Annotated in this window: 36 protein-coding genes and 1 tRNA gene (1 of these 37 running past the window's edge); 24 read left to right on the forward strand and 13 right to left on the reverse strand. The window is 74.5% G+C overall.

Translation table 11 applies throughout. From position 1 onward, the window contains the following. Positions 1-313: 313 nt before the first annotated feature. Entirely contained in the window at positions 314-2,380 is a 2,067-nt protein-coding gene (locus ACIQU4_RS31065; protein WP_403737688.1) for a hypothetical protein, read from the forward strand. Further along, positions 2,377-3,915 (forward strand): hypothetical protein, encoded by a 1,539-nt coding sequence (locus tag ACIQU4_RS31070; protein ID WP_403737690.1) that lies wholly within the window; start codon positions 2,377-2,379, stop codon positions 3,913-3,915. Before ACIQU4_RS31065 ends, ACIQU4_RS31070 begins: the two co-directional genes overlap by 4 nt. A 58-nt stretch (positions 3,916-3,973) precedes the next feature. Here ACIQU4_RS31070 and ACIQU4_RS31075 read toward each other — a convergent pair whose 3' ends face one another. After that, entirely contained in the window at positions 3,974-4,699 is a 726-nt protein-coding gene (locus ACIQU4_RS31075) for a 3'-5' exonuclease (protein ID WP_403738093.1), read from the reverse strand. A 91-nt stretch (positions 4,700-4,790) separates the two neighbouring features. Beyond that, positions 4,791-6,113, reverse strand: a complete 1,323-nt coding sequence (locus tag ACIQU4_RS31080; RefSeq protein ID WP_385585077.1) for an SAV2148 family HEPN domain-containing protein — start codon at positions 6,111-6,113, stop codon at positions 4,791-4,793. 318 nt (positions 6,114-6,431) lie between these two features. Between ACIQU4_RS31080 and glgX the strand changes: the two genes are divergently transcribed. Further along, on the forward strand, positions 6,432-8,546 hold the full coding sequence (gene glgX, locus ACIQU4_RS31085) for a glycogen debranching protein GlgX (RefSeq protein WP_403737693.1): 2,115 nt from the start codon (positions 6,432-6,434) through the stop codon (positions 8,544-8,546). Here glgX and ACIQU4_RS31090 read toward each other — a convergent pair. Beyond that, complete coding sequence (locus tag ACIQU4_RS31090; RefSeq protein WP_403737696.1) at positions 8,531-9,865, reverse strand: MFS transporter; 1,335 nt, start codon at positions 9,863-9,865, stop codon at positions 8,531-8,533. The genes glgX and ACIQU4_RS31090 overlap by 16 nt on opposite strands. Positions 9,866-9,947: 82 nt before the next feature. On the opposite strand from ACIQU4_RS31090, the gene treY reads away from it, so the two are divergent. Both treY and ACIQU4_RS31100 read left to right on the forward strand, forming a co-directional pair. After that, on the forward strand, positions 9,948-12,248 hold the full coding sequence (gene treY, locus ACIQU4_RS31095) for a malto-oligosyltrehalose synthase (protein WP_403737699.1): 2,301 nt from the start codon (positions 9,948-9,950) through the stop codon (positions 12,246-12,248). An 84-nt stretch (positions 12,249-12,332) separates the two neighbouring features. Continuing rightward, entirely contained in the window at positions 12,333-13,682 is a 1,350-nt protein-coding gene (locus tag ACIQU4_RS31100) for a M14 family zinc carboxypeptidase (protein ID WP_403737702.1), read from the forward strand. Here ACIQU4_RS31100 and ACIQU4_RS31105 read toward each other — a convergent pair. Beyond that, entirely contained in the window at positions 13,672-14,184 is a 513-nt protein-coding gene (locus ACIQU4_RS31105; protein WP_403737704.1) for a GNAT family N-acetyltransferase, read from the reverse strand. The two genes, ACIQU4_RS31100 and ACIQU4_RS31105, sit on opposite strands and share 11 nt — an antisense overlap. A gap of 68 nt (positions 14,185-14,252) precedes the next feature. After that, entirely contained in the window at positions 14,253-14,816 is a 564-nt protein-coding gene (locus ACIQU4_RS31110; RefSeq protein WP_403737707.1) for a DUF1707 and FHA domain-containing protein, read from the reverse strand. A gap of 112 nt (positions 14,817-14,928) precedes the next feature. On the opposite strand from ACIQU4_RS31110, the gene treZ reads away from it, so the two are divergent. Continuing rightward, complete coding sequence (gene treZ / locus ACIQU4_RS31115) at positions 14,929-16,683, forward strand: malto-oligosyltrehalose trehalohydrolase (RefSeq protein ID WP_403737710.1); 1,755 nt, start codon at positions 14,929-14,931, stop codon at positions 16,681-16,683. Between the two features lie 63 nt (positions 16,684-16,746). On the opposite strand, the gene ACIQU4_RS31120 is transcribed toward treZ, so the two are convergent. Further along, positions 16,747-17,886 carry an aminopeptidase P family protein gene (locus tag ACIQU4_RS31120; protein ID WP_403737713.1) on the reverse strand — a complete coding sequence of 380 codons (1,140 nt, stop codon included), beginning with the start codon at positions 17,884-17,886 and terminating at the stop codon, positions 16,747-16,749. A 155-nt stretch (positions 17,887-18,041) separates the two neighbouring features. On the opposite strand from ACIQU4_RS31120, the gene ACIQU4_RS31125 reads away from it, so the two are divergent. Beyond that, on the forward strand, positions 18,042-18,560 hold the full coding sequence (locus ACIQU4_RS31125; RefSeq protein ID WP_403737716.1) for a hypothetical protein: 519 nt from the start codon (positions 18,042-18,044) through the stop codon (positions 18,558-18,560). A gap of 164 nt (positions 18,561-18,724) precedes the next feature. Then, positions 18,725-18,797: transfer RNA gene (locus tag ACIQU4_RS31130), tRNA-His, on the forward strand. A 62-nt stretch (positions 18,798-18,859) separates the two neighbouring features. Here ACIQU4_RS31130 and ACIQU4_RS31135 read toward each other — a convergent pair. After that, a complete protein-coding gene (locus ACIQU4_RS31135) occupies positions 18,860-19,615 on the reverse strand; it encodes an alpha/beta fold hydrolase (protein WP_403737719.1) in 756 nt (251 codons plus the stop codon). 70 nt (positions 19,616-19,685) lie between these two features. On the opposite strand from ACIQU4_RS31135, the gene ACIQU4_RS31140 reads away from it, so the two are divergent. Next, a complete protein-coding gene (locus ACIQU4_RS31140) occupies positions 19,686-20,420 on the forward strand; it encodes a hypothetical protein (RefSeq protein WP_403737721.1) in 735 nt (244 codons plus the stop codon). Here ACIQU4_RS31140 and ACIQU4_RS31145 read toward each other — a convergent pair. Then, the gene (locus tag ACIQU4_RS31145; RefSeq protein WP_403737724.1) at positions 20,407-22,467 is read right to left on the reverse strand and encodes a phosphocholine-specific phospholipase C; all 2,061 of its coding nucleotides are present in this window, start codon (positions 22,465-22,467) and stop codon (positions 20,407-20,409) included. The genes ACIQU4_RS31140 and ACIQU4_RS31145 overlap by 14 nt on opposite strands. Before the next feature lie 187 nt (positions 22,468-22,654). Here ACIQU4_RS31145 and ACIQU4_RS31150 point away from each other — a divergent pair, with 187 nt between their 5' ends. The 8 genes from ACIQU4_RS31150 to ACIQU4_RS31185 all read left to right on the forward strand — a co-directional run bounded on the left by ACIQU4_RS31150 (position 22,655) and on the right by ACIQU4_RS31185 (position 33,799). Continuing rightward, positions 22,655-24,919, forward strand: a complete 2,265-nt coding sequence (locus tag ACIQU4_RS31150) for a hypothetical protein (protein ID WP_403737727.1) — start codon at positions 22,655-22,657, stop codon at positions 24,917-24,919. A 1-nt stretch (position 24,920) separates the two neighbouring features. Beyond that, positions 24,921-26,228: a hypothetical protein gene (locus ACIQU4_RS31155; RefSeq protein WP_403737730.1), complete on the forward strand. Its 1,308-nt coding sequence runs from the start codon at positions 24,921-24,923 to the stop codon at positions 26,226-26,228. Continuing rightward, a complete protein-coding gene (locus ACIQU4_RS31160; RefSeq protein WP_403737732.1) occupies positions 26,225-28,804 on the forward strand; it encodes a GTPase-associated protein 1-related protein in 2,580 nt (859 codons plus the stop codon). The genes ACIQU4_RS31155 and ACIQU4_RS31160 overlap by 4 nt, the downstream gene beginning before the upstream one ends. Continuing rightward, complete coding sequence (locus tag ACIQU4_RS31165; RefSeq protein WP_403737735.1) at positions 28,801-30,510, forward strand: hypothetical protein; 1,710 nt, start codon at positions 28,801-28,803, stop codon at positions 30,508-30,510. The genes ACIQU4_RS31160 and ACIQU4_RS31165 overlap by 4 nt, the downstream gene beginning before the upstream one ends. Positions 30,511-30,564: 54 nt before the next feature. Further along, positions 30,565-30,693, forward strand: coding sequence for a hypothetical protein (locus ACIQU4_RS31170; protein ID WP_403737737.1), 129 nt, complete (start codon positions 30,565-30,567; stop codon positions 30,691-30,693). 36 nt (positions 30,694-30,729) lie between these two features. Then, positions 30,730-31,392 carry a VWA domain-containing protein gene (locus tag ACIQU4_RS31175; RefSeq protein WP_403738095.1) on the forward strand — a complete coding sequence of 221 codons (663 nt, stop codon included), beginning with the start codon at positions 30,730-30,732 and terminating at the stop codon, positions 31,390-31,392. 62 nt (positions 31,393-31,454) lie between these two features. Then, positions 31,455-32,471 (forward strand): PP2C family serine/threonine-protein phosphatase, encoded by a 1,017-nt coding sequence (locus ACIQU4_RS31180; RefSeq protein ID WP_403737739.1) that lies wholly within the window; start codon positions 31,455-31,457, stop codon positions 32,469-32,471. Beyond that, complete coding sequence (locus ACIQU4_RS31185) at positions 32,468-33,799, forward strand: protein kinase (RefSeq protein ID WP_403737742.1); 1,332 nt, start codon at positions 32,468-32,470, stop codon at positions 33,797-33,799. Before ACIQU4_RS31180 ends, ACIQU4_RS31185 begins: the two co-directional genes overlap by 4 nt. 13 nt (positions 33,800-33,812) lie before the next feature. On the opposite strand, the gene ACIQU4_RS31190 is transcribed toward ACIQU4_RS31185, so the two are convergent. From ACIQU4_RS31190 to ACIQU4_RS31210, 5 genes are all read right to left on the reverse strand, one after another. Then, positions 33,813-34,139: a hypothetical protein gene (locus tag ACIQU4_RS31190; RefSeq protein WP_403737744.1), complete on the reverse strand. Its 327-nt coding sequence runs from the start codon at positions 34,137-34,139 to the stop codon at positions 33,813-33,815. 29 nt (positions 34,140-34,168) lie between these two features. After that, positions 34,169-35,623, reverse strand: coding sequence for a hypothetical protein (locus tag ACIQU4_RS31195; protein ID WP_403737747.1), 1,455 nt, complete (start codon positions 35,621-35,623; stop codon positions 34,169-34,171). A 193-nt stretch (positions 35,624-35,816) separates the two neighbouring features. Continuing rightward, positions 35,817-35,981 carry a hypothetical protein gene (locus tag ACIQU4_RS31200; RefSeq protein WP_403737749.1) on the reverse strand — a complete coding sequence of 55 codons (165 nt, stop codon included), beginning with the start codon at positions 35,979-35,981 and terminating at the stop codon, positions 35,817-35,819. A gap of 234 nt (positions 35,982-36,215) precedes the next feature. Beyond that, a complete protein-coding gene (locus ACIQU4_RS31205) occupies positions 36,216-36,647 on the reverse strand; it encodes an SseB family protein (RefSeq protein WP_403737752.1) in 432 nt (143 codons plus the stop codon). 178 nt (positions 36,648-36,825) lie between these two features. After that, a complete protein-coding gene (locus tag ACIQU4_RS31210; RefSeq protein ID WP_403737755.1) occupies positions 36,826-37,029 on the reverse strand; it encodes an MbtH family protein in 204 nt (67 codons plus the stop codon). Between the two features lie 234 nt (positions 37,030-37,263). Here ACIQU4_RS31210 and ACIQU4_RS31215 point away from each other — a divergent pair, with 234 nt between their 5' ends. The 7 genes from ACIQU4_RS31215 to ACIQU4_RS31245 all read left to right on the forward strand — a co-directional run. Next, positions 37,264-39,615 (forward strand): lantibiotic dehydratase, encoded by a 2,352-nt coding sequence (locus ACIQU4_RS31215; RefSeq protein WP_403737758.1) that lies wholly within the window; start codon positions 37,264-37,266, stop codon positions 39,613-39,615. Next, positions 39,615-41,132, forward strand: a complete 1,518-nt coding sequence (locus tag ACIQU4_RS31220; RefSeq protein ID WP_403737761.1) for an amino acid adenylation domain-containing protein — start codon at positions 39,615-39,617, stop codon at positions 41,130-41,132. The genes ACIQU4_RS31215 and ACIQU4_RS31220 overlap by 1 nt, the downstream gene beginning before the upstream one ends. Beyond that, on the forward strand, positions 41,129-42,232 hold the full coding sequence (locus ACIQU4_RS31225; protein ID WP_403737763.1) for a threonine/serine dehydratase: 1,104 nt from the start codon (positions 41,129-41,131) through the stop codon (positions 42,230-42,232). The genes ACIQU4_RS31220 and ACIQU4_RS31225 overlap by 4 nt, the downstream gene beginning before the upstream one ends. A gap of 92 nt (positions 42,233-42,324) precedes the next feature. Then, positions 42,325-42,606, forward strand: a complete 282-nt coding sequence (locus tag ACIQU4_RS31230; protein ID WP_403737766.1) for an acyl carrier protein — start codon at positions 42,325-42,327, stop codon at positions 42,604-42,606. Between the two features lie 10 nt (positions 42,607-42,616). After that, the gene (locus ACIQU4_RS31235; RefSeq protein WP_403737769.1) at positions 42,617-44,953 is read left to right on the forward strand and encodes a lantibiotic dehydratase; all 2,337 of its coding nucleotides are present in this window, start codon (positions 42,617-42,619) and stop codon (positions 44,951-44,953) included. A 188-nt stretch (positions 44,954-45,141) separates the two neighbouring features. Beyond that, the gene (locus ACIQU4_RS31240) at positions 45,142-51,507 is read left to right on the forward strand and encodes an amino acid adenylation domain-containing protein (protein ID WP_403737772.1); all 6,366 of its coding nucleotides are present in this window, start codon (positions 45,142-45,144) and stop codon (positions 51,505-51,507) included. A 52-nt stretch (positions 51,508-51,559) separates the two neighbouring features. After that, on the forward strand, positions 51,560-57,671 hold the 5' portion of the coding sequence (locus ACIQU4_RS31245; protein WP_403737773.1) for an amino acid adenylation domain-containing protein. It continues 1,214 nt past the right edge of the window; 6,112 of the gene's 7,326 nt are visible here — the first part of the coding sequence; it begins with the start codon at positions 51,560-51,562; its stop codon lies beyond the right edge, outside the window.

Consider the following 57,671-nt stretch of genomic DNA (forward strand, 5'->3'; position numbering starts at 1 on the left):
AATCCACACCGAACCCGGAAGGCCCTCACCCGTTCAAGACACCTCAGCCGAGACCTGCATCACCCGTCCACAACCTCCCTGGACAGAACACCTAGGCCGTGTTCCTGCCGCAGAGGGGGTTCGTCCTGCGCCTCAGGATGCCGGCGGGACCGAAGGGGCGACACAAGGGGTCAATGGGGCGTTCCCTCCACCGTGAGTCACGAATGCGTAACCGAGAAGTGCCGCTTCGTCATATACCTGTGGCGCTATGCGTTCGCCCCCTTACTCTCCATCCATCGCGGCGGTGGTTCGGGCCGAACGGCTGGGGGGTCACGTGACGTTGTACGGACGGGCGGCGGTGCTCGATGCCGTCGTGCCTTCATTGGTGGGGCTCGAGTCCCGGGGCGCCGCCCGGCTGCGGATACCGGGCGGGAGTCCGCTGCTGATCGAGTGCGGCGGCGGGCGGCTCACCGGCAAGACCGCGCTGCTGAAGGAGTTATCGCACCGGTACGCGCAGCGCCTGCCGCAGGCGTACGCGGACCTCGGCGCGGCGGACTTCGGCCAGCCGGGGCTGGCCTCCTCGGCCGACGCCACCGCGGCGAACGCCTCGCGCACCTCCGACCTGCTCTTCTACCTGATGGACCGGCTGAGCCGGAAGCCGAGCGAGTTCGGCTGGAAGCCGTCCTTCCCGCGGCTCACCCAAGGACTGCTCGCGGTCACGAGCTGGCAGTCCGGGACCGTCCAGCCGGCCGAGCTGGCGGCCGCCCGCCGCCTCCTCGCGGGGCTGCTCCGGGAGAGCCAGCCCGACCTCCAGGAGCGCAACCAGCGGGTGGCGGGCTGGATCGGACAGGCCACCGCGGCCGCCGCGGCGGGGATGGGTCCCGGGGTGGGCGAGCTGGTGGCGCCGCTCATCGACATCGTGACCACCGAACTCTTCGGCCCGCGTGCCAACAAGCACGGTCTGAGCTGGTGGACAGGGCGGCGGGTCGGCCCTCAGGGTGACGGGTACGCCCAGTTGACCGAGCTCGCCATGTGCTTCCGTGGCGACGAGGACGACCGGCGGGACGCGGAGCAGCACTTGGTGGCCGCCCTCCTGGAGGACATAGCGGACCAGTACACCTGGATGCGCCTGAAGAACCGTGTGCCGCGCCCGCTGCTGCTCCTGGACAACTGCCACACTCCGCTGGGCCGGACGGTCATGGACGCACTGACCGGCGTCTGGCACGAGGAGCCCGCGAGAACGCGTCCCGGCGTCGTCGTGACCGCCCTCGCACAGGAGCCGGCCGTGCCCGACCACGAGGGCGTCGCCCCGTCGACGAGGAGTGCGGCGGGCCCGTTCTGGCGGCAGGACCGGCCGCGGACGGCGGCCGGCTGGGTGCTGAGGCTGCCACTGGCGCAGCTCGACCTCGACGAGGTCAAGGAGATGCTCGGAGGGAACCGGGCGAAGCCCGAAGCGGCCCACATGATCCACCGGCTCAGCTCCGGACGCGCCGGGATCGCCCACCCCCTGGTCCTTGCCGCCGAACGGAGGACCGGCTCGCCGGAGCCCTTCGAGCACGGCAGGCTGCTCGACCTGCCACTCGCCGACGAGCCGACGCTGCCCGTGTACGAACGGCTGCTCCGGCTCCTGACCCCGGGCGGGGAGGCCCGGGCGCGACTCGCCCACTACACCCCGGCCCTCGACGACGCGGCCGCCCACGCGCTGAACACCGACTACGTGCCGCGTCGCCCTGACGGAAGCCTCGTGGAGGGGGGCGCCGTCGTGCCCGTGGCGGAGACCAGGGGCCTGTTGCGGCAGGACGGTTGGGGCCAGGGCCGCTGGCCGGGTACCGGTGGGCCCTTCGTCGGTGATCCCACCCTGCGCGCCCTGCTCGTGCACGACCTCCGCACCCGCAGCGTAGGGCCGCCCGGGGCCGGGGAGTGGACGGGCAGACACCGGCGGCTGCGGCTCCTGTACCCCACGGACGCCGCCGCACCGCACGATGCCCGCTACCTGCACCACTCGCTCGCGATCGGGGAGAGCGACCTCGTCGTCCGCGCCCTGCACCGCCGCCTGGCCGGGCAGGACGCGCCCGGGTGGCTCGCCGCCCTCAACCTGGTCTGTGCCGCGCCGCACCCACCGGGCGACCCGGCCGGGGACGATCCCCACACGGCCGCGAACGACCCCGTGCGCCAGGCCGTGGAGCGCCTCGTGCTCGACCTGTGGCAGCAGTCGCATCCGCTCGCACCCCCCGACCAGCAGAAGATCAACAGCGTCAGACTGCAGCTGCTCACCCTGGCCCAGAACAGCCCCGTCGGCCCCCAGGAGGTCTTCTACCGGGCGTTCGAGGAGTGGCCGCACCTCCTGAACCACTGGATCCAGGCACCCGACCTGCCCACCTACGGAGAGAGTCGCCCGTGACACTCTGGCCCGCCGGACCGTTGAACCGCGCCCTGCTGATCGTCGCCCTCGCAGTCGTCCTGGGCAGCGGCGGCTACGTCGCCTACGACCGGTGGCTCGCCGAGGACCCGGCCTGCGCCCCCGGCGTGGCGCAGCGCGGCGCCCGGCACGAGTGTGTCGGCGTCACCGACGGCAGCTATGTCTTCCACCCGTCGCTGAAGCAGGTCACCGAGCGCATCAAGGCGGAGAACGACAGTGTCGCCGGCAAGTCCCCGGCCACCATCGCCCTGATGATCCCCATGGTCTCCGACGCCCCCGCCGAGCGGCGGGAGTACGTCGAGCAGGTTCAGGGCGCCTATCTGGCCCAGTACCGCGCGAACCACCAGGCCAACAACAAGCAGCCGCCCATCCGGCTGGTGCTCGCCAACCCCGGCCGGGGCTACAAGGAGTGGCGCACGGTCGCCGACCAGCTGGCGCGGGCCGCGGCCGACGGGAAGGAGAACCTGCGGGCCGTCGCCGGCATCAACATCAGCATCACCGAGACCGAGGAGGCCGTCCGCTACCTCACCCGGGAGAAGGGCATTCCGGTCGTCGCGGGTCCCATGACCGCGGACGACATCAAGAACACCGCGGCCGACCCGCACCGCTACCCGGGGCTCGCCCGGGTCGCCCCCGGCAACACCGATCAGGCCAACGCCCTCGCCTCGTACGGATCGGACATCAAGCCCGAAGAGACACTGGTCGTCGAGGACGTCCGCGAGGGCGACAACTATCTGACCAGCCTGCGCCAGACCTTCGAGAAGCTCGCCAAGGGAGCGCCCAACGCCCCGGAGACCTTCCGGTCGCCGCCCGACTTCAACGACGAGGCCAACCTCGCCAACGACTTCCACCAGATGGTGCCGGACGTCTGCGCCTCCGCCGCGAAGACCGTCTACTTCGCCGGCCGTCCGGTGCAACTGCGTCAGTTCCTCGTCGAGCTGGGCAACCGGACCTGCAACAAGCACTACACCGTCATCAGCGGCTCGCACGCCTCCACCCTGACGGTCGACGAGAAGTTCGACGGCCAGTGGGACACCCTCACCAAGGGCGCCGGAATCACCCTGCGTTACGCGTCCCTGGCCCACCCCGGAGCCTGGGGGGAGAGCAGCACGGCGACGACCGGCGGCTCCAAGGCCGCGCTGAAGGAGCTGTCCGACCTGGTCCAGAAGTTCGCGACCAAGGAGCCGGACTCGATCGGCCCCGCCGACCTCTCCGACGGCCGCGTCATCATCACCTACGACGCGGTCTCCACCGCTGTCGCGGGCATCCGCAACGACGCGGTGGGCAGCGTGAAGATGCCCTCTCTCTCCGAGGTCGCCGACAGCTGGCTGCGGCTGCACGGCAACAACCGGGTCGAGGGGGCCAGTGGCTGGATCTGCCTGGACCAGTACGGCAACCCGTACAACAAGACCATTTCCATGGTCCACCTCGACCCGGCCACCAAGACCGCCGTCTTCGACGGCATCGCATGGCCCGCCGGCCGCGCCCCCGACGCCAACTGCTCCATCCCCAACTGAAGCCGGTGGCACGCCCGTCCGGCGCGTACGACCGGAAGACCGAAACCGGCCTCGGCCCTCAGGCCGTGGCCGGCAGCAGGCTGCGCAGCGGCCACGCCGTGTCGATCACCGCGTCCGGGGTGCCCTGGCGGCGGAGGTAGGACTGGAAGTCGCGGGCCCAGCGTTCGTGCCAGGCGCCCTGGCGGGCGTGGAGGGCGACCGGGGTGAGCGCCGCCACCTGCGGGTGGCGGGCGGCTATCGCGCGGGCCACCTGCACCGCGGCCAGCGCGTCGGCGCCCGCGTCGTGCGCGGAGTCCAGGGTGACCCCGTACACCCCGCACACCGCCTCCAGCGTCCGCTTGCCGCGCCGGTAGCGGTCCACGGCCCGGTCGATGGTCAGCGGGTCCACCACCGGCCCGGTATCCATCCCGCCCAGCCGCTCGGCCAGCGAGGGCAGCCCGTGCCGGGCCAGCTCGGCCGTCAACAGCGTCAGGTCGAAGGCCGCGTTGTACGCGACGACCACCGCGCCCCGGCGCCAGTGCTCCACGAGCGCCCGCGCCACCTCGTCCGCGACCTCCCGCGCCGGGCGGCCCTGCGCCACGGCCCGCTCCGTGCTGATCCCGTGGATCGCCGAGGCGCCCTCGGGGATCGGTATCCCGGGGTCCGCGAGCCAGCCGCGCCGATCGCGCACCTCGCCCGCCCGTACCTCGACGACCGCCGCCGTCACGATCCGCGATTCCCCCGGCTCCGTGCCGGTCGTCTCCAGGTCGAATCCGATCAGCACACCGCCGTGCCAGTCCCCCATGCCGTGCCGGTCCTCCACCCCGTGCCCCTCCCCCGTGCTCCCCGTAACGCCTTCGGTCAACGACTTTCAGCCTGCCACGGGGCACTGACAGTCAGGACACCGGGCGGGAGTCCTCCCAGATCGACTCGAATTCCTCGCGGTACGTCGGGAACAGCCCGTGCTCCGCGTCGCGCGCCGGGCCGCGGGTCCCGCCGCCCCGCAGGACCAGCACCGGAGCCTCCATTCCGCGCGCCCGGCGCAGGTACGACTGCACCACCGCGATGCCCGAGGTCTCCCCCTCCACCAGGTACGCGGTGAAGCGGGGCGTCTCGTCGAAGACGTGGATCTCGAACCGCGAGGGATCCCGCAGCCCCGCCCGCACCCGGCGCACGTGCAGGATGTTCATCTCCACCGAGCGGCTCAGCTCGCCCTTGCGCAGGCCCAGCTCCCGCTCGCGCCGCTTCACGGCGCTGCTGGCGGGGTTCAGGAACAGCAGCCGGACCCGGCAGCCGGCCTCCGTCAGGCGCACGAGTCTTCGGCCCGAGAAGTTCTGCACCAGCAGGTTGAGCCCTATGCCGATGGCGTCGAGCCGCCGTGCGCCCCCGAACAGGTCCTCCGCCGGGAGCTGGCGCTGCAGCCGCACCCGGTCCGGGTGGACCGAGATGACGTCCGCGTACCGGTCGCCCACCAGGTCCTCGACCGCGTCGATCGGCAGCCGGTCCGCCGCCGGGGAGCCCGCGCCGCCGCCCAGCACCTCCAGGAGCCGCGCCGAGGCCCGCTCCGCCTGCTCCAGCACGGCCCGCGACAGGGCCCGGTTGCGGGAGACCACGTTCCGCGTGACCTCCAACTCGTCGAGCGCGAGCTCGATCTCCCGCCGGTCGTCGAAGTACGGCTCGAAGCACGGCCAGTGCTGGACCATGAGCTCCCGCAGCTGCGGAAGCGTCAGGAAGCTCAGCACGTTGTCGTCGGCCGGGTCCAGGAGGTAGCCCTTGCGCCGGCTGACCTCGCGGACCGCGACGGCCCGCTGCACCCACTCCTGCCCGGCGGGCCCGGCGGCCGCGACCACCCAGTCGTCCCCGCCGTGCACGGGCTCGTAGATCGGCCGCAGCACCGCGCCGACGACGGCGCGCAGCCGCTGTTCGATCAGGTTCAGCCAGATGTACGCACGGCCGGCCCGCTGCGCGCGGGTGCGGACCTCGCTCCACGCGTCCGCGCCCCAGTCCAGCTCGGCCCCGGCCCGCACACTCCCGGCCGCCGTCGGGGCCAGCGACACCGCCCCGGCCGGCACCCCCGTGGGCGCCCCGCCCGACACCCCGCCGGACACCCCACCCGACACCCCGCCGGGCGCACCACCGGGTGCACCTCCTGGGGCGTCCGCCGGGCCGCCCTCGTGACCGTTGTCACCAGGGGGCAGCTCCAGACCTCCCGAGCTCACCCGTGCACCGCCTTCTGCGTCTGGACGCCCGTCTCCAGTGATCACGGAAGGGTACTCCGAGCTCGGCTCCCGATGCAGCCCGATGCGGTCCGACGGGTCGTACACGGGTGGTCCGTTGACCCATTATCGGATGCACGCATAGTCCGCTGACCCGCATATCAGCTCTCCGGGTCACCCGGTAGGAGCATCCCAAGTCCCCGCGTGCGGGCCCACTTTCGGGGAAGATCTGGCAGAGACGCGGTCCACGCCGGATCGGCACCGAGACGGCACCGAGACATCAGCCCGCCAGTCGGGGGAACGAGGGGAAGAACCGTATCCATGCAGGTCTGGCCGGGACAGGCGTATCCGCTCGGTGCCACGTACGACGGCGCCGGCACCAATTTCGCGGTCTACTCCGAGGCCGCCCGACGCATCGAGCTGTGTCTGCTCCACGAGGACGGCTCGGAGACGGCGGTCGAACTGCGCGAGACCGACGCCTTCGTACGCCACGCCTACCTGCCCGGGGTGATGCCCGGGCAGCGCTACGGCTTCCGCGTGCACGGCCCGTACGAGCCCGAGCGCGGGCAGCGCTGCAACGCGGCCAAGCTGCTGCTGGACCCGTACGCGCGGGCCATCGCCGGGAGCGTCGACTGGGGCGAGGAGGTGTACGGCTACCACTTCGGCCGGCCCGATTCGCGCAACGACCTCGACTCGGCCCCGCACACGATGAGTTCGGTCGTGGTGAATCCGTACTTCGACTGGGCAAACGACCGCCCGCCGCGCCACGAGTACCACCACACCGTGCTGTACGAGGCCCACGTCAAGGGTCTGACCATGCGCCATCCCGACCTGCCCGAGGAACTGCGCGGTACGTACGGGGCCCTCGCCCATCCGGCGGTCATCGGGCACCTCACCAAGCTGGGGGTGACGGCGCTGGAGCTGATGCCCGTACACCAGTACGTCAACGACCACCGGCTGGTCGACGACGGGCTCAGCAACTACTGGGGCTACAACACGATCGGCTTCTTCGCACCGCACAACGGCTACGCCTCCGGTGACCGCGGCCAGCAGGTGCTGGAGTTCAAGTCGGCGGTGCGGGCCCTGCACGAGGCGGGGATCGAGGTCATCCTCGACGTGGTCTACAACCACACCGCCGAGGGCAACCACCTGGGCCCGACCCTGTCGTTCCGCGGGCTCGACAACTCCTCGTACTACCGGCTCGCGGACGATCCCCGGCACTACATGGACACCACGGGGACGGGGAACTCGCTGCTGATGCGCTCCCCGCACGTGCTCCAGCTGATCATGGACTCGCTGCGCTACTGGGTCACCGAGATGCACGTGGACGGCTTCCGCTTCGACCTCGCCGCCACCCTCGCCCGGCAGTTCCACGAGGTGGACCGGCTGTCCTCGTTCTTCGACCTGGTCCAGCAGGATCCGGTGGTGAGCCAGGTGAAGCTGATCGCGGAGCCCTGGGACCTGGGCGAGGGCGGTTACCAGGTGGGGAACTTCCCGCCGCTGTGGACCGAGTGGAACGGCAAGTACCGGGACACCGTGCGGGACTTGTGGCGTGGGCAGCCGCGCACGCTCGCGGAGTTCGCGGGACGGCTGACCGGTTCCTCGGACCTCTACCAGGACGACGGACGCCGCCCGCTGGCCTCCATCAACTTCACCACCTGCCACGACGGTTTCACGCTGCACGACCTCGTCTCGTACGACGAGAAGCACAACGAGGCGAACCGCGAGGGCAATCGGGACGGGGAGACCCACAACCGGTCCTGGAACTGCGGGGTGGAGGGCCCGACGGAGGAACCGGAGGTCCTGGAGCTGCGCGAGCGCCAGATGCGCAACTTCACGGCCACGCTGATGCTTTCGCAGGGCGTGCCGATGCTCAGCCACGGAGACGAGTTCGCCCGCTCGCAGGGCGGCAACAACAACGCGTACTGCCAGGACAACGACCTGTCCTGGGTGAACTGGCCGGAGCCGGGCAAACCGGCCCCCGCCCTGCTGGAGTTCACCCGGCGGATGGTGTGGCTGCGGCGCGACCACCCGGTCTTCCGGCGGCGCCGGTTCTTCCACGGCCGGCCGGTGGAGGGGACCAACGACGACCTCTCCGACATCGCCTGGTTCACCCCGCACGGGGAGCCGATGCGGGCCCGCGACTGGCAGGCACAGCACGCGCGCTCACTGACGGTGTTCCTCAACGGGGAGGCGATCTCCGAGCCCGGCTCGCGCGGGGAGCGGATCACCGACGACTCGTTCCTCCTGATGTTCAACGCGGGCGCCGATCCGCAGGAGTTCACGATCCCGGCCGGGCACGGCGCGCAGTGGCGGCTCGTCGTGGACACGGCGCGGCCGGACGTACTGCCACCCGGCACCGGACCGCAGTTCGCGGCCGGGGACCGGGTGGCGCTGACGGGGCGGTGTCTGGTGGTGCTTCAGCGCCCGGCGTAGGGGGAGCCGGACGCGGCGGCCTCCAGCGTACCCGTCACCTCCGGGGAGGCGGTCTGCTGCGCCGGGATGAAGACCTTCGGCGCGGCGGGGTGCGCCCGGGCGGCGGGCACCCGGGTCGCCAGGGCGAGGAGCAGGGACAGCGCGGCCGCCCCGACGGCGACCGCGAAGGCCCCGGCGGGCCCGTACCACTCGGCGAGGCGCCCGGAGGCGGCGAGCGCGGCGGCCTGCCCGGCGACGAGCGAGCTGGCGGCGAAGGCCGTCGCCTCGGCGAGCCGGGCCGGCTCCACGGCCCGCTCGGTGAGCGCGAAGGCGGTGATCAGGTGCGGGGCGTACGCGGCCCCGAGCACCGTGACGACCGCGTACAGCGGCCACAGGGCGTGGGTGAAGAGCAGCGGTACGGAGAGCACCAGCGCGGCGGCGGTGGCCGCGCGCCAGCGCACCCGCAGCCCGATGCGGGCGGGCAGCGCGCCGAGGGCGAGGCCCACGGCGGCGCTGACGACGCCCATCGCGGCGTACACGATGCCCGCCTGGCCGGGGACGCCCAGACGAGCGGTAAGGGCGGCGATTCCGGCCTGGCAGGCGCCGAACATGGCGCCCTGGAGGAGCAGGGAGCCCCGTACGGCGTACACGACGCGCGGGTGGCGGGCGGGGCGCGGGGCCACATCGGCGCCAGTATCGGCGCCGAGGCCGGCCTTGGGCCCCGCCCCGGCCGTGACGGCGGCGGTCGGGTGCAGGGCGAAGGCGGTGGCGAAGACGGCGACGAGAGCGGCGGCCCCGCCGAGGGCGATCGCGGGGTGCGCGACGAGCGCGGCGAGTCCGACGAGGGCCGGCCCGAAGACGAAGGAGACCTCGTCCAGGGTGCCTTCGAGCGAGTGGACGGCGCCCACCACGCCCTCGTCGGCCTTGGCGCGGTGGGCGAGGGCCACGGAGCGGGTCCGGGCGAGCGGCCCGATCAGCGGTACGGAGGCCCCGGTGACGGCGCCGATCGCGGCGAGCGGGGCGGTCGCGACACCGCCGAGGGCCCCGGCGACCAGCGCCGCGGTGGCGACCGCGTTGACCGCGGCGGCGGCCAGCACCACGGGCCGCTGTCCGTACCGGTCGGCGAGCCGGCCCAGGACGGGCCCGAAGACCACCTGTCCGGCGGAGAGGGTGCCGCCGACGATGCCGGCGGTGGCGAGCGAGCCGCTGGTCTCGGCGACCAGCAGCACACTCCCGAACTGGGACATCGCGACGGGCAGTCGCGCGAGGAAGGAGAGGAGCGGGAGGAGGGGCCCGGTCAGGGCGATGACTCTTCGATAGGTGTTGACGGTTCCGGCCACTTGATCAACATTAACCCGATGCAGTCACCCGGATGCATTGGGTAATGGCACGGAATCCGGGAAGGTGGGTACGTACGTTCTCATGAGCCAGCCGCATGCGCGCATCCAAACGGAATCCGCCCCGAGTTCGACGTACCGGCTTCAACTGCGACCGGAGTTCCCCTTCGCGGCCGCCGAGGCGGCCGTACCGTACCTCGCCTCGCTCGGCGTCTCCCACCTGCACCTCTCGCCGGTGCTGGAGGCGGTCCCCGGCTCGGCGCACGGGTACGACGTCACCGACCACACCCGGGTACGGGCCGAGCTCGGCGGCGAGCCGGGGCTGCGCGCTCTGGCCGCGGCCGCCCGGGGGCACGGCCTGGGCCTGGTGCTGGACATCGTCCCGAACCACATGGCGGTGCCGTCTCCGCTACGGCTGAACGGGCCCCTGTGGGAGGTGCTGCGGGAGGGGCCGGGGTCCCCGTACGCGCGCTGGTTCGACATCGACTGGGAGGCGGGCGGCGGCCAGGTGCTGCTGCCCGTGCTCCCCGGGCCGCCCGAGCCGGAGGCGTTCACGGTCGGCCGGGACGGCGCGGTGCTGCGCCACGGGGAGCTGGAGTTCCCGCTGCGCGAGGGGACGGCGGGGCTGGCACTGCCGGAGCTGCTGGCCGCGCAGTGGTACCGGCCGGCCTGGTGGCGCGCGGCCCGCACCGAGCTCAACTACCGCCGGTTCTTCACCATTTCGGAGCTGATCGGAGTCCGGGTGGAGGACCCGGAGGTGTTCGCGGCGACGCACGCGAAGGTGCTGGAGCTGGTGCGGGACGGGGTGGCCGAGGGGCTGCGGATCGACCACGTGGACGGGCTGGCGGACCCGGAGGGGTACCTGCGGCGGCTGCGGACGGCCGTGGGCGGGGGCTGCTGGGTGGTGGTGGAGAAGATCCTGGCCCGCCACGAACGGCTGCCGCCCGGGTGGCCGGTGGCGGGGACCACCGGGTACGACGCCCTGCACCGGGTGGACGGGGTGTTCACCGACCCGGCAGGGGCCGCGGAACTGGGCCGCCGGTACGCGGAGTTCACCGGGGGACCGGACTGGGAGCAGACGGCCCGGGCGTGCGCGCGGGAGGTGCTGACCGGCGACCTGGCGGCCGAGCTGGCGGCGCTGGAGCGGGCTGCCGGACCGGAATTGGCCGCCGGTGTACGGGAGTTGCTGATCGCCTATCCGGTCTACCGGCCCTACCCCGGCGAGCCGGAGCTCGACCCGCAGGCCCTGGTGGAGGCCGCCGCGCCGGCCGGCCTCGGCGCGGTGGCCGGCGTACGGGACCTCGTACTGCGCGATCCGGCGTTCGCGGCGCGCTTCGCCCAGACCTCGGCGGCGCTGCGGGCCAAGTCGCTGGAGGACCGGGCCTTCTACCGGCACGCCCCGCTGCTGTCGGCCACGGAGGTCGGCGGGGACCCGGGCCGACCGGCGCTCCCGCCCGACGAGTTCCACGCGTACTGCGCCGAGCTCGACCGGGACTGGCCCCGCTCCGGGACGGTGCTGTCCACGCACGACACCAAGCGCAGCGCGGACGTCCGGGCCCGGATCTCCGCGCTCTCCCAGGCCCCCGGGGCGATGGGCCGGCCCGCCGGGCCCGATCCCCAGCTGGCCTGGGTGGCCCGGCAGACGGCGCTCGGCCTCGGGGAGGTCCCCGAGCGCGCCGAGCGCCTCGGACAGGCGCTCCTCAAGGCCGTCCGCGAGGCCGCCCTGCACACCAGCTGGACCGACCAGGACCCGGCGTACGAGGCCGCCGTCGCGGCCTGCGCGCCGGACCCGGAGCTGCCCGCCGGGCTGGCCGCGGCGGCCCGGGCGAACCTGCTCGGCATGACGCTGCTGCACCTGGCGATGCCCGGGGTCCCGGAGGTCTACCAGGGCGCCGAGACGGAGTTCCGGGCCCTCGTCGATCCGGACAACCGGCGCCCCGCCCGGTTCCCGCACGAGGCCCTGGCCCGGCTGGACGCGGGGGCGCCGCCGCAGGGGCAGGCGGAGGAGAAGCTCGCGCTGACGGCCGCCCTGCTGCGGCTGCGGCGCGGGCGGCCCGAGCTGTTCACCGGGTACACGCCGCTGCCGGCCCGGGGCCCGGCGGCGGAGCACTGCCTGGCCTTCGCCCGCCCGGCCGGGCTCGTCGCGGCGGCCACCCGGCTCTCGCACCGGCTGGCCGGGGCCGGCGGCTGGCGGGACACCGCCCTGGCCCTCCCGCCGGGGCGGTGGACGGCGCTGCTGGACGGGGGGTCCTCGTACGAGGGCGAGGTACGGCTCGCGGAGCTCCTCTCGGCGCGGCCGGTGGCCCTCCTGCTGCGCGAGGGCGGGCCGGGCCCGGCGCCGGGGGCGGGGACGGGGACGGGGACGGGGGCGGAGGCGGAGGCGTAGCGGCAAGGCGTTGGCCAGGGGTTTCCGGGAAGTGTGGGGCGCGCGGAGCAGTAGGGGGCGTGCGCGGCGGGCATTGCATCAGACGTGACCCTCCTCCGTGACATGTGCTACCCCACACCATCCGAACTTGCGCTGGCCGCCCGCGCGCTGGCGGACGAGCACCCCGGCCCGGTCCGGCTCCGCCAGGCCGGCACCTCCCGGGGCGGCCTGCCCCTGTGGCTGCTCTCCGTCGAGCCGAGCGGCCGCCCGCGGGGCGCGGGCGTGCTCGTCGTCGCCGGGGCCCACGCCAACGAGCCCGTCGGCGGTGCCACCGCGCTCGCCCTCGCCCGGCGCGTCCTCCACGACCCGGCGCTGCGCGCCGGCCGCGGCTGGCACTTCCTGCTCTGCGCCGATCCCGACGGGGCGGCCCTGCACCGCACGCCCCGCCCCCACTCGCTGCTCGACTACCACCGGAACTTCTTTCGGCCCCCCGGTCCGGAACAGCCCGAGTGGGCGCCGTCTTTACTACCTCCGGACCGGCTGCCGCCCGAGACCCTGGCCCTGACCGCCCTCATCGACGAACTGCGGCCCGTCCTCCAGGTCTCCCTCCACGGCACCGACCTCGGCGGCTCCTGGGTGCAGCTCACCCGGGACATACCCGGCCTGGCGGAACCGTTCGCGAAATCCGCCGCCGAGCTGCGGATCCCGGTGGAGACCGGGGCCTCGGACGCGGCCGGCTGGCCCTCCCCCGGGCCCGGGATCTTCGTGATGCCGCAGCCCGGGGCCGACCCGGGCGGGGCGTTCCACCCGGAGGACACCCGGCTCAGCACCTGGTACCACGCCCACCGGTACGCCGGCACCACGGCCATCGTCGAAGTCCCCATGTGGGCCTCGGACCTGGTGGACGACCCCGCCCCGCACCCGGACCCGCGCGGCGCCCTGCGGATCCTGGCGGGGCGGCTCTCCGCGGACGCCGCGCTGGTGGCCCGCGTACGGGACCGGGTGCCGGAGCCCGCTGCGGCCGCCGACGCCGCCGCGCTGCTGCGCGCCGTGGACTGGACGCTCGCGCTGATCCCCCGGATCACCGTGGAGTGGACGGGCGCCGGAGCCCCCGCCGAGGCCACGGCGGCCTCGATCGGCAGCATCGACGCCTTCGGGCGGCGGCTGTCGCTGCGCGCCGCCGCGATGCTGCTGCGGGTGCTCCGGGCCCAGGGCCATCCGGCGGCCCCTGGGCTGGACCGGCTCGTCACCGGCTGGTGCGAGGAGTTCGCCGCCCGGTTCCGGGCGCGCCGGATCCCGGTGGCCACCCAGGTCGAGCACCAGACCCGTACGGTCCTTGCGGCGTACGAGCGGCTCGTGACGGAGGGGCTGGACGGCCCGGACGGGCCGGAGGGGATGGACGGACCGGGCGCAGCCGACAGGCTGGACGAACCCGACGGGACGGTCAGTGCGTAGCGGCGGCCGCCGGTTTCCCGGGCGGCGGCACGGACAGGGTGTACCGGCGCTTGGGCGCGCCGGCGGCGCCGAGCCGGTCGTAGAAGCGGATCGCGCCCTCGTTCCAGTCCGGGGTCTGCCACTGGACCTGATCGAGGCCGAGCTCGCGCGCGAGGTCCGCCACCCCGCCCATCAGCGCGGCGCCGAGGCCGTGGCCGCGGGCCTCCTCGGCGAGGTAGAGGCAGTCCATGTGGAGGTAGTGCCGGGCGTCCCAGAACGCGAACTCGGCCGAGCAGGCGGCGTATCCGGCCACCGATCCGTCCGGGGCCTCGGCCAGCAGCACCCACAGCCGGGCGCCGTCCGCGAACAGCTGCGGACCGAGCCGGTCGGCGAGGTCCGGGGGCCGGGGCGCGGACTTCTCGTAGGCGACGTGCTCGTGGACGAGCTCGACGAGGCGCGGCAGGTCCTCGGGGCGCGCGGCGCGCACGACGGGCGGGTGTTCCTGGGGGTCTTCAGCTTCCATGACCACCATCATCAGGCCCGATGCGATCCCCTCGACGGGCGGGCACGGCCTGATCCGTAAGACACCCCCTAGCTCGACGAGAGCCGGAAGTTCATCCGGCCGAAGCCGATCTGGTCCCCGTCCCGGACCACCACCGAGCCCGTCACCCGGCGGCCGTTGACCGTGGTGCCGTTGGAGGAGCCGAGGTCCGTGAGCACCCACACCCCGTCGCGCATCCCGAGCTCGGCGTGCAGCCGGGAGACCGTCTCGTCGGTGAGCCGCAGCCCGTTGCCGGGGTCGCGGCCGATCCGCAGGGACCGGGCGCTCGGGTGCGGCAGCAGCAGCTTCGGCAGCCGCTCGGCGGTCCAGGCCCGCCGGACCCCGGCGGTCACGGCCGAGGCCCGGCCCACCCAGGCGAAGACGCGCCGGGTCCACGGGCCTTCGTCGCCCGCGCGGCTGCCGAGGTCGGCGGTGAGGACGGCGAGGTCCTCCGAGCGGCGGGCGACGAGGGCGAGTTCCATACGGCGCAGGAACGTGTCGTGGGACAGCTTCCCGAGGGCCGCACCCTCGCGGAGCTGCTCCAGCGCCCGGTCGCGCTCCGTGTCGGACAGGCGCGGTACCGGGAAGGCGGGGAACTCGAAACTCGACGTCACAGGGTGATTGTCGGCCCGTCAGGGCCGGAGTGTCCAGAACTCCTCCGGCCGTCCGCGCGATGATGGACCCGGCACACGTTCCGGGTACCGCCGCAGACGAGGGGAACCGTCCGTGCAGTTCGAGGTGTGGGCACCGCTGACAGACCGGGTCGCGCTGCGGCTCCGCGAGGCGACGTACGAAATGGCACGCGATCCGGACCGTTCCGGCTGGTGGATCGCCGAGGCCCCGGCCGCCGACGGGGACCGGTACGGGTACCTGCTGGGCGTGGCCCCCGGGGAGGAGCACGTACGGCCCGACCCGCGCGGGAGGCGGCTGCCGGACGGGCCCGACGGCCTCTCGGCGGTGGTGGATTTCGAGCCGCTCGCCCCGCAGGCGCCGGCGCCCGGCACGCGGCTCCAGGAGGCGGTCCTGTACGAGCTGCACATCGGCACCTTCACCCCCGAGGGCACCTTCGACGCGGCCGCCGCCCGCCTCGGGCACCTCACCGCGCTCGGGGTCACGCACGTGGAGCTGATGCCGGTCTGCCCCTTCCCCGGCCGGCACGGCTGGGGGTACGACGGGGTCGCGCCGTGGGCGGTGCACGAGCCGTACGGCGGCCCGGCCGGGCTGGCCCGGTTCGTGGACGCGGCGCACGCGGCCGGGCTCGGGGTGGTGCTGGACGTGGTCCACAACCACCTGGGCCCCTCCGGCAACCACCTCCCGGCCTTCGGCCCGTACTTCACGGACACCCACCACACCCCGTGGGGCGCGGCGGTCAACCTGGACGCGGCCGGCTCCGACGAGGTGCGCGCGTACCTGCTGGGCAGCGCCCTCGCCTGGCTGCGGGACTACCGGATCGACGGGCTCCGGCTGGACGCCGTGCACGCGCTCGCCGACGGGCGGGCGCTGACCTTCCTGGAGGAGCTGTCCGCGGCAGTGGACGAGCTCGCCGCCGAGTCCGGCCGCCCGCTGTTCCTGATCGCCGAGTCCGACCGGTGCGATCCGCGGACCACGACCCCGCGCGGGGCCGGGGGCCTGGGCCTGCACGCGCAGTGGAACGACGACTTCCACCACGCCCTGCACTGTGCGCTGACCGGCGAGTCCCAGGCGTACTACGCCGATTTCGCCCAGGCGCCGCTCGCCGCCCTGGCCAAGACCATGACCCGGGCGTTCTTCCACGACGGGACCTGGTCCTCGTTCCGGGGCCGCAGCCACGGCCGCCCGGTGGACCGGCGCCGGACCGCCGCGCACCGCTTCCTCGGCTACACGCAGACCCACGACCAGATCGGCAACCGGGCGCTCGGCGACCGGCTCGCGGCCTCGCTCTCCCCCGGGCTGCTGGCCTGCGGTGCGGCGCTGGCGCTGACCGGGCCGTTCGTGCCGATGCTCTTCATGGGCGAGGAGTGGGCCGCGGGCACGCCGTGGCAGTACTTCACCGACCACGGGGACCCGGAGCTCGCCGAGGCCGTACGCAGCGGCCGGCGCCGGGAGTTCGCGGCGCACGGCTGGAAGGCCGAGGAGATCCCGGACCCGCAGGACCCGGCCACCCGGGACCGCTCCTGCCTGGACTGGGCGGAGCCGGAGCGCAGCCCGCACGACCGGCTGCTGACCTGGTACCGGACCCTGATCACGCTCCGGCGCACCCACCCGGACCTGCGCGATCCGGACCTGGCGGCGGTGCGCGTGGCGTACGACGAGGAGCGCCGCTGGATGACGTTCCGGCGGGGCGACGTACGGGTGGCCGTGAACCTGTCCCCCGACCCGGTGACGATCGCCCTGGGCCGCAACGGGGTCCGCGTCCTGGCGGCCTGGGACCCGGTCGAACACCCGGGACCGGACGGCCGCGTGCACGTCCCCGCGGAGTCGGCGGTACTGCTGGGGCCGTAGCCCTCCCCTGCATGGAACAGGTACGGGACGGTCGTCGCCGGGGAGGCGGGACGGATCAGGCGCTCACTCCACGACGGCCAGCTCGCGCGGGGCGTTGTTGAAGCTGCGGCCGCCGTCCAAGGTGACCGTCACGATGTCCTCGATGCGCACTCCGAAGCGGCCGGGCAGGTAGATGCCCGGCTCCACGGAGAAGCACATCCCGGGGACCAGCGGCTGCTCCTCGCCCTCGACCATGTACGGGGGCTCGTGGGTGGTCACGCCGATGCCGTGGCCCGTGCGGTGGATGAACCGGTCGCCGTAGCCGAATTCGGTGATCACCGCGCGGGCCGCCCGGTCCACGTCCTGGCAGGCGATGCCCGGGCGGACGGCCGCGGAGGCGGCCTGCTGGGCCTCGCGGACGATGTCGTGGACGCGCTGCTCCTCGGCGCTCGGCTCGCCGACGTGCACGGTGCGGGAGATGTCGGAGCCGTAGCCGTGCTTGAGCCCGCCGAAGTCGAGGACCACCATGTCGCCGTGCGCCAGGGTCCGCCCGCCCGCCTCGTGGTGCGGGTCGGCCCCGTTGGGCCCGGAGCCGACGACCGTGAAGTCCACCTGGGAGTGGCCGTGTTCGCGCAGCAGCGCGGCCAGGTCGGCGGCGATCTCGGTCTCCCGCCGGCCGGCGAAGGGGACCTTCAGGATCTGCGCGTACGCGGCGTCGGCGGCCGCGCCGGCCGCCGCGAGCCGCTCCAGCTCCCGCTGGTCCTTGACCGCGCGGAGCATCGGCAGGACATCGGTGAGCGGGGCGTACGAGGTGGCCGGCAACTCACGCTGGAGGCCCAGCAGATGCAGCGCCCAGGTGTTGTCGCTGACCCCGAACCGGCCGCCGACGTCGAGGAGCGGCGCGGTGACGCCGTACGGGTTCTTCCCGTCGGCCCAGTCGCGCAGGGTCAGCGCGGGCGCCCCGGGGGCCTTGGCGGCGTCGGGGGCCTCCAGGGCGGGCACGACGAGTACGGGGTCCTGCCCGGCGGCGAGCACGAGCAGGGTCAGCCGCTCGGTGTCCACGGGCCGGTAGCCGGTGAGGTGGGCGAGATCGGGCCCGGCGGCGATGAGCAGGCCGGCCAGTCCGGCATCGGCGGCGCTCTGGGCGGCGGCGGCCATCCGGGCGGCGTAGTCGGCGTGCGTGAACGGATCGGGTTCGAGGTCGGGCTCGCGTTCGAAGTCCATGGGGCGATCCTCCCGCCGCCCCGGGCCGCGCGCGAGTGGTTACCCGGCCGCGGTGAGCCGGGATGCGCGGGCGGGGGCGGGGCGCGGACGCGGGCGCGGACGGGCCTTCGGCGTGGCCGGGGGGTGACGGGGCGCGGGCTCCCTATCGTGGGAGGGTGAGCATCCCCAGTGGCCAGTCCGCAGGCCGCAGCAGGCCACGGCGCGTACGCCGGACCGACTCCGCCGGGGCCGTCTACGGCTCCCTCCTCGCCACCTCCGTGGTGGCCACCGCCGGCACGGCCGGCGAGTACCCACGGGTTCAGCTCGTGATTCTCCTGATCGTCACGGGTCTGGTGTTCTGGGCCACGCACGTATACGCCCAGCTGGCAGGGGAGCGGCTGGTCGGCGAGCCCTGGAGCCGGCGCGAGATCCGCCGCGTCGCCGTCCACGAATGGCCCATCGTCGAGGCCGCCGCCCTGCCCGCCGCCGCCGTCGCCCTCAGTGGCGTCCTCGGGCTGGACTACGTGTGGACGGCGTGGCTCGCCATGGGCGTGGCAGTGGCCCAGCAGGTCGTCTGGGCGTGCGTCGGTGCCGTCCGCGCCGGTGCCACCCGCGGCCAGCTGGCCGCCGAGGGGATCGTCAACCTCGTCCTCGGACTGGTCCTCGTGGCCACCAAGGCCGCACTGAAGCACTGATCGGGCTCCGGGAGGCCGGCCTCCGGGGCCCCGGCCCGGTTCGACGCGGCCTGCGGGCCGGCCGGCGTCGCACACGCCGCGGCCGGATAACGCGTGGCGGGATCACCCTCCTGATCAGTTATGCTGTGCATGCACATCGAACGGACGGTCCGCCGCCCTTCGTGGTGGGTGTAGCTCAGTTGGTAGAGCACCTGGTTGTGGTCCAGGTGGCCGCGGGTTCAAGTCCCGTCACTCACCCTGACCCCCTGGGGGTACGAGGTCTCCTCGTACCCCCAGGGGTTTTTTGCGTCCGCCTCCCGCTACCCCCGGAGGAACGCCTCCACCGCCGCGACGAAGCCGACCGGGGTCTCGTGCGGCGGGTAGTGCCCGGCGCCGGGTACGGGGTGGACGCGGCAGTTGGGGTACGAGACCTGCCAGGTGGCCCGCATCACATCGGGGGTGAGGGCGAGGTCGTGCTCCCCCACGAGGACCAGCACCGGCACGGTGCTGCCCTTCACGGCGGCGGACAGGTCCAGCGGCTGCCAGCTCGCGAGGTAGGCGGCGAAGGCCTCCGGCCGGGAGACGTCGAGGGAGTGCGCGATCATCCGGTCCAGCCAGTGGCGGCTCGCGCGGTGGCCGGTGACGAGGTCGAGGATGGTCCGCCGGTTCCCGGCGCTGTCGGCGGCGCCGTGGAAGAGGGCGTGGGTCGCGTCGTCCATCTCGTACGGGGCGGCGGGGACCGGGTTGATCCCGATCAGCTTCTCGATCCGCTCGGGGGCCCGGACCAGGACCTGCTGCATCGCCTTGCCGCCCATGGAATGGCCCATGAGGGAGAAGGTGTCCCAGCCGATCTCGTCGGCGAGCGCGAGGACGTCGTCGGCGATCTCGGGGAGGGTGTAGCGGCCGGTGACGTCCCTGCGGTCGCCGTAGCCGCGGTAGTCGAGGAAGACGTACGAGAACCCCTCGGGGTCGAAGTAGTCCAGTACGGAGCCCCAGTTGGCGGAGGTGCCGAACCAGTCGTGCAGCACGATGACGCGGACGGGGCCGGTGCCGATCCTGCGGTGGGCGATGGCCATGCGTTCTCCCTCTGTGGCGGGGGCTGAACCGGACGCCGTACGTTCTGCCCATCGGATCTACGATCACACCGTGAAGCCGACATCCCGCGCGGTGCGCGCCGTCGTCAGCACCGGCCCGACGGCCGGGCAGCCGCTCCCCCACCACCCGGCGGAGTACGAGATCCGCGACCCGGGCGACATCCGGGAGCTGCTCGCCGCGTGGCCGCAGGAGCTCGGGTCCGGTGGACCCTTCGAGTGCATGTGCCTCGGCCATGACGGCCGCGTGACGCTGTACGAGGCGGGCGGGCAGTCCGTACGGACCGTGGCCCTCTCCCGTGCGGAGCCCCTGGCGCACCTCCTCGACCCCGCCGCCACGGAGGGGATCGCGGCCCGGCACCGCTCCCGTTGGGCGCGGGCCGCGCCCGCGCGGCTGCGCGCGTACGCCGGCGCCGTGGCGCGGGGAGAGGAACCGGGCCGCCCCGCGGTACCGCTCGCCCTGGTCTTCTCCTGGCTCGGCGCCCGCAGGCCGCAGGAGGCGGACGCCGCCTCGGTCCTGGCCGTCGAAGCACCGGTGCGGCTGCTCGCCGACGCGCCTACGGCGGAACTGGCCTGGGCGGTACGGGAAACCGACCGCGGCGGCCTGGACGGGGCCGTGCGGTTCTTCGCGAGGGACGAGTTCACCACCCGCCACCCCAAGCGCCGCCGCGTCCCGGACACCGCCCGCGACCTCCTGCTCCGGCACGCGCGCGGCCACCGCCCCGCGGACCTCCCGGTCCTGGAACGGCGGCTGCTGCGCGCACCGGACGACCGCGTCAGACGGTCTTGATCGCCGGGTCGGAGAGGCCCGGGGCGCCCGTTTCGACGTGGCCGGCGAAGCGGCGGAGGAAGGTGGTGTCCGCGCTGGAGGTGACCTTCACGTCGTACCAGCGGCCCGTCGTGGACAGGTCCGCCGTGTACGTGGCCGTGCCGCCCGCCGTGACCCGGAGGGTCTGGGTCGCACCGCCGTAGGCGTTGGTCACCGTGAGGTCGACCGCCGCCGCGGCGGAGTTGGTCAGCGTCAGCTTCAGACTGCCGGTGGCGGCGTCGTGGCGGGCCGTGACCTCCGGGCCGGTCTTCTTCGCCGGGCCCTTCCAGGTGCGCAGGAACCCGTTCGGGCCCCAGACCGTCAGGTTGATCTGGTTGCCGGTGGAGCTGCTGGTGCTCCAGGTGTCCGAGAGGGTCTTGCCCGCCTCCACCGTGTACGGCCAGGGGCCGTCCGTCCGGTTGCCCGAGGTGCTGTGGAAGTGCGCGCCGAGGGTCGGGCCGGAGGAGAAGGTCAGCGTGAACTGGCCGGTGGAGGTGGTGGCCCTGCCGTCCGCGTACGGGACGTAGCCCAGTGCGCGCGTCGGTTTGCCGCCCGCCTCCTGCTTGGGCAGGGTGCCCGTCGCCGGCGGGACCGGGTGGTAGGACGGGTGAGCGTTGTGGTCCGGCGGGACGTAGCCCGCCGTGGAGGGCAGGGCCGCCGGCCGCGCGTCGGCCTTCGTGAAGTCGAACGCCGAGGTCAGGTCGCCGCACACCGCGCGGCGCCACGGCGAGATGTTGGGCTCCTGCACACCGAAGCGCTTCTCCATGAACCGGATCACCGAGGTGTGGTCGAAGGTCTCGGAGCAGACGTAGCCGCCCTTGCTCCACGGCGAGACCACGATCATCGGGACGCGCGGGCCGAGGCCGTACGGGCCGGCCGCGTAGCCGGCGCCCCCGGCGTACAGGTCCCGGGTGACGTCGGCCGTGGACAGGCCCCACGCGGAGGAGGCCGGCGGGTACGGCGGGACGACGTGGTCGAAGAAGCCGTCGTTCTCGTCGTAGGTGATGAAGAACGCCGTCTTCGCCCACACCGCCGGGTTGGCGGTCAGCGCGTCCAGGACCTGCGAGATGTACCAGGCACCGAAGTTGACCGGCCAGTTCGGGTGCTCGCTGAAGGCCTCGGGCGCGGCTATCCAGGAGACCTGGGGCAGCGTGCCGTTCACGACGTCGGCGCGCAGCTTGTCGAAGTAGCCCTCGCCCGCCTTCGCGTCGGTGCCCGTACGGGCCTTCTCGTACAGGGGGCTGCCCGGCGCCGCGTTGCGGTAGGTGTTGAAGTACAGCAGCGAGTTGTCGCCGTAGTTGCCGCGGAAGGCGTCGCTGATCCAGCCCCAGCCGCCGGCGGCGTTCAGGCCGTCGCCGATGTCCTGGTAGATCTTCCAGGAGACCCCGGCCGCCTCCAGGCGCTCCGGGTAGGTCTTCCAGCCGTATCCGGCCTCCTGGTTGCCGAGGACGGGGCCGCCCCCGGTGCCGTCGTTGCCCGTGTGGCCCGTCCACATGTAGTAGCGGTTCGGGTCGGTCGCGCCGATGAACGAGCAGTGGTAGGCGTCGCAGACCGTGAAGGCGTCGGCGAGCGCGTAGTGGAACGGGATGTCGTTCCGCGTCATGTACGCCATGGTCGTGGCCGTCTTGGCCGGGACCCACTTGTCGTACTTGCCGTTGTCGTACGCGGCGTGGCCGCCGGCCCAGTCGTGGTTGAGGCCCTCGACGAACTTCATGCCCAGGTCGTTGACCTGCGGGTTGAAGGGGAGGATGTCCTTCGTCCCGTTGGACTGGTAGAAGACGGACTTGCCGTTGTCCTGGAGGACGGGGCGCGGGTCGCCGAAGCCCCGTACGCCCTTCATCGAGCCGAAGTACTGGTCGAAGGACCGGTTCTCCTGCATGAGGACCACGATGTGCTCGATGTCCTGGATGGTGCCGGTGGTGCCCTGGGCCGGAATGGCCGCCGCGCGCGCGATGCTCTCGTTCAGCATCGCGGCCGCGGCGGTTCCGCCCGCGATCTGCAGGAACCTGCGGCGATTGAGTTCAGCCATGGGATGACGACCTCTGCGGGTGAGGGGGATGTCGAGGGGCGCCCCAAGGAGAGCGGTCCCGGGGTACCGGACGGAGATCAGTTCGTGACAGGCCGCGGTACAGCCGGAGAACGGAAAGACCTCCCGGACGCTCCTCGCATCTGCTGGAATGACCTCCGAAACACACTGCACGGGGGGTGCGGAGCAGATGGCGGGGACCGAGTTCGGGCATGCCCTGGGGCGGTCCCGCGCGCTTTCCGGCCTGCCGGCCGCTCCGCTGGAGGCACGGTACGGGGAACTCGTCTCCGCGCAACAGACCCTCGGCTTACGTCACTTGGGCGAATTACTGGTTCCGGCCGGGGGGCGGTTCCGGGTGCTCGACGGGATCTTCGCGGTCGCGGGTCCGGGGCGCCGGCGCCATGTGGGCGTCGAGGCGCTGCGGGGGCTGCGGGCCGCCCGAGGCGATGCGGAGGGCGGGGCCCGCGCGTTGCTGGACCGGCTGGCCGGGATCCAGGAGCGGGATCCGGCCGCGCTGCGGCGGATCCTGCTGTACCAGCTGGTGCGGCTGCTGCACGACCACCCCCGGGGGGACCTGCCGGCCACGGCCGCCGGGTTCGGGGTCGACCCCGACGAGGCGGCGGCCCTGGTGCACGCCGCCGCCGCGAGCCCCCGGCTGGATCCGGCCCAGCGGGCCGCCGCCGAGGGGCTGGAGGACGCGTGGCTGGCCGGGCGGGTGCGCACCGCCGCGCGGAGCGCCGCCCTACTGCCGCGCAGCGCGGCCGGCGGGGACCCGCTGCTGGCGGGGCGGCTGGCGGCGCTGGCCGAGCGGGTACGGGCCGCGGACGCCCTGCTGGACGAGGCCCGCGCCTACGAGGACCGGCAGGACCGGGAGCGGGCCGCGGCGGCGTACGGGCGGGCGGCCCGACTGGCCTGGGACTGCCCGCGCGCGGTGCGGGGCCTGGTCCGCACCCACCGGCCGGCCGAGGGGGACCCCGGCCCGCTGGAGGCACGGCCGATACCCGGCGGGGTGACGCTGAGCAGACCGCCCGGCGCCGGCCCGGACGGGATCTGGCGGGTGGTCCGGCTGACCCGGCGCGAGCCGGTCACCACGCCGCTCCCGGAGGTGCCGGGGCCGCTCGGCGCGGGGCCGCTGACCGACGGGCGGGCCCCGCTCGGCCGGGAGGTGCGGTACGTGGCCCTCCCGGGCGACGGCGGCACCCCGCTGATCAGCGCCCCGCTGCTGGTGGCCCCCGAGGTGACGGAGCTGCGCCTCACCGACGGCCGCGCCCGCATCGAGGCGGCCTGGCTGCGCCCGCCCGGCGCGACCGGGGTACGGGTGACCCTGACCGACCCCGAGGGGCGCACCACGGACCTCGGCGCCCCGAGCGCGGCAGGCCCGGCGGGCTCAGGCGCGGCCGGGTCCGGCCGGGAGGGCGTGCGGGCCGGCGGGCTGAAGCCCGGTGGCCACGTGGTGCGGGTGCGGTGCCGGTACGCGGGGGCGGGGGGTGAGGTGGTGTCCGGCGGGGTCGAGGCCGCCGTCACCGTGCACCCCTGGCCCGAGCCGGTGGTCGGGCTCAGGGCGGCCGCGCGCGACGCCGGTGGGCTGGAGCTGCGGTGGGCGGGGGGCGCCGGGGGCGACGTACGGTTCGTGCAGTGGCCGGGGCCGGCTCCCGCGGAGGGTGCCGAGCTGCCCGCCTCCGCGCTGCCGGCGGCGCTGGCCTGGGTGGACTCCGCCGGGATCGCGCAGCCGCCGCCCGGCACGCTGGCCACCGTCAGCGCCGTCGCGGTCCTCGGCGAGCGGGCGCTGGCCGGGCCCGGCGTGGCGGTCGAGGCCCCCGAGGCGGTCTGCGGGCTCACGGTCCGGCGGACCTCCGCCGGGCGGGCCAGGGTCAGCTTCGACTGGCCCGACGGCGCCGGCCGGGTCACCGTCGCGCTCACCCCCGAGTCCGGCGGCGAGCCCGTCGAACACCCCGTCGTACGGGCCGTGTTCCTGCGGGAGGGGCTGGAACTGCCCGTCGGCCCCGGCGCCGTCCGCGTCACCGCGTACGCCGCCCCGCGCAGCGCGCACGCGGTCGCCGCCGCTCCGCAGGGCGCCGGGCAGGTGGCCCTCCCGGCCGACGTGGCCATCGCGTACCGGCTCCTGCCCGGGCCGCGCCGGATGCTGCGGCGCGGTCCCGCCGTGCTCCGGGTCAGCCTGCTCTCCCCCGGCGGGGACCCGGGCTCCGGGCTGCCCGACTTCGTTCTCGTCCGCGGAGCGGGCGGTGGCGGGGCCCGGCCCCACCGGCCCTCCGACGGCACCGAGTTGTGCCGGGTGACCGGCGCCGAGCTCACGGTCTCGGGAACCGTCGAGCGCGAGATCCTCCCCCACCCGCCCGGCGGCGGCCCGTACGCCGTACGCGGTTTCCTCCTCGGCGGCCGTGCCGCCTCCGTCCGGCTCGACGAGCCCTCCCTCACCTCCCTGGTGGTCCGCTGACATGACCTCCGTCGTCTGCCCCTACTGCTTCGACCGCTCGGCCGCCGCCCGGCTGCCGTTCCGCTGCCAGATGTCCGCCACCGGCGTACGCGGCGGCAAACCGTGTACCGCCGAACTCGACGAGACGTGGGCGGAGTTCATGGGCCCGAGCGTGCCGCCCGCACTCAAGATGCGCGGGCCGGTCTTCACCGCCCCGCGCGGCCTCGCCGGCCGTCTCGTCAGTGGTGGGGGCACCCGCGCGGACTGCCCGCACTGCGGGGTCTCCACCCCGGTCCGGGTCTGTCTGCGCTGCCACAGCGACTTCCCGAGCGACTACACCGACCAGGACACCCGGATCATCGCCCTGCTGGGCCCCAAGGCCTCCGGCAAGAGCACGTACGTCTCGGTGCTGATCAACGAACTGCGCAACCGGGTGGGCCGGGCGTACGGCGCCTCCATCACGGCGATGGGCGGCGAAACCCAGCGCCGGGACCGGGAGATGGCCGAGGACCTCTACGACCGGCTGCGGCTGCCCGAGGCGACCAGACCCGCGGCGCTCGGCTTCAACGACCCGCTGCTGTACCGGCTGAGCCTGCCGCTGCGCCGCCGGCTGCGCGGGGACGGCAGCCGGCACACCGCGCTGGTGTTCTTCGACGCCGCGGGCGAGGACCTGGGCAGCGCCGAGGCCATGGACCGCTACACGCACTACCTGGCGGCCGCCGACGGGATCATCCTGCTGGTGGACCCGCTCCAGATGCGGGCCGTACGCGACCAGCTGCCGGTGGACGCGGACCGTCCGCTGCCCACGGTGGAGACCCCGCCGCAGCAGATCGCGGCGGACCTCGCGGCGCAGCTGCGGGCCCACGGGCGGGGCACCTCGCGCGGCCGGGTCACCACGCCCGTGGCGGTGGCGGTGACCAAGACGGACTCCCTGTTCTCGCTGGTGGGGCCGCACTCCCCGCTGCGGCGCAATGCCGAGCACGCGGGCGGCGCGGTGGACGACGAGGACCGGCTGGCGGTGCACGAGGAGATGCGGGGGCTGCTCGACGGCTGGGACTCGGGGGCGCTGTTCCGGCAGCTGGACCGGGACTTCGCGCAGTTGTCGCTGTTCGGGCTCTCGGCGCTGGGCTCCCCGCCGCCCGCGCACGCCCCGGCCGACGCCCCCAAATCGGGGCCGCAGCCGCTGCGGGTCGAGGATCCGCTGCTGTGGCTGCTGGGACTGGGCGGGCTGCTGCCGCGCTCCGGGACCGGCGGCGGCGCGGGGCGCCGTACGGCCGCCGCGGTGGGTGGGACCGAGGGCCCGCGTCACGGTTCGGGAGGAGAGGCGTGAACCTCGCGCAACTGCACTACACCTCGGCGCCGCCGGGCCCGGACGGCTCGGGCTTCCGGTTCACCGCCGTCAGCCCCGGCGTGCCCGCCTCGCTGCTGCGCGAGGCCGAGCAGCTGATCGGCTACGAGCCGCCCCGGGACGCGCCACCGCGTCCGAGCGCGGAGCAACTGGGCGCATTCCCGCAGGCCTTGAGTCTGAACGTGCTCTCCGACGGCAGCCGCCTGCTGGCCCGCTCCGTGTACACGGGCGCCGACTACAGCGGCCGCTGGGGCAATTTCCACGCCCATGCGGTCCACCTGCCGCAGCCCGCCGACGCGGACCGGCCCGCCGGGGGGCAGCTGCCGATCACCGCCTGGGGCTCCCCGCAGTGGGCGGCCGACTCGCCGCCGGCCGGGGCGCCCGTGCCGCCGCTGGCGTCGGTGCCCGCCCCCGGCCCGCTGGACCTCGGGGCGCTGGCGGCCTTCGTGGCCGCCCGGGGGCGCTGGCTCGCCGGGTTCTTCGCCGACGTACGGCGGCTCGCCGAGGATCCGGCGGCCCCGCAGCTGGTGCTGGTGGAGCAGGACAGCGAGGCCGTGGCCTGGTGGATCATGCTGGCCTGCAGCGTGCTGCCGCACCGGCGGGGGCAGTGGCTGACCTTCACCACGTACACCCGGCGGCCGCAGCTCGCCCGGCAGCAGATCATCGGCGTGGTGCCGGAGGACGGCCTGGGCCTCGCCGGACAGGAGCACCGCTACCGGGTGTACGACGCCGCCCGCGCGGCGGCGCCCGGCCCGGCCCCCGATCCGTGGGCGCAGACCGCCGCGCGGATCTGGCAGGCGCAGCGGCAGGAGCTGTTCGCGCACGTCCGGCGGCTGCCGGGACCGCCCGGCGGGCCGTCGGGGACGTACGAGCCGTCGGGACCGTACGGGCCGTACGAGACGGGGCCGCTGGCCGCGCTCGCGCTCGCCGCCGGCGTCGGCCTGGACTCGGCGGGCCGGGCCGCGGCCGCCGACTGGGCGGCCGGACACCGGGCCGCCCTGGACGACGTACAACTGCACGCGCTGGCCCGGGCGCTGGCCCGTCCGGCCGAGGACCGGGGGCCCGAGGAGGCCGCCGCGAGCGGGCGGCTGCTGTCGGCCCTGGCCGGCTGGGCGCCCCCGGAGGTGAGCGAGCCGCTGGTGGAGCTGGCGCTGGCCGGGGCGGTCCGCTCGGGCGGCTCCGCACCGCCCGCCGGGCTGCTGGGCGAGCCCGCCCGGCTGCGGCTGGCGGCCGAGCTGGAACCGGAACTGCGGGCGGCGCTCACCGACCCGTCGCGCGAAGCGGCCGACCGGGTCGGGCTGTTGCGGGTCTCCGCAGAGCTCGGGGTGGACGCCGAGGCCCTCCTGCCCGATGTGGCACGGCAGTTGGCGCAGGCCCTGATCGCCGATCCCGAGTCGGCGTACGGGGAGGCGGTACGGGCCGCGCTGGCGGAGCTGCCGCGGCTGCGGGAGCTCGTACTCGACCGGCTCGACGGGCTCGCGGCGGGCGATCCGGCCGCGGGGGCCCGGCTGTTCGCCGTCACCCCGCTGCGGCTGACCGGGACGGAGGCCGGGACCGGGGCGCTGGCGCATCTGCGGATGTGCGCGCAGGCTCCCGCGGCGGCGGCCGGGGACCGGATGAAGGCGCTGACCCGGCTCGTGGAGCACTCCGGCACCTCGCTGGAGGAGGATCCGCTGGTGCTGCGGACGGCGATGCGGCTGGTGTGGGGCGCGCAGCCGCCGACCGCGGGCGAGGCCTGGCTGGCCCTGTCCGCACTGGGCGAGCGGGCCCACCGGGAGGCCGGCACCTGGGAGTTGCTCGCACGGGCAGCCGTCTGCGCCCCGGCCGGCGACCGGGACGCGGAGGCACTGGCGGTGGAGCTGCTGCGCCGCTACTCGGCGGAACTCCCCAACCCGTTGCGGGCTTCGCTGCTGCTGCTGGAGCTGGCCCGGAACCTGCGGGCCCGGGAGATCGGCCCGGGCTGGGTCCGCCAGGCCCTGGCCCTGGGCACGGCGGACCCGACGCCGACGGCGCGGGAGCACGCGTACGCGGCGGTGGCCGCCCACCTGCTCGCCGATGACCGGCCCGACAGCGAACTGCGGGCCCTGATCGAGAGCAACGACGCCGAGCTGCTGGCGGCGTACCGCCGGGCCGCCCGGCAGCCGCGGGTCGCGGACCGGCTGAGGCTCGACCCCCGGTACGCGGCGGAGTGCTTCGCCGCCTGGAACTCGCAGCCCCAGGCGGGCCCGGCGTGGCAGGAGACCCGCGCCGATCTCCTCGACGGCGTGCTGCGCCCGGTCGTACGGGGCCTGCCGGCGCCGCAGCTCGCCGCGCTGGAGGAGGCCCTGGCCCGGCTGGGCGGCCGCTGGTCGGAGGAGTTCCGCGGCTGGCAGCGGCCCGGCGCCTTCGGGCGGCTGCGCGACCGTTTCGGCGGCTCCGGCCGGCGCGGCGCCAAGGGCGCGGCCGGCAACCCGCCGCTGCGGGGCGGGTCCGGTGGACCCATCGCGCCCGGGGACCCGGGCGGGCCCGCCGGATCCGGCGGATCCGGCGGATCCGCCGACGACGGGAGGCGGCCGTGATCTCCGACGGCTTGGACCTGGCGGTCATCGCGAAGACCTTCGGGTGGGCCACGGTGGCGATCGGGGTGCTCGTCTGCCTCGGGTACGGGCTGTGGCGGTTCCTGGCACTGGCCCTCGGGGCGGCCGCCACCGCGTTCACGCCGCGCACCCCCGGGACGCCCGACCCGCGGATCTCCCCGTACCCGGGTCCGGAACCGGCGCAACCGGCCTACTGGGACCGGCAGATGTGGATCGACGCGGCGGCCGCCTTACGGGCGGCCGCGCACACCGTGCGGTACCTGCTGGTGCACCACTGGCTCGACGAGCTCGTCCGCCGCCGGCTGCTGACCGGACGCAACGCCTCGACCGGGGAGCGCGCCGAGAACGTCTTCGGCCGGCTCGTACTGCGGCTGCTCGCCCCGGCGACGGCGCTGGCCGCGCTGCTGTCGGCGCTGCTCGCCTCCACCCTGCTCCTCGGCATCGCGGTGGCGTTCGCCGCCCAGCTGCTGCTCGTGCGGGGCGTGGCGCTGGCCGGGGTGGCGGGCGGGCGGAGCGCGGAGCGGCTGTGGAAGCTGGCCCGCGGCATCCGCATGAAGTGCCCGTACCCGGGCTGCTACCGGCCGTTCCCGCTCGCCGTGCACCTGTGCCCGGGTTGCGGGGCCGCCCACCGCGAGCTGCGGCCCGGGCGGTTCGGGGCGCTGCGGCACGTCTGCCGGTGCGGGCGGGCACTGCCCACCACCGCCCTGGCCGGAAGGCGGGGGCTCGCCCTGCGCTGCCCGCACTGCGATCAGGAGCTTCCGGCCTCCGTGGGCACGACGCGGGTGGTGCACCTGCCGCTGATCGGGGGCACCTCGGCCGGGAAGACCATGCTGATGGCGGCCATGCTCGACGGGCTGCGCTCCTGGTCGCACGAGTCGGCGCTCACCGTCGAGTTCGCCTCGATCGCCGACCGGCGCGAGGCCAACACCCTGGACCGGCAGCTGGAGACGTCGGGGTGGGCGCTCAAGACGCAGGGCGGACAGCCCCGCGCCCTGATGCTGCTCGTCGGGCACGGGCGCGGCCCGCTGAAGCGCCGGCGGCTGCTGTACCTGTACGACCCGATGGGCGAGTCGCTGCGCGACGCGGCCACCACCCGGCTCCAGCAGTACCTCGCGCACGCCGACGGGGTGGTGCTGGTCGCGGACGTGCTGGCCGCGCCCGGCGTACGGCGCGCCCTGCGCGAGGGCGACGGGAGGCTGGCGGTGGCGGCCCGGCCCGCCGACCTCGGTCCGGTGGACACGTACGCGGCGTTCGCCGGGGAACTCCAGGGCCTCGGCGGCCGGCGGGGGCGCCTGGGGGTGGCGGTGGTGGTGACCAAGCGGGACGTACTGGACCGGCTGAGCTCGCTGCCACGGCCACAGGGGCCGGTCGACGCCTGGCTGGGCGAGATCGGCCTGGACGGGCTGGTACGCACCCTGGACCACGATTTCGCGGCGGCCCGCTACTGGGCGGTCAGCGCCCACGCCGCCACCGGGGCGGGCGCCATGGTGTCCGAGCAGCGGCGGGCGGCGGAGCCTGTGCTGTGGCTGCTGTCGCGGACGGGCCTGCGGGTCGGCGGCCCGCCGGCCGCGGCCCGGCAGCCCCGCCTCCCCCGGCTGCCGCGACCGCGCGGCCGTACCGGCGCGGCCGGCCCCACGCACCCCGGCGATCCGGCCGACCCGAACTCGCCGGATCGATCAAGCCTGTGACGTGGGGCGGGGCAAAGGCTAGATTCCAATGGTCACTGAGAGGAGCAACTGCCCATGGTGACACCGCAGATCGCACGGGGGCGGCGGCTGATGCTGATCCTGTTCGTGGCGGCGGTCGTAATGACGGCGGCCGCCGGGGTGGCGGCGCTCGTGCGGTACGTACCGCAATGGCTCGGGAGTTGAAGGAGATTAGCGGTGAGTGACATCCCCGGCGGGCCGATGGCGAACCGGCCCGTCCACTTCATCTGGCTGCTCGACTGCTCGTACTCGATGCAGGGCGAGAAGATCGGCCAGCTCAACTATGCGATCAGAGAAGCAGTTCCGGAGATGCGCTCGGTGGCGCAGGACAATCCGGCGGCCCAACTGCTGCTGCGCACCATGACGTTCTCCACCACGGCCCGGTGGAACCACCAGGACCCGGTGCCGGTGGAGAACTTCACCTGGCAGGACGTCCAGGTGGACGGCATGACCAACCTGGGCGAGGCGCTCCACATGGTGGCCCGGGAGCTGGACACCCCGCCGATGCCGCAGCGGGCGCTGAAGCCGGTGCTGGCGCTGGTCTCCGACGGGGTGCCGACGGACGACTGGAAGGCGGGGCTGCGGGCGGTGGACGCGACCCCGTGGGGGCGCAAGGCCGTACGGGTGGCCATCGCGATCGGCACGGACGCCGACCGCACCGTGCTCCAGGAGTTCCTCGGCAATCCGGAGCTCCAGCCGCTGGACGCGAACAGCCCCAAGCAGCTCGCGGCGGCGATCCGCTGGGCCTCGACGGCGGCGGTCAAGGCGGCCTCGCAGATGGTGGCGGGGGCGACGGACCCGCTGGCGAAGCAGCCGCCGTACGCCCCGCCGGTGCTCGACGACGACGATGACGACGTGTGGTGAGCGGGCCCGTGTCACCGGAACCACCGCCCGTACCACCGCCCGTACCGCCGCCCGTACCGCCGGTGCCTGCGCACGCGTGCGCTCCCGTACCGGCGGCCGTGCCGCTGTGGGCCACGCTCCTCCAGAGCGTCCAGGGCGTGAACAAGACCCGCAACCAGGACTACTGCGAGGTCCAGGGGCGCGGCACGGCCGAGGAGCCGCTGATCATGGCGGTGGCCGACGGCCACGGCTCGGCGGCGCACGCCCGCAGCCATCTGGGCTCCCGCTTCGCCGTGGACCTCTTCGTCGAGGAGGCCCGGCGGTTCGGGGCGCTCGCCCAGCCGCGCGGCGACGAGCGGCCGCCGAGCCTGGCCTGGCTGATGCACTACGCCGAGCACGCCTTCCCCCGCCAACTGGTCAGCGCCTGGCGTGAGAAGGTGCTCGGCAACTGGGCGCGGACCAGCTCCCACGAGGAGCCGAGCCTGTCCGAGGAGCACAAGGTGCTGCTGTACGGGAGCACGCTCGTCGGCGCGGTGCTCACCCCCCGGGTGTTCGCGGCCTGGCAGCTCGGCGACGGCGAGCTGACGGTGGTGGACGACGACGGGCGGGTGACCGTACCGCTGGCGCCGGCCGAGGCGGACCTGGGGGACGAGACGGAGTCGCTGTGCACCCCGGAGGCGTGGCTGCGCGTACGGACTCACTGGGCGCCGGTGACGGCCCCCTGGCGGGCGCCCCGGCTGATCGCGGTCTCCACCGACGGGTTGTCGAAGAGCTTCGCCTCGGACCGGGGGTTCCTTCAGTTCATGGCCGGGCTGGACGAGCGGCTGTCGGCGGAGGGCGCGGACACCGTACGGGCCGTCCTCCCGCAGTGGCTGGCCAGGGCCTCCCAGCATTCGGGGGACGACACCACCCTGGTGGCCGCCTGGCACCGGGGCGCCACGCCGGTTCCTGAACCGGCCGTGGCCCCGGGGACGGCTCCGGGGATGGCCCCGGAGACGGCCCCGGCCACCGAACCGGACCCCGCCGCACCCCCGGCCACCGACCCGGCACCACTGATCCACCCGGCACCACCGACCGACCCTCACGGGAGAGACGAATGAGCGGCATGCTCGACAGCGGGACCCTGCTGACGACCGACAGCGGTCTGGGCGTGGAGGTGTTCGACCTGCTCGGGGCCGGCGGGCAGGGGGAGGTCTACCGGGTGCGGACCCCCGCCGGGTACCAGGCTCTCAAGTGGTACTACCCGGCCTGCGCGACCCCCGCGCAGGAGGACATCGTCCGCCAGCTCGTGGGCCGCGGCTTCGACGACGACCGCTTCCTGTGGCCCCTGGACTTCGTGGCCGACGGGCGCGGCGGGTTCGGGTACCTGATGGACATCCGCCCGGACCGGTTCAAGGGCCTGCCCCTGCTGTTCCGGCGGCAGCTGCGCACCTCGACGCGGGCCCTGCTGAAGGCCTGCCTGTACACGGTCGAGGCGTACCAGGCCCTGCACTCGCGCGGGATCGCGTACCGGGACATCTCCTGGGGCAACATCTTCTTCGACCCGGCCACCGGCGACGTGCTCGTCTGCGACAACGACAACGCGGTGGTGGAGGGCGACAGCACCGGCATCTCGGGGACCATGGAGTTCATGGCGCCCGAGCTGGTGCGCGGCGACCCGGGGGTGGCCCCCGGCACGCAGAGCGATCTGCACTCCCTGTCGGTGCTGCTGTTCATGTTCCTGATGAACCATCACCCGCTCAAGGGGCGGCGCGAGTTGGCGATCCACTGCCTCGACGAGGTGGCGGAGCGCAAGCTGTACGGGAAGCAGCCGCTGTTCGTCTTCGACCCGCAGGACCGGTCCAACGCGCCCGACCCGACCGAGCAGGCGACCGTACTGGCCACGTGGGCGGCCGCGCCGGACTCCCTGCGGGAGCTGTTCACCAAGAACTTCACCGCGGGCCTGCACGATCCGACGACGCGGGTACGTGAGTCGCAGTGGCGGGACACACTGCGGGCGGTGCTCGACGCGGTCGTGGAGTGCGCGCAGTGCGGGCGGCAGAACATGACCGAGCCCCGGTCCGCAGATCCGGGCACCTGCTGGGGTTGCGGGAGCACGCTGGTGCTGCCGCCGCGGCTGGTGCTGACCACGCCCCCGCCGCGTACCGAGCACCACATCCTGCTGCACCGCTCCTCGCGGGTGCAGGCGCACCACCTGGCCCCGGAGCCGGCCCGGCACGACTACGGCGACGGGACGCTGGTCGCGCTGCTGACCGAACACCCGCAGAAGCCGGGCCGGTTCGGGCTGGCGAACCGGTCGGCCTCGACGTGGACGGGCACCCGCGCCGACGGCTCCACCCAGCGGATCGACCCCGGCCAGACCGTGCCGCTGCGCTCGGGCCTGGAGCTGGACTTCGGCGGCGCGCGGGCCGTCGTACGGGCGAAGTAGCTGCTGGAAGAGGTCAGTTGCCCAGGAGGCGGCTGATCTCCTGGGCGAGGGCGAGGCCGCCGCTGCCGACTCCGAGACCGAGGGTGATGGTCTCCAGCGAGCGGCGGATCACCCCCGGCTCGGCGGCGCGCCGCTCCTGCGCGGCCCGGTCCAGTTCACCGCGCAGGACGTCCGCCGCCTCGATGCGGCTCGGGGCCGCGCCCTGGTCGCGGAGCCACCGGGCGAGTTCGGCGGCCAGCCGCAGGGTCTCGGCGGCGGCGTCCTGCTGCCCGATGTTGATGGTGCCGTTGTCGCCGATGATGCCGGCGTTGACGTCCCCGTTGAAGTTGAAGGTGCCCATTCGCTCTCCTGCTTCCGCTGGTCGTGGGGTCAGGGCGCGCCGCGGCCCTGGCCGCCCTGGGGTCCGCCGGGCGACGCGCCCGGTCCGCCGTGGTGGTTGACGGTGCCGTTGTCGCCGATGACACCGGCCTGCACACTGCCCTGGAAGGTGTAGGTGTGGGTGTTGATGACCTGCTGCGCCTGGTCGTAGGAGCTGGTGTCGACGTTGTGGTCCTTCAGGAACCGCTCGGTCGCTATCAGCACACCCTGCTGGAGGCGCTGGAGGAAGTCCTGGGAGTCGGTGCGCTCGGTGTAGCCCAACTGGTCCCAGTCCGCTACCCGTTCCCGGATGCTGTCCACTGCGCCGTAGTCGTACAGCATGTGCCGCTTGTCGATCTCGCGCCGTACCTTCTCCAGGGCGCGGGCGCGCCGGCGCCGGTCCGAGGAGCGGCGGGAGATCCGTGAGGCGGCGCCGAGCAGTGCGGGCCCGGCGGCGCGGGTGGCGTGGGCGACCAGGCTCCACCAGCGCTCGAACCCGTCCACCGGCAGCCGGTTCACCCGGTCGAAGCGGTCCTGGAGCGGGGGGATGCCGTACGCCGACACCTCCCAGGTGAGGCTGGGGTGGTGGAGGCGGGCGCGCAGGTGCATGGAGACGATGGCACGGCCGCCCTCACCGGCCCGGACCAGGCTGAGGTAGGTGCGCATGCCGGCGCCGGACTGCATCAGGCCCGCCTGGACGAGCGGCTTGGGGATCTGGGCGAGCGGCCGCTTCAGCCGGTCCGGGAGCAGTTCCGCGCCCACGTACGGCACGTGATTGCCTATGACGTAGAGACGGTTGCGGACCTGGAGGCCCTTGAGGCCGGCGATGTGCTCCATCTCGCGGGCCACGTAGGTGTGCAGGTCGACCGCGTCGAAGGGCTTGATGCGCAGTTTGGCGCCGTTGCCGGCAGGGTCGTCGGCCGGCCGGCTGACGTCGATGGGCTGCCAGACCATCTCCTTGAGCTTGGAGCCGCTGCCGACGAAGGGGTTGGTGCGCTCGGCACTCGCCGTGTACGGGACCACGTTGGCCCGCTTCTGCTCCAACAGCCGCTGCTCCACGTCGGATTCGACGGCCGGGGCCAGGTCGGCGGGGCGCTCCGTGCCGTGCTCCATGGTGAGCGCGGCCGTACGGGCCCGGCTCTCGGCCTGGTGGACCAGCCACCAGGCGCTCGCGTACGCGAGAACGACGAGCCCGGCGGCCGCGCCGGCAAGCCCCCCGAGCCCACTGACCAGCGCGTACAACAGCACGGGTACGGCAACCCACACCCCGACCCCGCAGATCCAGGCCAGCCGCAGGTCCCGTACGTCGATCCGCCGCACGGCGGCGCGCCCGTGCCGGGCCAGCGCCACCAGGTCGATGCCGAGGGAGAGGCCGGTGGCGCGCAGCCCGTCTTCGGTGAGCTCCACGTCCACGTGCCGGGCGAAGCCCTCGTCCAGATGCGCGCCCGCACACAGATGCCGCGTCACGGCATCGGACCGATACTGCGCGAGCGCCGGTAACTGCCGTGCCCCCATGCACCCTCCCCCATGTCCCCGCCACCCTACGGAAACGCGCCCCGCCTGTCCCCCGATTGCCCCCGATCAGAGCCGTCCGCAGTCGCGGGCCTCGTCAGCGCGGAGACCGCCCGACCGGACAGCGGGTGCGGTGGGAACGTGAGTGTCACCAGCTCCCGTAGTCCTCCACCAGCGTGGCGATCATCGCGCGCAGGGCGTCGGCCCGCTGGCGGTCCTCGCGCTGATCACGCAGGGCCTCGTCGACGGCCCGCAGCCGGGCCAGCAACGCCGGATCCTCTTCCACCAAGTCTTCGACGATCGGCGTGGTCACCAGGTCCAGACATTCGGCGAACAGACGGCGCGTCGTGGGGGCCGGCGGGTCTGTCCGTGGCCAGTCCCGCGTGCCCGGTCTCCATGCCCGTCATCGACAGGTTCTCGAAACCCGCCCCCTGCGAGGCTCCGGCCGCATCGCCGGACTCCCTCAACTCCGCCATCGCCGCCCGCAGACCGACCTGGATCGATGCGACCGCCGCCGGCGAGACCTCAAGATCCCCGTCGCCCGCCATCAGGCCGCCGCCCCGTCGGCGGCGATGTCGACGGCGCAGGCATCGGGGACGACCCCGGCCACCGGCGGGAAGAGCATCGACCCGTCCTGGTCGGCCACGTTCACCGCCACCCCGGCCGGCCCGTCGACCTGCGGAACGACCGCATCGACCAGCCGCGCGCCGAGGACCGCGATGTACGGCCACTCCCGTCCGTCCTCCCCGCGGGCCCGGGCGAACCGGAACAACGCCTCCTCGTCGGTGAACGCGTAGAACCAGCGGATCCCGCCCGACACGGCCGACATCAGACCACCGGCGGCATCACCGGCGCCGTCACCGGCAGCGGCGTCGCCGGTGACCGGAATGAGCAGGGCAGCACGACGGAACTCGCCTACCACTCGCCCCGGATCCCCCCGACCTTCCCGGAAATCGGCTATCTCTTCGGTCAGTCCCATGCCGGTGCGCCCCCTCCGCGTGATCCACGTGCGCGGAAGCAAACATTACCGTGAACGCCAAATGGCCTGCCGGGTGGCCGGGCTGGAGGGGCTCTGTGTGCCCCGTAGCGGGTGCACCGGTCGGCGGGGCTCCGTTCCCCCGCGGCTCAGCCACGCCGACCGGCGTTCATGGCCCCGTTCAGGATGCCGCCATGCGGCGGCGCAGGCTCAGCGGGCGCATGTCCGTCCACACCGCGGCGATGTGGTCCAGGCACTCCTGCCGGGTGCCCTGCGTGCCCTCGGCCTGCCAGCCCGCCGGGAGCTCCCGGTCCGCACGCCAGATGGAGTACTGCTCCTCGTCGTTGCACACGACCCGGTAGCCGCTCTCGTCCGTCTCGGTCATCGGTCCGGCCCTCCCCTTCGTCTTGTTCGGTCGTTCCGTGATGGGTCACAGCGTGCCGCGCCGGGACGGGGCGCCATAGGGACAAACGCGCAGAAGGACCGGCGGTCGGTGCTGCCGCTCCTTCCCTGGTGGCGCCGGGGTGCGCGGCGGCAGTGTTCGGGGCAGCCAGGGTGGCGACCGAGAGGTACAGCGCCGCCGGCCACGTCACCCCATCAGGCTGGAAGGAGCTCCGCCATGTCGGACACCCCAGAGATCGTGCACCTGCCCACCGGCGGGTGGCGGTTGTGGGAGCACTTCGCACTCCGCGGTCCGGGTTTCCCGGCCGCGGGGGTCCTGCGCATGGCCCCGCCCGGACTCGCCCTGTCCGCCGACAAGTTCGGTCCGGGCGACGTCCTCGCCGGCCCGGACTGGGAGGCGTTCACCGGGGCCTTCGACACCGGCGCCGTCGGCACCGCCGAACTGCTCCAGGACATCGCCGCCTCGCCGCGCTTCCGGGCCGCCGTGGCCTGGCAGAACCCGGCCGTACTGCGCACCGGCATCGCCCCGTTCCTGAACTGGACGCCGACCGCCGCGAGCCGGACCAGCATGCCCCGCCAGCGCGAGGAGCTCGTCGCCCACTACTGGCAGCGGTTCTGCGTCAAGAACGACACCATCGGGTTCTTCGGGCCGGTGGGGTGGGGGCGCTGGGACCTCTCCACGGACGGGGTCGAGGTCGATCCCGGCACCGGCGGGTTCCTCGCCGACTCACGCGTCTACTTCGCCAGTTGGGCCATCGACGCCCTCGCCAAGTCGCTGAACGCCGACCCCGCACTGCGGGCGTGGATACCGCCGCGCCGGGTGTCCTTCGTACGGGCCGAGGGCCTGTCCGTGCACCTGCCGGGCCGGCCGCCGCAGCCCATCGGCGAGAGCGCCCGCGCCGTACTGGACCTGTGCGACGGGACCCGGCCGGCGGCCGCGATCGCCGAGGCGCTGGGGATCCCGGTGGAGGAGGCGACCGAGACGGTGCAGTGGCTGGTCGCCAAGCGGTGGGTGCACTGGCGCCTCGACGTGCCGACCGGCACCTACCCGGAGCGGGAGCTGCGGGCCGTCCTGGAGCGGATCGGCGATCCGGCCCTGCGGGAGCCGGCCCTGGAGAAGCTGGCCGTCCTGGAGCGCGGGCGGGACTCCGTCCAGGCGGCCGGCCTCGACGCCGAGGCGCTGACGTCGGCGATCGGCGCCCTGGAGGCGGACTTCGCGGCGCTGACCGCCACCGACGCCCAGCGTTCGAAGGGCGAGCGGACCGCACCGTGCCGGGGTCTCGTGTACTCCGACGCCCGGCGCGCGGCGACGGCCACCCTCGGCACCGCCCTGCTGGACGAGCTGACCCCGCTCGCGCAGTGCCTGACCGCAGCGCGCTGGATGACGAACCGGTTCGCCGAGCGGGTCCGGCCCCGGCTCCGTGAGGTGTACGAGCGGCTGCGCGCGGCCGGCCCGGTGGACCTGGGGGCGATGTGGCTGGGCTGCCTGCCCTCCCCGTACCCGGAGGCGGGGCGCGACCTCGACGCCGTCCAGGCCGAGCTGCGCGCGAAATGGGCGCGGATCCTGGCCGTGCCCGAGGGAGCGCGCCGGGTGCGGGTCTCCTCGGCGGACATCGCGGAGCGGGTGCGCGAGGAGTTCGACGAGCCCGGCGCGGGCTGGTCACTGGCGCGCTACTTCAGCCCGGACGTGCTGCTGCTCGCCGACAGCGCGGACGCCGTCGCCCGCGGGGACTTCGAGATGGTGCTGGGCGAGATGCACAGCGCGCTCAACACGATGGGCGCCTCGCTCTTCGTCCACCAGCACCCCGACCGCGAGCAGCTGATCGCGGAGACCACCCGCGACTTCCCCGGGCCGCGGCTGCTGCCGATGCTGCCCAAGGAGCTGCCGCTCAAGTGGTCGACGCGCAGCAGGCCTTCGCTGGACCGGCCGCAGGACTACTACGTCTCGCTGGTCGACGACACCGGAGACCCGCACCGCCCGCGCACCGCCTTGTGCGCCGACGTGACCGTGGAGGACCGCGACGGCCTGCTGATGGCGGTACTGCCCGACGGGTCCGCGTTCGACCTGCTCGACGTGTACGCGAACACCCTGACGCAGCGCGTCATGGACCGGTTCACGCTGCGCCCCGACGGCGACCACACCCCGCGCATCAGCATCGACAAGATGGTGGTGGCGCGCGAGACGTGGGCCTTCCCCGCGTCCGAACTCACCTTCGCCGACGAGAAGTCCGAGGCCAAGCGGTACGTGAGGGCCCGGCACTGGAGGCAGGAACACGATCTGCCCCGCTTCGTGTTCGTGGTCTCGCCGACCGAACCCCGGCCGTTCTACGTGGACTTCGACAGCCCGGTGTACCTGACCATCCTGGCGAAGGCCGCGCGCCGGCTGGCCCGCAAGGACCCCGGGGCCAAGCTGAAGGTCAGCGAGATGCTGCCGACGCCGGAGCAGGCCTGGCTGACCGACGACCAGGGCGCCACGTTCACCTCGGAGCTGCGCTTCGTCGCCGTCGACCAGACCGTCACCGACGTCTCGCGGCCCGCGCAGGAGACCGCCGCGGACGGGAGCGCGTGATGCGGACCTTCGCGCGGACCTTCGTCGACGACATCGCCGCGCACGCCGCCCTCGACCCCGGCCGGATCGCGGTGACCACCCCGGCCGGCGAGGTGACGTACGGGGAGCTCATCGCCCGCATCGACGCGCTGGCGGCGGTGCTGCGGGCCCGGGGTGCCCGGCCCGAGACGGTGTGCGCGGTGGCCGTGGAGCGCGGGGTGGACGCCGTGGTCGCACCTGCCGCGGTGGTCCGCTCGGGGGCGGCCTTCCTCAGCCTCGACCCCGAGCAGCCGCCGGCCCGGCTGGCGGCGCTGGTCCGCAGCGGCGGCGCCGACATGCTGCTGACCTCCTCGGCCCTCGCCGGCGGGCTCGACCTGCCGGTCCCGGGGACCCCCGTACTGCTCGACCGTCCGGGGGGCCTGGCCGAGGAGGGCCCCGGGCCCGGCGGGCCGCTGGGCGGTCGGGCCCTCGCCTACGTCAGCCACACCTCCGGGAGCACCGGCGAGCCCAGCGCCGTCCTGGTCGAACACGCCGGGCTGGACTCGTACTTGCGCTTCGTGGCCCGGGACTACGGCCTCGGGCCGGACACGGTGGCGCTCCAGGTGGCCCCGCTGGGCTACGACGCCTCCCTGCGGGACACCTTCGCCCCGCTGCTGGCGGGCGGACGGCTGGTCGTCGTGCCGCGTTCGGCGCTGCTGCGGCCCGAGGAGTTCGGCGCCGCCGTACGGGAGCACGCGGTGACCGCGCTGCTGAGCGTGACGCCGTCCTTCCTGGCCTTCCTGGCCGGGCAGCCGGACGCGGACCGACTGCTCGCCGGGGTACGGGTGGTGGTGTCCAGCGGTGAATCGCTGCGGCCGTTCCTGACCGCCGGCGGCCGGGCCCTGGTCCCGGGCGCGCTGGTCAACCAGTACGGGCCCACCGAGTGCACCATGACCTCGACCCGCTACGCCGTGCCGGCCGAGCCGGACGTCCTGACCGACACCGTGGGCACGCCGATCGACGGGGTCGTGGTCCGGCTGCTGGACGCCGGGCTGTCGCCGGTGCCCGACGGCCGCGTCGGGGAGGTCTGCATCGGCGGGGCCGGGGTGGCCCGGGGGTACCGCGGGCGGCCCGCCCGTACGGCCGAGTGCTTCGTGCCCGACCCGCTCGGGCCGCCCGGCGCGCGGATGTACCGGACGGGCGACCTCGCCACCCTGGGCCCGGACGGGCTGGAGTACCTGGGGCGCCGGGACCGCCAGGTCAAGATCCGCGGCTACCGGGTGGACCCGGCCGAGGTGGAGGGCGCGCTGCTGGCCCATCCCGGGGTCACGGGCGCGGTCGTCACCCCCGACACCGACGCGCAGGGGCGGGTGTTCCTGATCGCGCACGTCACCGGGGACCTGGCGGACGTGAAGGACGCGGCGCTCCGTGCCCACCTGGGCGCCACGCTGCCCCCGCATCTGATGCCGCGCCGGTTCGCACGGCTGGCGGAACTGCCCACCACCCGCGGCGGGAAGGCCGACCGCCGTGCCCTGTCGCAGACCGGAGGCCGGCCATGACCACCGCACCGAGCGCGCCGCGCGCACCCCGGACGTCCATCGCACTGCCCGGACCGCGCGCGCCCATGACACCCAGGGCGCCGGCCGCATCCACCACGCCCGTCACGTCCACCGCGCCCGCCGTCGCCGCCAGGGGCGTAGCGCTCGGCCGGGCCGACGTGGAGGCCGCGGCGGTGCGGATCGCCGGCCACGTACGGAGGACCCCGCTGCTGGCGGGGCCGGCCGCGCCCGGGCTCCACCGGACCGGCCGGGGACTGCTGCTGAAGGCCGAACACCTCCAGTACAGCGGGTCGTTCAAGCTGCGCGGGGCCGCCAACGCCGTCCTGGCGCTGGGCGCCCGCCGGATCGTGACCGGCTCCTCCGGGAACCACGGCATCGCGCTGGCCCGGCTGGCCGCCCCGCTCGGCGCCGAGGTGACCGTGGTGCTGGCCGGCGGGGCGCATCCGGCCAAGATCGCCGTGATCAAGGCCCTCGGGGGGCGTACGGTCCGCGTACCGGGCGGGGTCGCCGAGCGCGACGCCCGGGCGCGGGACCTGGCCGAGGAGACGGGCGCGGTGCTCATCCCCTCCTCCGACCACGAACTGGTGGTCGCCGGGCAGGGCACGGTCGGTCTGGAGATCCTCGCCGAGGCGCCCGACACCGAGACCGTGTACGTGCCGACCGGCGGGGGCGGGCTGCTCGCCGGGGTGTGCCTCGCCGCGTACGGGCACCCGGTGCGGGTGGTGGGCGTCGAGCCCGCCGGCACCCCCCGCTACGCCCGGTCGCTGGCCGCGGGGCGCCCCGTACGGCTGGCGCCCGGCGACACCGTCGCCGACGGTCTGCGCGGGCAGCAGCCGGGGGCGGTGCCGTATCCGATCGTCCGGGACCGGGTCGACGACCTGGTCACCGTGTCCGACGCGCAGATCCTCGCCGCGGTCGCGCTGCTCCGCCGGCGCGGGTTCGAGGCCGAGCCGTCCGGCGCGGTCGCGCTGGCCGGGGCGATCCGCGCGGGCCGCGGCACGGGGTGCTCGGTCGCCGTCGTCTCGGGCGGCAACACCAAGACGGCGCTGATGGCGGCCGCCGCGGCGGCCACCCCTTCCCGTACCCACTGCACCACTTGAACCACTTGAACCACCTGAACCAAGGCACGACCCGCATCACGCACACGTACCCGCATCACCCACACCACCCGTCCGCTCCTGGAGGAGAACCCATGACCATGACCGTGAACGAGACCGCGAACCTGACCGCGCAGCTGACCTCCACCGCCCTGACCGAGCTGGTCGTCTCCATCTACCGCGAGACCCTGGGGGTCGCCGACCTCGACGAGCAGAGCGACTTCTACGAGTGGGGCGGCGATTCGCTGAGCGCCTTCCGGATCACCGCACGGCTCGAAGAGGCACTCGGGGCAGAGGTCCCGGTGGCACTGATCTTCGCCTACCCCTCGCCCGCGGACCTCGCCGACGTCGTCCACGCCGACTTCGTCCAGGCATGAGGGGCCGGTCATGACGGACACCTACGTACCCGGCGGCCGCTGGCGGCTGTGGGACCAGTTCGCCCTGCGCGGAGCGGGTTTTCCGGCCGGAGGCGTACTGCGGCTCGCCCCGGACGGGCTGGCCCCGGCCGCCGACAAGTTCGATCCCGGCGAGGGCCCGGCGGCCCTGGCCGGTGAGCGGTGGGGGGAGTTCACCGCCCTGTTCGCCGAAGCCCAGGTGGAGACGGCGCACACGCTCCAGGACATCGCGCGGATGCCCGCCTTCCGGGAGGCGGTGGCCTGGCAGAACCGCCCGGTGCTCGCCTCCGGGATCACGCCCTTCCTGAACTGGACGCCGACCGCGGCGGGCCGCACCAGCATGCCCCGCCAGCGCGAGGAGCTGGTGGCCCACTACTGGCAGCGGTTCTGCGTCAAGAACGACACCATCGGGTTCTTCGGGCCCGTCGGCTGGGGCCGCTGGGACCTCTCCGCGGACGCGACGGCTGACGCGACGGCTGACGCGGCAGCTGACGCGGCGGACGGTGTCCGCGTCGACCCCGGCACCGGCCTGATCGCCGGATCGGAGGTGTACTTCGCCAGCTGGGCCATCGACGCCCTCGCCGCGCGGATCGACACCGATCCGGCGGTCCGGGAGTGGGTGGCGCCCCGGCGCGTTCCGTTCGTCCGCCAGTCCGGGACGGACGTGACGGTGCCGGGCCGGCCGCGCCAGGCCCTCGGCGGGGAGGGGCGCGCGGTGCTCGCGCTCTGCGACGGCGTACGCCCCGCGCGGGAGATCCGCGCCGCGCTGCCGGGCGTGGACGTGTCCGCCGTCCTGGCCGACCTGGTCGCCCGCCGGTGGGTGGTGTGGAAGCTGGAGGTGCCCGCCGACGCCCGCCCCGAGCGGCACCTGCGGGCCTGGCTGGACCGGGTCGGGGACGCGGAGCTGCGCGAGCCCGCCCTGGCCGCCCTGGACGCCCTGGAGCGGGGCCGGGACCGGGTGTCCGAGGCGGACGGGCCCGAGGCGCTGGTGGCCGCGCTGACGGAGCTGGAGGGGGAGTTCGTCGCGCTGACCGAGACCGCCGCCGTACGCGAGAAGGCGGCCGGTACGGCGCCCTGCCGGGCCCTGGTGTACTCCGACTGCCGGCGGGCGGCGACCGCCGCCCTCGGGCGGACCGTGCACGAGGCCCTCGCCCCGCTGGATCCGCTGCTGACCAGCGCCGGCTGGCTCACCGCGCGGCTCGCCGACGCCGTGATGGCCCGGGCGCGGGAGGTGTACCGCCGGCTTGCCGGGCAGGGCCCGGTCGACCTGGCCTCGTTCTGGTTCGCCTGCATGCCGATCCTGCACGGCGCCGCCCGCGCCGAGTCCGCCGAGCTCCAGCAGGAGTTCCGCAGGCGCTGGGACACGATCCTGGCGCCGCCGCCGGGCACCCGCCGGGTCAGGCTGCCGCTGGAGGCCGTCGCGGGGCCCGTCGCCGAGCAGTTCGGCGGCCCGGGCGGCGGCTGGACCGCCGCCCGCTACCTCAGCCCCGACATCATGATCGCCGCCTCCGGAGAACAGGCGGTCGCCCGCGGCGACTTCGAGCTGGTCCTCGGCGAACTGCACGTGGCCGCCAACACCTTGGGCTCCTCGCTGTTCGTCAACCAGCACCCGGACGCCGAGGAGCTGCTCGGGCTCACCGGCCGGGACCATCCCGGTCCCCGGCTGATGCCGCTGCTGCCCAAGGAGCACCGCTCCCGGCTGTCGGCGCGGACCCGGCAGGTCCTGGTCCGCCCCGAGGACTACTACGTCGCCCTCGTCGACTTCACCGCCGACCCGGGCCGGCCCCGTACGGTGCTCAGCGCCGACGTGGCGGTGACCGAGCGGGCGGACGGCGAGCTGGCGGTGGTGCTGCCCGACGGGGCCGAGTTCCCCGCGGTGGACGTGTTCTCGCACGTCCTGACTACCCTGGCGATGGACCTCTTCCAGATCCTGCCCGACGGGGCCGACCACTCCCCCCGGGTCACCGTGGACCGGCTGGTGGTGGCCCGCGAGACCTGGCGGCTGCCGCCGTCCGACATGGACTTCGCCGAGGAGAAGGACGAGGCCCGCCGGTTCGTACGGGCCCGGCAGTGGCGGGAGCGGCGCGAACTGCCGCGGTTCGTGTTCGTCGTGCTGCCGACCGAGACCCGGCCGTTCTACGTGGACTTCGACAGCCCGGTCTACGTCAACATCCTCGCCAAGGCGGTCCGCAGGATGGCCCGCAAGGAGCCCGAGGGCCGGGCCGTGTTCACCGAGATGCTGCCGAGCCCCGAACAAGCCTGGCTGTCCGACGACCGGGGCGAGGTCTACACCTCCGAGCTGCGCTTCGTGGCGGTGGACGAGGGCTGACGGAACCTGCGGGGCCACGCATACGGAGCGACGCGTACCGGCGGCGCGCACGGCAGAGCAACAGGCCGTGCGGGGCCGCCGTTGCGCGTTCTACCCCCCGGCGGCTGCGTGCGCGGCTGCGTCTTCTTCCCTACTGACGGATCTCCGCAGACAGCAGTGTTGAGGAAAACACCGCTTGGAGGCCCACAGTGAAGGTTGTCGCAGCGCACGGCGGACCGGCGAGGCACGGCAGCGAAGCCGGCGACGTCGTACGTGACGGTGACGGAGTGTCGTTCGCGCAGCGGAGGCTGTGGTTCCTCGACCAGCTCACCGGAGGCTCCGCCGAGTCCCTGCTCCCGCTGGCCCTGCGCATCCGCGGCGCCCTCGACGCCGCGGCCCTGGAGCGCTCGCTGGCCGGCATCGTGGACCGGCACGAGGTGCTGCGCACCCGCTTCACGGCCGTCGACGGGGAGCCCGTACCCGTGGTGGACCCGGCGGGCCGCACCCGGCTGGCGCGGACGGAGGCGGGCAGCACCGAGGAGCTGTTCGACCGGGAGCTGGCGCGCCCGCTGGACCTGGCGAAGGAGCACCCGATGCGGGCCGTGCTCGCCCGCATCGGGCCCGACGAGCACGTGCTGCTCCTGGTGGTCCACCACATCGCGGTGGACGGCTGGTCCTGGGACGTGCTGCTGCGCGAGCTGGACGCCGGCTACCGGGGCGAGGCCGTGGACGCGCCGCCGCTGCAGTACACCGATGTCGCCCGGACCGAGGCCGAGCGCCTGCGCGGGCCGCGGATGGAGCGGCTGCTCGGGTACTGGCGCGAGCGGCTGGCCGGGGTCGCCCCGCTCGCGCTGCCCGCCGACCGGCCGCGGCCGGCGTTCTGGGACGGCTCCGGCGACGTGGTCCGCTTCGAGCTGCCGGCCGAGCTGGTCGCCGAGGTCGACCGGGTGGCCCGCGAGCAGCGCGCGACCCGCTACATGCTGCTGCTCGCGGTGTACCAGGCCCTGCTCGGCCGCTACTCCGGCCGCTCCGACATCGCCGTGTGCACCACCCTGGCCGACCGCGGGCGCGCCGAAGTGGCCGGTCTGATCGGCCCGTTCGTGAACACGATCGTGCTGCGCACCGACCTGTCCGGCGATCCGACCTTCGCCGCCCTGCTGGGCCGGGTGCGGTCGGGGGCCCTGCGGGACTTCTCGCACTCCGAGGCGCCGTTCGACCGGGTGGTCGGCGAGGTGGTCACCGAGCGCGACCTGTCCCGCCACCCGCTCGCACAGGCCTCCTTCACCCTGCTGAACACCGTCCCCTCGGCGGCCCGCCTGGACGATCTGGACGTCGGCCTGGTGCGGACCCCGCTGACGGGCACCCCGCTGGACGTGTTCCTCGACCTGAGCCTGCGCGCCAACGGCGACATCGCGGCGCGGCTCCAGTTCTCCACCGCCCTGTTCGACCGGAGCTCGATGGTCCGCTTCACCGAGGGGTACGTGGAGCTGCTGCGCGCGGTGACGGCCTCGCCGCAGACCCCTGTGGCCGAACTCGCCGGGCGCCTGGAACCGTTGCCCGGCAAGGAGCGGTCCCGCCTGGTCGAGATGGCGGGCTCGGGTCGCCCCGCTCCGGCCGCGGCGCCGTTCACCGTGGCGGGGGAGCCGAACGCGGTGGCCCTGGTGTGCGGGGAGAAGATCCTGCGCTACCGCGAGCTGGACGCCCTCGGCGGCGGTCTGGCCACCGCCCTGCGCGCGGCGGGCGTCGGCCCGGGGACCCCGGTCGGCGTGTGCGTGAAGCGCGGGGTCCGGTCCGTGGTCGCGATGACCGCGATCTGGCGGGCCGGCGGGGTCTATGTACCGCTGGATCCGGCGCTTCCCGAGGAGCGGCTGCGGTTCATGGCCGAGGAGGCCGGGCTGCACTGCGTCCTCGCCGATGCCGAGACCGCGGAACTGGCCGGCGCGCTCGGCCCGCAGGTGCTGCGGGTGGAGGACGCGGGATCCGATGCGGGCGCCCCGCACCACGCCCCCGGCCCGCGGGACCTCGCGTACGTCATCTTCACCTCGGGCTCCACCGGCCGCCCGAAGGCCGTCGGCATCGAGCACGGCGCGATCGACGCACATGTCGCCGCCGCCCGCGAGGAGTTCGGGATCACCTGCCGGGACCGGGTGCTCGCCTTCTCGTCCTTCTCGTTCGACGCCTCGCTGGACCAGCTGCTGACCGCGCTCGGCTGCGGGGCCACCCTGGTGGTCCGGCCGGACGAGCAGTGGCTGCCCGCGCAGATCCCCCTGGTGGTCGAGCGGTACGCGATCACCATGCTGAACCTGCCGCCGACGTACTGGGCCGAGCTGGCCTTCTCGCTCACCGACCGCACCGCCGCCTCCCTCGCTCCGCTGCGCCTGCTGGTCCTCGGCGGGGAGTCCGTTCCGGCCGCGGCGCTGGCCGCCTGGCAGGCGCGGGCGCCGCACGTACGGGTGCTCAACGCGTACGGCCCGACCGAGACGACCGTGACCGCCACCACGCACGAGATCGGCGCGGCCGGGGACCCCGGCCGGGTGCCGATCGGGCGGCCGCTGGGCTCCCGCCGGGTGTACGTGGTCGACGCGCACGACGAGCTCGTGCCGGTCGGCGAGCCGGGCGAACTGCTGATCGGCGGCCCGGAGCTGGCCCGCGGCTACCTCGGCCAACCGGCCCTCACCGCCCGGAAGTTCGTACCCGACCCGTACGGCGAGGACGGCGGACGCCTCTACCGCACCGGCGACCTGGTCCGACGACTGCCCACCGGGGAGCTGGAGTTCCTCGGCCGCACCGACGACCAGGTCAAGATCCGCGGCTTCCGCATCGAACTCGGCGAGGTGGAGGCGGCCCTGGGCGAGTGCCCCGGAGTGGTGGCCGCCGCGGTGGCCGTCGGCGCTGACGCCCAGGGCGGCAAGATCCTGACCGGCTACGTGGTGGCCGGCCCCGACGGCCCGGTGGAGCCAGCCATCCTGCGCGCCTTCTGCGCCGGCCGGCTGCCGCACTACGCGGTGCCCGCGGACTTCGTTGCGCTCGACGCGCTGCCCGTGAACGCCTCGGGCAAGCTCGACCGGGCCGCCCTGCCCGCCGCCCGGCCGGACGGGGAGCGGGCGGAGCGGGACCGGGCGGCCGCGGGCGGCGCCGAGTTCATCGCGCCGCGCGACGCCACCGAGCAGGTCGTCGCCGACATCTGGGCGGAGGTCCTGGGCGTCGACCGGGTCGGCATCGACGACGGTTTCTTCGACCTGGGCGGCCACTCCCTGCTCGCCACCATGGCCGTCTCCCGGATCGCCGAGCGGCTCGGCCGCGAGGTGGAGCTGCGCACCCTGTTCGAGAACCCCCGCATCCGCGAGTTCGGCCCGCTGGTGGCCGCGGCCCGGCAGGCGGGCGCCGCCACCGTGGTCCCGGTGGACCGCTCGGGACCGCTGCCGTTGTCCTTCGCGCAGGAGCGGATGTGGTTCCTGGACCGCATGTCCGACGTCGGCGACGAGTACGTGCTCTGGTTCTCGTGGCGGATGCGGGGCGGGCTCGACCGCGACGCCTGGCAGGGCGCCCTAGACGAGGTGGTGGCCCGGCACGAGGCGCTGCGCACCGCCCTGGTCGAGGTGGACGGCCGGCCCGCGCAGCGGGTGGTCGACGGGGTCCGCGTACCGCTGGTGTGGCAGTCGGCCCCGCCCGGGGACGAGGAAGCCGTACGGCTGGAGCGGCTGCGCGCCGTGGCCGTCCCGTACGCCACGCGCCGCTTCGACCTGGCCGGGCCGCCGCTGCTGCGGGCGGGGGTGTGGGAGCTGGACCCCGAGGACCACGTGGCCGTCATCGCCTTCCACCACGCGGCGACCGACGGCTGGTCCAAGGACGTGATCATCGGCGAGCTCGCGGAGTCCTACGCCGCCCGGGTGGCCGGGCGCCCGGCCGAACTGCCGCCCGTCCCGGTCCAGTACGGGGACTTCGCGGTCTGGCAGCGCGACCGGATGGCCGGTGAGGTGTTGGAGCGGCAGCTGGCGTACTGGGAGGAGGCCCTGGCCGGTGTGCCCGTACTGGAGCTGCCGACGGACCGGCCGCGCCCGGCGGGCTGGTCGGGGCGGGGCGGCGCGGTCGAGATCGACCTGCCGAAGGAGCTGGAGGCCGCGCTCGGCGAGCTGGCCCGGCGGCACGGGGTGACCCGGTTCACGGTGCTGCTGGCCGTGGTGCAGATCGTGCTGGGCCGCTGGTCGAGGCAGACGGACGTGGCGGTGGGCACCCCGGTCGCGGGCCGCGGACAGCTGGAGCTGGAGCGGCTGGTGGGGCTGCTGGTGAACACGGTGGTGCTGCGCGGGGACCTGTCCGGCGAGCCCTCGTTCACGGAGTTCCTGGGCCGGGTCCGCGAGTCCGTGCTCGGGGCCTTCGACCACCAGGAGGTGCCGTTCGAGCGGCTGGTGGAGCAGCTGCGGCCCGAGCGGGACCCGTCCCGCAACCCCCTGTTCCAGGTGATGTTCGACGTGCAGGAGAGCGCCGCGGGCGGGCCCCGGGTCGAAGGCCTCGACGTGGAGCACTTCGTCCTGCCGTGGGGTTCGGCCAAGTTCGACCTGACCGCCACCTTCCTGCTCTATCCCGACCGCTTCGCGCTGAACGTGGAGTACGCGAGCGACCTCTTCGACGCCGCCACGGTCACCCGGTTCGCCGGGCACGTGGGCCGGGTGCTGGAGTCGGTGGTGGCCGATCCGGAGCAGGCCGTGGGGCGGTTGGAGCTGCTGTCCGCCTCCGAGTACGCGGAGCTGGCCGGGGCGGCGGGCCCGGTGGTGGGCTCCGCGGCGGCCGCCCCGGTGGCGGCGCCGTTCACGGTGGCGGGCGCGCCGGACGCCGTGGCCCTGCTCTGCGGGGACGAGAGCCTGACGTACGGCGAACTGGACGGGCTCACGGGCGGGCTGGCCCGGGCGCTCGCGGCCTCCGGGGTACGGCCGGGCACGCCGGTCGGCGTGTGCCTGCGCCGGGGCATCGCCTCGGTCGCCGCGATGGCCGCGATCTGGCGGGCGGGCGGGGTCTACGTACCGCTCGACCCCCGGCTGCCCGAGGAACGGCTGCGGTTCATGTGCGCCGAGGCGGGCGTGCACAGCGTCTTCAGCGACGCCTCGACCCATGCGCTGGCCGCCGCGCTCGGACCGCGGACCGTCCCCGTCGACGCCGTCGTGCCCGGCCCGGGCGCACCGCACCACACCCCCTCTCCCGAGGACCTCGCGTACGTCATCTTCACCTCGGGCTCCACCGGCCGCCCCAAGGCCGTCGGCGTGGAGCACCACGCGCTGGGCGCGCACGCCGCCGCGGCCCGCGAGCTGTTCGGCATCACGGCCGACGACCGCGTCCTCGCCTTCGCCTCCTTCTCCTTCGACGCCTCGCTGGAGCAGGTGCTGCCCGCCCTCGGCGCGGGAGCCTCGGTGGTGGTCCGCCCCGACGAGGTGTGGTCGGTGGAGGAGCTCGCCGGGGCCGTCCGCACCCGGGACATCACGGTCATGGAGGCCACCCCCGCCTACTGGGAGGAGATCGTCGCCCGCCTCGACACGGTCGCCGGGGACCTCAAGGGTCTGCGGCTGCTGGTCACCGGCGGCGAGGCGCTGCCCTCGGCGCCGCTGGCCCGGTGGTTCGCCCACCTGCCCGACGTGCCCGTCGTCAACACGTACGGCCCGACCGAGGCGGTCATCTCGGCCACCGCCCACACCGTCACCGCGCCCGTCGAGGGCCGGGTGGCGATCGGCCGGCCGCTGGGTTCCCGCCGGGCGTACGTCGTGGACGCGCTCGACCGGCTGGTCCCCGTCGGGGTGCCGGGCGAGCTGCTGATCGGCGGCCCGGAGCTGGCCCGCGGCTACCTCGGGCAGCCTGCGCTGACCGCGCAGCGGTTCGTACCGGACCCGTACGGCGAGGACGGCGGACGCCTCTACCGCACCGGCGACCTGGTCCGCCGACTGCCCACCGGGGAGCTGGAGTTCCTCGGCCGCACCGACGACCAGGTCAAGATCCGCGGCTTCCGCATCGAACCGGCCGAGATCGAGGCCGTCCTGGAACAGCACCCGGACGTGCACGCCGCGACCGTCCTGGTCCGGGAACTGCGGGGCGAGCGCGCCCTCGTCGGCTACGTGGCCGGCCAGGACCGGGGGCCGGACGCCGAGGCGCTGGCCGCCTGGTGCCGGACCCTGCTGCCCGGCTACATGGTGCCCGCCGCGTTCGTCCTGCTCGACTCCCTGCCCCGGACCGTGCAGGGCAAGGTGGACACCGCCGCCCTGCCCGATCCGCAGCTGCCCGCGCCGGCCGCGTCCGTGGCGCCGCGCACCCCGACCGAGGTGGTGACGGCCCAGATCTGGGCCGAGGTCCTGGGCCTGCCCGAGGTCGGGATCCGGGAGGACTTCTTCGCCCTCGGCGGCCACTCGCTGCGCGCCGTGGCGGCCGCGTCCCGCCTGCGCACCGCGTTCGACTGCCCGATCCAGGTACGCGACCTGTTCGACCACCCGACGGTCGAGCTGCTCGCCATCGAAGTGGAACGACAGCTCATCGACCAGATCTCCTCGATGAGCGACGACGAGATCGACCTGTCCCTGACCTCCGACTTCTGATCGCCGCCGCGATCCGAGCCTCGAACCCAGCCTTGATTGGACGGCACTTGCGATGACCACTGCACAGGTCGAACCCTCCACCACCGCTTCCACGACGCCCGGCGGTCTCTCCCCGGCGGCCCGCCGCCTCCTCGAAATGCGCCTGCGCGGCAAGGCCGCCGCCGCGCCCGCGGGGATCCCCCGCCTCGACCCGCGCCCCGCGCAGTCCCCCCTGTCCGCCGCCCAGCAGCGCCTGTACTTCCTCGACCAGCTCGACCCCGGCGGCGTCGAGTACCTGATGCCCGCCGCCTGGCGGTTCACCGGCCCCCTGGAGGTGGCCGCGCTGAGCGCCGCGATCGAGGACCTCGTCGCCCGCCACGAGCAGCTGCGGGTGGTGTTCTCCCACGAGGACGGCGTGCCCGCCCAGCGCGTGCTCCCCGCCGACGCCGCGGCCGGCCTCGACGTGGTCGACCTGCCCGCGGCGGTCCGCGAAGGCGGCCCCGGGGCGATCGCCGAGGCCGTACGGGAGGTGGCGCTGCGCCCCTTCGACCTGGCCGCCGCGCCCCCGTTCCGGGCCACCCTGCTGCGGGTCGCCGCCGAGGACCACGTACTCGTCCTGGCCATGCACCACATCGTCTCGGACGGCTGGTCGCTGGACATCCTGACCGGCGACCTGAGCGCCTGCTACCGCGCCAGAACCCAGGGCCGGGCCCCGCAACCCGCCCGGCCGCCGGTCGAGTACACCGACTACGCGCACTGGCAGCGCGGCGCCGACGAGAGCGCGGACCTGGACCACTGGCGTACGGCGCTGGCCGGCCTGACCCCGCTCGAACTGCCCACCGACCACCCGCGTCCCGCCGTGCGCACCTGCGCCGGCGCCGTGCACGCGGTCGAGCTCCCCGAGGCGCTGACGGCGGCCCTGGCCGAGCTCGGCCGCCGGGCCGACACCACCTCGTACATGACCCTGATGGCGGCCTTCCAGGCGGCGCTCGCCTTCCACAGCGGCCAGGACGACATCGCGATCGGAACCGTCGTCGCCAACCGGGAGCGCCCGGAGATCGAGCAGCTGGCCGGGTTCTTCGTGAATACCCTGGTGATCCGCACCGACCTGTCGGGCGACCCGACCTCGGCGCAGCTCCTCGCCCGGACCCGGGAGAGCGTCCTGGGCGCGCTGTCCCACCAGAGCCTGCCGTTCGAGCGGGTCGTCGACGAGCTGAGCCCCGAGCGGGACCTGTCGCGCAACCCCCTGTTCCAGGTGCTGTTCTCGCACTCCGCCGCCGCGCGGCAGGGTGCGTACGCCCTCGGCGGGGCGCGGGGCACGGCCTTCCCCATCGACCTCACCACCGCGAAGTTCGACCTGACGCTGGACGTCAGCGAGGACGCGGACCGCATCCGCCTCCAGTTCGTCTACCGCCCCGACCTGTTCGACGCGGCGTCGGTGGCCCGGCTGGCCGAGCACACCGTCGCGGTGCTGCGGGCCTTCGCCGAGGCTCCGGACGTGCCGCTCGCCATGGCCGACCTGCTCGGCGCGGACGAGCGGGCCGCGCTGCTCGGCCCCGACGGCCCGGCGAACCGCCCGCCGGCGGGCGCCGCACCCGAGCCGGCCCCCCGGCTCGCGATGGAGCGCCTGGCCGAGCGGATCCGGCTGGCCCCCACCGCCGTGGCCGTCTCCGGCGGCGGCCGCAGTCTGACGTACGCCGAACTCGACGCGGCCTCCCTGGCCCTGGCCCGGCGGCTGCGGGCCGCGGGCATCGGCCCGGAGTCCCTGGTCGGCGTCTGCCTGGGCCGCTCGGTCGACCTGGCCGTCGCACTGCTCGGCGTCTGGCGGGCGGGCGCGGCGTACCTGCCGCTGGACCCGGCCCACCCGCGGGCCCGGCGGGAGTTCACGGTCGGCGACGCCGGGGTGGAGTGGGTGGTCGCCGACGCCGTCGGCCGCGCCGCGGTGGAGGGGCTGCCGGTGGGCCTGATCCCGCTGGACGAAGCCACCGAAGGCCCCGCCGACGACACCTCGGACGAGACCGAGGAGCTGCACTGCGCCGTCCCCGGGCCGCAGACCCTCGCGTACGTCATCTACACGTCCGGATCGACCGGGCAGCCCAAGGGCGTCGAGATCACCCACTCCAACCTGGCCTGGCTGCTCGGCGCCGCCGACCGCCACTTCGACTTCGGCGCCGACGACGTGTGGACGCTCCTGCACTCCCCCGCGTTCGACTTCTCCGTCTGGGAGCTGTGGGCCCCGCTGACCTCCGGCGGCCGGGTGGTGGTGCTGACCGAGGACGAGGTCCGCGACCCCGCCGCCGTCCACGCCGTCCTGCGCGACGAGCGCGTGACCGTGCTCAACCAGACCCCGGCCGCATTCAAGGGGCTGCGGGCCCATCTGACCCAGCAGGGCGAGGAGTTCGGCTCTCTCGCGCTGCGTACGGTGGTCTTCGGCGGTGACGCCTTCGACGCCCGCGACTACCGCGACTGGTTCGCCGTGCCCGAGGGCGAGCGGCCCGCGCTGGTGAACATGTACGGGATCACCGAGACGACCGTGCACGTCACGTACCGGCTGATCACCGAGGAGGACACGGTCTCCCCCGTGTACTCGCCGATCGGCCGCCCCCTGGCCGGCCAGCACGGCTACGTCCTGGACCGGGCGGGCCGCCTGGTGCCGCACGGCACGGTGGGAGAGCTGTACGTGGCCGGCGGCGGCGTCGCCCGCGGCTACCGCAACCGGCCGGAGCTGTCCGCCGAGCGCTTCCCCCTCGACCCGTTCGGTCCGGCCGGGACCCGTATGTACCGCACCGGTGACCTGGTACGGGTGCTGCCCGACGGGCAGTTGGCGTACGCCGGCCGGGCCGACCACCAGGTGAAGATCCGCGGCTTCCGCATCGAGCCCGGCGAGATCGAGACCTCGCTGCGCGCCCTGCCCGGCGTACGGGACGCCGCGGTGGTGGCCCGGCCCGACGCGCACGGCGGCGCCCGCCTGGTCGCCCACGTGGTGCTGACCGAGGGCCGGCCGCTGGACGCGCCGGACCTGCGCGACCGGCTGCGCCTGACGCTGCCCGGGTACATGGTGCCCGCGCTGTTCGTCCGGCACCCGAAGCTGCCGATCACCGCCAACGGCAAGGTGGACCGCAAGTCCCTGGTGGCGGTGGCCGTCGAGGGGGCCGGCGCGCCCGCCGGACACGTCCCGCCGGCCGGTCCGGCCGAGGAGGCGCTGGCCCGCATCTGGTCGGACGTGCTGGGCGCCGAGCGGATCAGCCGTACGGCGAACTTCTTCGACCTGGGCGGCGACTCGATGCTGGCCCTGCGCGTGATCGGGCAGGCCCGCACCGCGGGACTCGGCCTCAGCGTCCCGGACCTCTTCCGGGCCCGCACCCTGGGCGACCTCGCCGCGCTGGCGACGCAGGCCGCCGAGGACACCGGCCCCGCGCCCGTGGAGCCCTTCTCCCAGCTCGACCCGGCCGACGCGGCCCGGCTCCCGCAGGGCCTCGACGACGCGTACCCGCTGACGATGCTCCAGGCCGGCATGCTGCACGAGATGCTCGCCGACCCGAGCCGCGGCGCCTACCACAACGTCACCGACCTCAAGATCACCGTGCCGGAGGGCTTCGACCTCACCGCCTTCCAGACGGCGGTGGACACCGTCGTACGGGGCCACAGCATCCTGCGGTCCTCCATCGACCTGGTCTCCTTCTCCGAGCCGCTCCAGCTGGTGCACGCCGCCGCCGAACTCCCGGTCGGCTACAGCGATCTGCGCGCTCTGCCCCACGAGGAGCAGTGGGCGTCCGTACGGGGCTACGTCGACGCGGAGTTCGCCCGGCGCTTCGACCTGGCGGCCCCGCCGCTGGTCCGCATCCACCTGCACCGGCTCACCGACCGGGAGCTGCGGCTCACGCTCACCGACTGCCACGTGGTGCTCGACGGCTGGAGCCTGACCTCGCTGATCGCGGACCTGCTCGACCTGCACCGGCAGGCCGTGGCGCAGGGCCTGACCCCGCAGCTGCCGGCGGCGCCCCCGTACGCCGAGTACGTCGCGCTGGAGCGGGCCGCGCTCGTCGACGAGGAGGGCCTGGAGTACTGGCGCTCGGCGCTGGGCGACCTGAGCCCGATCCGGTTCACCCGGCGCGGTACGGAGGCCGCCGACGGCGGGCAGTTCGTGCACGAGGTGCGCCGTTCGTACGCGGCCCTCGCCGAGCCCATCGGCCGGCTGGCCCGGCTGGCCGGAGTGCCCCGCCGTACCGTCCTGCTCTCCGCGTTCCACCACACCATGAGCCTGTTCGCCGAGCGCGACGGCTCCGCCGAGGGGCACTCGGTCGGCCTGGTCACCAACGGCCGGCCCGAGGTGCCCGGCGCCGACCGGATGCGCGGGCTGTTCCTCAACACCGTGCCGTTCGGCGTCCGGCGTCCCCGGGGCAGCTGGCTGGAGTACCTGAAGGCGGCGTTCGCCGCCGAGCAGGAGATGCTCCCGTACCGCAGGGTGCCGCTGGCCCGCCTCGCGCAGCTGCGGCCGGGTGAGCCGAGCCTGGCGGACACCCTCTTCAACTACGTCAACTTCCACCGGCTGTCCGGGGACAGCTGGGACGACTCGCTGGAGATCGCCCGCACGGCGTTCCCGCTGATGCTCAACGCGAGCGTGGAGTCCTTCACCCTCGATGTCGACCCGGACCACCTGGCCCCGGCCACCGCCGAGCAGCTCGCCGACCTGATGTGCGGGGTGCTGAAGTCGATGACCGCGCGGCCCGAGGCCGCGGTCACGGCGCCGACGCTGGCCGGCGAGGCGCGGATGCGGGCGCTGGAGGAGTGGGGCCGCGGCCCCGAACTGCCGAACACTTCGCTCATGTTCCACGAGTGCGTGGCCGAGCACGCCGTGCTCACGCCCGGCGCGGTGGCGGTCCGGCAAGGCGAGCAGGAGGTCACGTACGCCGAACTGGACGTCTCCGTAAGTGAGTTGGCGGACAGGCTGCGTGCGCTCGGGGTCGGTCCGGAGGTGCCGGTCGGGATCTGCCTCGACCGGGGTCCGGAGATGGTCCGGGCCGTGCTCGGTGTGCTCCGCGCGGGCGGGGCGTTCCTGCCGCTGGAATCGCAGCACCCGGCCGACCGGCTGGAGTTCATCGCCCGGGACAGCGGGATGCCGGTGCTGATCACCCAGTCCTCGCTGCTGGGTACGGTGCCGTTCGACGGCCCGACCCTGGTCGTGGACGATCCGGCGACCTGGGCGGCGCCCGTCGAGGTCCCGGCTGCGGCGCTCGCCGTCACCGCGGACAACGCGGCCTACATCCTCTACACCTCGGGCTCCACGGGCACGCCCAAGGGCGTCACCATCCAGCACCGCAGCCTGACCAACATGCTGGAGGGACAGCGCGACCTGTTCCCCGTGACCCCCGCCGACCGGGTGCTCCAGTTCGCCTCCCTCAGCTTCGACGTCTCCATCATGGATCTGACCTGGGCCCTGGCGAACGGCGCCCAGCTGTGCACCCCGCCCCGGGAGGCGCTGCGCGCGGGCGCCGACCTCGCAGGCACCCTGCTCGACTACGGGATCACCGTCGCCATGCTGGCCCCGAGCGCCCTGGCGGCCCTCGGCGAGGACCGCTTCCCCGCGATCCGGATCCTCCAGGTGGCCGGTGAGGCCTGCCCGGCCGAACTGGCCCAGAAGTGGGCGCGCGGACGGCGGTTCTACAACGTCTACGGGCTCACCGAGACGGCCGTGTGGTCCGTCTCCACCCTCCTCAGGCCCGACTGCAAGCGCCCGCCGATCGGCTGGCCGATGCGCAACACCCAGGTCTACGTGCTCGACGAGGACCTCCAGCCGGTTCCCGTCGGGGTGCAGGGCGAGGTCTACCTCGGCGGGCGGGCCATCGGCCGGGGCTATGTGAACCGCCCCGACCTGACCGCCGCCGCGTTCGTCCCCGACCCGTACGGCGCCCCCGGCGGCCGGCTGTGCCGCACCGGGGACATCGGCGTCCAGCTGCCCGACGGCGCCGTGGAGGTCCTCGGCCGCCGCGACAGCCAGGTGAAACTGCGCGGATTCCGCATCGAGCTCGGCGAGATCGAGCACGGGCTGCGGGAACTGCCCGAGGTGCAGCAGGCGGTGGTCCTGCTGCGGAGGGACCTGCCGGAGCCCGCGCTGGTGGCGTACGTGGTACCCGAGGAGGGCGCAGCACCCGTCGTCGAGCCCTTCCGCCGGGCGCTGCGGGCCA

The sequence above is a fragment of the Streptomyces sp. NPDC090741 genome (genome assembly GCF_044769045.1).
GTDB lineage: Bacteria > Actinomycetota > Actinomycetes > Streptomycetales > Streptomycetaceae > Streptomyces.

Bases quoted from the DNA above. Each gene is read 5' to 3' on its own strand.
- ACIQU4_RS31075 (WP_403738093.1), bottom strand. From the start codon at position 4,699: ATGGGGGACTGGCACGGCGGTGTGCTGATCGGATTCGACCTGGAGACG.
- glgX (WP_403737693.1), top strand. From the start codon at position 6,432: ATGCAGGTCTGGCCGGGACAGGCGTATCCGCTCGGTGCCACGTACGAC.
- treY (WP_403737699.1), top strand. From the start codon at position 9,948: ATGAGCCAGCCGCATGCGCGCATCCAAACGGAATCCGCCCCGAGTTCG.
- ACIQU4_RS31105 (WP_403737704.1), bottom strand. From the start codon at position 14,184: ATGGAAGCTGAAGACCCCCAGGAACACCCGCCCGTCGTGCGCGCCGCG.
- ACIQU4_RS31120 (WP_403737713.1), bottom strand. From the start codon at position 17,886: ATGGACTTCGAACGCGAGCCCGACCTCGAACCCGATCCGTTCACGCAC.
- ACIQU4_RS31135 (WP_403737719.1), bottom strand. From the start codon at position 19,615: ATGGCCATCGCCCACCGCAGGATCGGCACCGGCCCCGTCCGCGTCATC.
- ACIQU4_RS31145 (WP_403737724.1), bottom strand. From the start codon at position 22,467: ATGGCTGAACTCAATCGCCGCAGGTTCCTGCAGATCGCGGGCGGAACC.
- ACIQU4_RS31150 (WP_403737727.1), top strand. From the start codon at position 22,655: ATGGCGGGGACCGAGTTCGGGCATGCCCTGGGGCGGTCCCGCGCGCTT.
- ACIQU4_RS31155 (WP_403737730.1), top strand. From the start codon at position 24,921: ATGACCTCCGTCGTCTGCCCCTACTGCTTCGACCGCTCGGCCGCCGCC.
- ACIQU4_RS31170 (WP_403737737.1), top strand. From the start codon at position 30,565: ATGGTGACACCGCAGATCGCACGGGGGCGGCGGCTGATGCTGATCCTG.
- ACIQU4_RS31175 (WP_403738095.1), top strand. From the start codon at position 30,730: ATGGCGAACCGGCCCGTCCACTTCATCTGGCTGCTCGACTGCTCGTAC.
- ACIQU4_RS31185 (WP_403737742.1), top strand. From the start codon at position 32,468: ATGAGCGGCATGCTCGACAGCGGGACCCTGCTGACGACCGACAGCGGT.
- ACIQU4_RS31190 (WP_403737744.1), bottom strand. From the start codon at position 34,139: ATGGGCACCTTCAACTTCAACGGGGACGTCAACGCCGGCATCATCGGC.
- ACIQU4_RS31205 (WP_403737752.1), bottom strand. From the start codon at position 36,647: ATGGGACTGACCGAAGAGATAGCCGATTTCCGGGAAGGTCGGGGGGAT.
- ACIQU4_RS31210 (WP_403737755.1), bottom strand. From the start codon at position 37,029: ATGACCGAGACGGACGAGAGCGGCTACCGGGTCGTGTGCAACGACGAG.
- ACIQU4_RS31215 (WP_403737758.1), top strand. From the start codon at position 37,264: ATGTCGGACACCCCAGAGATCGTGCACCTGCCCACCGGCGGGTGGCGG.
- ACIQU4_RS31220 (WP_403737761.1), top strand. From the start codon at position 39,615: ATGCGGACCTTCGCGCGGACCTTCGTCGACGACATCGCCGCGCACGCC.
- ACIQU4_RS31225 (WP_403737763.1), top strand. From the start codon at position 41,129: ATGACCACCGCACCGAGCGCGCCGCGCGCACCCCGGACGTCCATCGCA.
- ACIQU4_RS31230 (WP_403737766.1), top strand. From the start codon at position 42,325: ATGACCATGACCGTGAACGAGACCGCGAACCTGACCGCGCAGCTGACC.
- ACIQU4_RS31235 (WP_403737769.1), top strand. From the start codon at position 42,617: ATGACGGACACCTACGTACCCGGCGGCCGCTGGCGGCTGTGGGACCAG.